Source organism: Neorhizobium sp. T7_12, from assembly GCF_002968535.1.
Lineage (GTDB): Bacteria > Pseudomonadota > Alphaproteobacteria > Rhizobiales > Rhizobiaceae > Neorhizobium > Neorhizobium tomejilense.
Genome location: NZ_PVBK01000029.1, coordinates 1 through 52,653, shown reverse-complemented (window position 1 = coordinate 52,653; position 52,653 = coordinate 1). Strand labels below are relative to the sequence as shown.

45 protein-coding genes, 1 tRNA gene and 2 pseudogenes are annotated in these 52,653 nt (G+C 62.8%); 25 read left to right on the top strand and 23 right to left on the bottom strand.

Going from position 1 to position 52,653, the window contains the following annotated elements; all coding sequences use genetic code 11:
• The first annotated feature begins 321 nt into the window (after positions 1-321).
• Complete coding sequence (locus C5J26_RS30845) at positions 322-1,044, top strand: hypothetical protein (RefSeq protein ID WP_105405234.1); 723 nt, start codon at positions 322-324, stop codon at positions 1,042-1,044.
• Positions 1,045-1,259: 215 nt separating this feature from the next.
• On the opposite strand, the gene C5J26_RS30840 is transcribed toward C5J26_RS30845, so the two are convergent.
• Positions 1,260-2,138 carry a LysR family transcriptional regulator gene (locus tag C5J26_RS30840; RefSeq protein ID WP_105405233.1) on the bottom strand — a complete coding sequence of 293 codons (879 nt, stop codon included), beginning with the start codon at positions 2,136-2,138 and terminating at the stop codon, positions 1,260-1,262.
• 152 nt (positions 2,139-2,290) lie between these two features.
• On the opposite strand from C5J26_RS30840, the gene C5J26_RS30835 reads away from it, so the two are divergent.
• Entirely contained in the window at positions 2,291-2,944 is a 654-nt protein-coding gene (locus C5J26_RS30835; RefSeq protein WP_105405232.1) for a hydrolase, read from the top strand.
• Between the two features lie 169 nt (positions 2,945-3,113).
• Here C5J26_RS30835 and C5J26_RS30830 read toward each other — a convergent pair whose 3' ends face one another.
• Both C5J26_RS30830 and C5J26_RS30825 read right to left on the bottom strand, forming a co-directional pair.
• Positions 3,114-3,929: a methyltransferase domain-containing protein gene (locus C5J26_RS30830; protein WP_206051238.1), complete on the bottom strand. Its 816-nt coding sequence runs from the start codon at positions 3,927-3,929 to the stop codon at positions 3,114-3,116.
• Between the two features lie 204 nt (positions 3,930-4,133).
• On the bottom strand, positions 4,134-5,027 hold the full coding sequence (locus C5J26_RS30825; RefSeq protein ID WP_105405241.1) for a LysR family transcriptional regulator: 894 nt from the start codon (positions 5,025-5,027) through the stop codon (positions 4,134-4,136).
• A 130-nt stretch (positions 5,028-5,157) separates the two neighbouring features.
• Here C5J26_RS30825 and C5J26_RS33760 point away from each other — a divergent pair, with 130 nt between their 5' ends.
• Together C5J26_RS33760 and C5J26_RS30815 are read left to right on the top strand one after the other, a co-directional pair.
• The gene (locus C5J26_RS33760; RefSeq protein ID WP_105405231.1) at positions 5,158-5,409 is read left to right on the top strand and encodes a DUF1127 domain-containing protein; all 252 of its coding nucleotides are present in this window, start codon (positions 5,158-5,160) and stop codon (positions 5,407-5,409) included.
• A gap of 96 nt (positions 5,410-5,505) precedes the next feature.
• On the top strand, positions 5,506-6,933 hold the full coding sequence (locus C5J26_RS30815) for an FAD-binding protein (protein WP_105405230.1): 1,428 nt from the start codon (positions 5,506-5,508) through the stop codon (positions 6,931-6,933).
• Positions 6,934-7,006: 73 nt separating this feature from the next.
• Here the strand turns inward: C5J26_RS30815 and C5J26_RS30810 are convergent.
• A tRNA-Leu gene (locus C5J26_RS30810) sits at positions 7,007-7,091 on the bottom strand.
• A gap of 229 nt (positions 7,092-7,320) precedes the next feature.
• Between C5J26_RS30810 and C5J26_RS30805 the strand changes: the two genes are divergently transcribed.
• Positions 7,321-8,955, top strand: coding sequence for an AMP-binding protein (locus tag C5J26_RS30805; protein WP_105405229.1), 1,635 nt, complete (start codon positions 7,321-7,323; stop codon positions 8,953-8,955).
• 3 nt (positions 8,956-8,958) lie between these two features.
• Here C5J26_RS30805 and C5J26_RS30800 read toward each other — a convergent pair whose 3' ends face one another.
• The 4 genes from C5J26_RS30800 to C5J26_RS30785 all read right to left on the bottom strand — a co-directional run bounded on the left by C5J26_RS30800 (position 8,959) and on the right by C5J26_RS30785 (position 13,486).
• Positions 8,959-10,197, bottom strand: coding sequence for a GNAT family N-acetyltransferase (locus C5J26_RS30800; protein WP_245437591.1), 1,239 nt, complete (start codon positions 10,195-10,197; stop codon positions 8,959-8,961).
• Between the two features lie 53 nt (positions 10,198-10,250).
• Positions 10,251-11,672, bottom strand: a complete 1,422-nt coding sequence (locus tag C5J26_RS30795; protein WP_305778806.1) for a lipopolysaccharide biosynthesis protein — start codon at positions 11,670-11,672, stop codon at positions 10,251-10,253.
• A gap of 102 nt (positions 11,673-11,774) precedes the next feature.
• On the bottom strand, positions 11,775-13,235 hold the full coding sequence (locus tag C5J26_RS30790; protein ID WP_105405226.1) for an MFS transporter: 1,461 nt from the start codon (positions 13,233-13,235) through the stop codon (positions 11,775-11,777).
• Positions 13,232-13,486 (bottom strand): DUF2798 domain-containing protein, encoded by a 255-nt coding sequence (locus C5J26_RS30785; RefSeq protein ID WP_105405225.1) that lies wholly within the window; start codon positions 13,484-13,486, stop codon positions 13,232-13,234. Before C5J26_RS30785 ends, C5J26_RS30790 begins: the two co-directional genes overlap by 4 nt.
• A gap of 129 nt (positions 13,487-13,615) precedes the next feature.
• Here C5J26_RS30785 and C5J26_RS30780 point away from each other — a divergent pair, with 129 nt between their 5' ends.
• Positions 13,616-14,521 carry a LysR family transcriptional regulator gene (locus C5J26_RS30780; protein ID WP_105405224.1) on the top strand — a complete coding sequence of 302 codons (906 nt, stop codon included), beginning with the start codon at positions 13,616-13,618 and terminating at the stop codon, positions 14,519-14,521.
• Positions 14,522-14,597: 76 nt separating this feature from the next.
• On the opposite strand, the gene secA is transcribed toward C5J26_RS30780, so the two are convergent.
• Positions 14,598-17,309 carry a preprotein translocase subunit SecA gene (secA, locus tag C5J26_RS30775; protein ID WP_105405223.1) on the bottom strand — a complete coding sequence of 904 codons (2,712 nt, stop codon included), beginning with the start codon at positions 17,307-17,309 and terminating at the stop codon, positions 14,598-14,600.
• A gap of 254 nt (positions 17,310-17,563) precedes the next feature.
• Here secA and C5J26_RS30770 point away from each other — a divergent pair, with 254 nt between their 5' ends.
• The 6 genes and pseudogenes from C5J26_RS30770 to C5J26_RS30745 all read left to right on the top strand — a co-directional run bounded on the left by C5J26_RS30770 (position 17,564) and on the right by C5J26_RS30745 (position 21,585).
• Complete coding sequence (locus C5J26_RS30770) at positions 17,564-18,436, top strand: peptidylprolyl isomerase (protein WP_046664963.1); 873 nt, start codon at positions 17,564-17,566, stop codon at positions 18,434-18,436.
• Between the two features lie 60 nt (positions 18,437-18,496).
• A complete protein-coding gene (argJ, locus tag C5J26_RS30765; RefSeq protein WP_105405222.1) occupies positions 18,497-19,738 on the top strand; it encodes a bifunctional glutamate N-acetyltransferase/amino-acid acetyltransferase ArgJ in 1,242 nt (413 codons plus the stop codon).
• Positions 19,707-20,527, top strand: a pseudogene (locus C5J26_RS30760) (GNAT family N-acetyltransferase). The gene argJ and the pseudogene C5J26_RS30760 overlap by 32 nt, the downstream one beginning before the upstream one ends.
• Positions 20,524-20,937: an 8-oxo-dGTP diphosphatase MutT gene (mutT, locus tag C5J26_RS30755; RefSeq protein ID WP_105405220.1), complete on the top strand. Its 414-nt coding sequence runs from the start codon at positions 20,524-20,526 to the stop codon at positions 20,935-20,937. The pseudogene C5J26_RS30760 and the gene mutT overlap by 4 nt, the downstream one beginning before the upstream one ends.
• A 107-nt stretch (positions 20,938-21,044) precedes the next feature.
• On the top strand, positions 21,045-21,365 hold the full coding sequence (locus C5J26_RS30750) for a hypothetical protein (protein ID WP_037081748.1): 321 nt from the start codon (positions 21,045-21,047) through the stop codon (positions 21,363-21,365).
• 46 nt (positions 21,366-21,411) lie between these two features.
• On the top strand, positions 21,412-21,585 hold the full coding sequence (locus C5J26_RS30745; RefSeq protein WP_105405240.1) for a Flp family type IVb pilin: 174 nt from the start codon (positions 21,412-21,414) through the stop codon (positions 21,583-21,585).
• 17 nt (positions 21,586-21,602) lie between these two features.
• Here C5J26_RS30745 and C5J26_RS30740 read toward each other — a convergent pair whose 3' ends face one another.
• Positions 21,603-22,478 (bottom strand): class I SAM-dependent methyltransferase, encoded by an 876-nt coding sequence (locus tag C5J26_RS30740; protein WP_105405219.1) that lies wholly within the window; start codon positions 22,476-22,478, stop codon positions 21,603-21,605.
• Between the two features lie 58 nt (positions 22,479-22,536).
• Between C5J26_RS30740 and C5J26_RS30735 the strand changes: the two genes are divergently transcribed.
• The 4 genes from C5J26_RS30735 to C5J26_RS30720 are packed head-to-tail and all read left to right on the top strand — an operon-like array spanning position 22,537 to position 24,921.
• On the top strand, positions 22,537-23,313 hold the full coding sequence (locus C5J26_RS30735) for a ComF family protein (protein WP_105405239.1): 777 nt from the start codon (positions 22,537-22,539) through the stop codon (positions 23,311-23,313).
• Between the two features lie 58 nt (positions 23,314-23,371).
• Complete coding sequence (gene grxC, locus C5J26_RS30730; RefSeq protein WP_105405218.1) at positions 23,372-23,629, top strand: glutaredoxin 3; 258 nt, start codon at positions 23,372-23,374, stop codon at positions 23,627-23,629.
• A 12-nt stretch (positions 23,630-23,641) separates the two neighbouring features.
• The gene (locus C5J26_RS30725; RefSeq protein WP_105405217.1) at positions 23,642-24,496 is read left to right on the top strand and encodes a carbon-nitrogen hydrolase family protein; all 855 of its coding nucleotides are present in this window, start codon (positions 23,642-23,644) and stop codon (positions 24,494-24,496) included.
• Positions 24,493-24,921, top strand: coding sequence for a DUF1178 family protein (locus C5J26_RS30720; protein ID WP_105405216.1), 429 nt, complete (start codon positions 24,493-24,495; stop codon positions 24,919-24,921). Before C5J26_RS30725 ends, C5J26_RS30720 begins: the two co-directional genes overlap by 4 nt.
• Positions 24,922-24,975: 54 nt before the next feature.
• Here C5J26_RS30720 and C5J26_RS30715 read toward each other — a convergent pair whose 3' ends face one another.
• The 3 genes from C5J26_RS30715 to ubiG form a co-directional block, all read right to left on the bottom strand.
• Complete coding sequence (locus tag C5J26_RS30715) at positions 24,976-25,173, bottom strand: type II toxin-antitoxin system RelE/ParE family toxin (protein ID WP_245441338.1); 198 nt, start codon at positions 25,171-25,173, stop codon at positions 24,976-24,978.
• Between the two features lie 110 nt (positions 25,174-25,283).
• The gene (locus tag C5J26_RS30710; protein ID WP_105405215.1) at positions 25,284-25,529 is read right to left on the bottom strand and encodes a hypothetical protein; all 246 of its coding nucleotides are present in this window, start codon (positions 25,527-25,529) and stop codon (positions 25,284-25,286) included.
• A 50-nt stretch (positions 25,530-25,579) separates the two neighbouring features.
• Entirely contained in the window at positions 25,580-26,326 is a 747-nt protein-coding gene (gene ubiG, locus C5J26_RS30705; protein WP_105405238.1) for a bifunctional 2-polyprenyl-6-hydroxyphenol methylase/3-demethylubiquinol 3-O-methyltransferase UbiG, read from the bottom strand.
• A 303-nt stretch (positions 26,327-26,629) separates the two neighbouring features.
• Between ubiG and C5J26_RS30700 the strand changes: the two genes are divergently transcribed.
• Positions 26,630-27,523 (top strand): S9 family peptidase, encoded by an 894-nt coding sequence (locus C5J26_RS30700; protein ID WP_105405237.1) that lies wholly within the window; start codon positions 26,630-26,632, stop codon positions 27,521-27,523.
• Between the two features lie 54 nt (positions 27,524-27,577).
• Here the strand turns inward: C5J26_RS30700 and C5J26_RS30695 are convergent, their stop codons facing one another.
• From C5J26_RS30695 to C5J26_RS30660, 8 genes are all read right to left on the bottom strand, one after another.
• Positions 27,578-27,820, bottom strand: a complete 243-nt coding sequence (locus tag C5J26_RS30695; protein ID WP_245441335.1) for a DUF6719 family protein — start codon at positions 27,818-27,820, stop codon at positions 27,578-27,580.
• 107 nt (positions 27,821-27,927) lie between these two features.
• Complete coding sequence (locus C5J26_RS30690) at positions 27,928-29,010, bottom strand: ABC transporter ATP-binding protein (protein WP_105405214.1); 1,083 nt, start codon at positions 29,008-29,010, stop codon at positions 27,928-27,930.
• Positions 29,011-29,019: 9 nt separating this feature from the next.
• Positions 29,020-30,072, bottom strand: coding sequence for a carbohydrate ABC transporter permease (locus C5J26_RS30685; RefSeq protein ID WP_105405213.1), 1,053 nt, complete (start codon positions 30,070-30,072; stop codon positions 29,020-29,022).
• Positions 30,072-31,088, bottom strand: coding sequence for a carbohydrate ABC transporter permease (locus tag C5J26_RS30680; protein WP_105405212.1), 1,017 nt, complete (start codon positions 31,086-31,088; stop codon positions 30,072-30,074). Before C5J26_RS30680 ends, C5J26_RS30685 begins: the two co-directional genes overlap by 1 nt.
• Positions 31,089-31,283: 195 nt before the next feature.
• Positions 31,284-32,552, bottom strand: coding sequence for an ABC transporter substrate-binding protein (locus C5J26_RS30675; RefSeq protein WP_046665355.1), 1,269 nt, complete (start codon positions 32,550-32,552; stop codon positions 31,284-31,286).
• Between the two features lie 50 nt (positions 32,553-32,602).
• Complete coding sequence (locus tag C5J26_RS30670) at positions 32,603-35,086, bottom strand: hypothetical protein (RefSeq protein WP_105405211.1); 2,484 nt, start codon at positions 35,084-35,086, stop codon at positions 32,603-32,605.
• A gap of 7 nt (positions 35,087-35,093) precedes the next feature.
• Complete coding sequence (gene kduI / locus C5J26_RS30665; protein ID WP_105405210.1) at positions 35,094-35,930, bottom strand: 5-dehydro-4-deoxy-D-glucuronate isomerase; 837 nt, start codon at positions 35,928-35,930, stop codon at positions 35,094-35,096.
• Positions 35,927-37,027 (bottom strand): glycoside hydrolase family 105 protein, encoded by a 1,101-nt coding sequence (locus tag C5J26_RS30660; RefSeq protein WP_105405209.1) that lies wholly within the window; start codon positions 37,025-37,027, stop codon positions 35,927-35,929. Before C5J26_RS30660 ends, kduI begins: the two co-directional genes overlap by 4 nt.
• Positions 37,028-37,172: 145 nt before the next feature.
• On the opposite strand from C5J26_RS30660, the gene C5J26_RS30655 reads away from it, so the two are divergent.
• The 7 genes and pseudogenes from C5J26_RS30655 to C5J26_RS30625 all read left to right on the top strand — a co-directional run bounded on the left by C5J26_RS30655 (position 37,173) and on the right by C5J26_RS30625 (position 46,005).
• The gene (locus C5J26_RS30655; RefSeq protein WP_105405208.1) at positions 37,173-38,222 is read left to right on the top strand and encodes a LacI family DNA-binding transcriptional regulator; all 1,050 of its coding nucleotides are present in this window, start codon (positions 37,173-37,175) and stop codon (positions 38,220-38,222) included.
• A 141-nt stretch (positions 38,223-38,363) separates the two neighbouring features.
• Positions 38,364-38,930 (top strand): annotated as a pseudogene (locus C5J26_RS30650) (SH3 domain-containing protein); the annotation flags it as partial.
• 306 nt (positions 38,931-39,236) lie between these two features.
• A complete protein-coding gene (locus C5J26_RS30645) occupies positions 39,237-40,511 on the top strand; it encodes an aspartate kinase (RefSeq protein ID WP_046605362.1) in 1,275 nt (424 codons plus the stop codon).
• An 80-nt stretch (positions 40,512-40,591) separates the two neighbouring features.
• Positions 40,592-42,859 (top strand): phosphoenolpyruvate--protein phosphotransferase, encoded by a 2,268-nt coding sequence (gene ptsP, locus C5J26_RS30640; RefSeq protein ID WP_105405206.1) that lies wholly within the window; start codon positions 40,592-40,594, stop codon positions 42,857-42,859.
• Between the two features lie 29 nt (positions 42,860-42,888).
• Positions 42,889-43,971 (top strand): peptide chain release factor 1, encoded by a 1,083-nt coding sequence (gene prfA, locus C5J26_RS30635; RefSeq protein WP_105405205.1) that lies wholly within the window; start codon positions 42,889-42,891, stop codon positions 43,969-43,971.
• On the top strand, positions 43,968-44,831 hold the full coding sequence (gene prmC, locus C5J26_RS30630) for a peptide chain release factor N(5)-glutamine methyltransferase (protein WP_105405204.1): 864 nt from the start codon (positions 43,968-43,970) through the stop codon (positions 44,829-44,831). The genes prfA and prmC overlap by 4 nt, the downstream gene beginning before the upstream one ends.
• A gap of 301 nt (positions 44,832-45,132) precedes the next feature.
• A complete protein-coding gene (locus C5J26_RS30625) occupies positions 45,133-46,005 on the top strand; it encodes a DUF4167 domain-containing protein (protein WP_105405203.1) in 873 nt (290 codons plus the stop codon).
• A gap of 83 nt (positions 46,006-46,088) precedes the next feature.
• Here the strand turns inward: C5J26_RS30625 and C5J26_RS30620 are convergent, their stop codons facing one another.
• On the bottom strand, positions 46,089-47,177 hold the full coding sequence (locus tag C5J26_RS30620; RefSeq protein ID WP_245441334.1) for a 3-deoxy-7-phosphoheptulonate synthase: 1,089 nt from the start codon (positions 47,175-47,177) through the stop codon (positions 46,089-46,091).
• A gap of 384 nt (positions 47,178-47,561) precedes the next feature.
• Here C5J26_RS30620 and clpB point away from each other — a divergent pair, with 384 nt between their 5' ends.
• Positions 47,562-50,162: an ATP-dependent chaperone ClpB gene (clpB, locus tag C5J26_RS30615; protein WP_105405202.1), complete on the top strand. Its 2,601-nt coding sequence runs from the start codon at positions 47,562-47,564 to the stop codon at positions 50,160-50,162.
• A gap of 78 nt (positions 50,163-50,240) precedes the next feature.
• On the opposite strand, the gene C5J26_RS30610 is transcribed toward clpB, so the two are convergent.
• Positions 50,241-52,181, bottom strand: coding sequence for a M23 family metallopeptidase (locus tag C5J26_RS30610; protein ID WP_105405201.1), 1,941 nt, complete (start codon positions 52,179-52,181; stop codon positions 50,241-50,243).
• Positions 52,182-52,653: the final 472 nt, after the last annotated feature.

Sequence of the window (52,653 nt, the reverse complement as noted above, 5' to 3'; positions counted from 1 at the left end):
CGCAACGAACTTGAGACGCTCGTCCATACGGTTGCACTCCTGCCAAGGCACCTTCGCTCTCCTCGCAAAGGCAAAAAGTGTAACCATGTCTCCGGTATGAAATGTCACCCTTCTCTCGGGAAGGGCAACCATTCCGGAATAAAGCTGGGCACTGCTGACGGCTCAGGCTTCAGGGTAGTCTCCTCTGTAGGTGCCTCGCCCCTGCCCATTGCGCCGCTTGCGGACGCCTATTGGATGTTGCAAAATCGATCAACTTAAAGATGAGTTGGGTGGGAGTCTGTCTCTGGCAGGTTTCATCGAGTGATTCCAGGAGCAGTAGAGTTGAGCCAGGTAAGTAACCGGTGGGGTATAGAGCTTAACGGTCCGGAAGCGGATCAGAAGGCGTGGCGCGAGCTGCTGAAGCCGCCTTTCGATCCCTTTGTCGAAGAGGTCAAGGGCGAGCGCGGCGACTATCTGGCCCTGCGATCATCAGCCTTCGATGGGATGACGAGTTCGGAAGAGGTCCATCGGGCGGCCAAGCAATTGTTCAGCACCTTGAACGTGGCAATGTCAAAGAACGCGGACACCGATCCCGTCACCAACGGGTCGGTAATCGAGTTTGTCCCGGATGGCCAGCCCCGCAGACATCATTACGTAGAAGCGGAAGGCATCACGATGCGCTTGCGCGTCGGCATTGCCGAGATGACGGTGAGAGATGCGCAGGGCAATGTGATCGAGCCCTCACCTGCGCCATCCAGGACGCAACTGTGGATCCGCGCGGCGGCTTTGGAGCCTGAGATCGGCAGCGCTCTGCGTTACCTGCAGGGCAAGCCCGGCTGGTCCGAACTGTACAAGGCCCATGAGGCCGTTCGAAATATGCCAAACGGCGGCATATCGAAAAACGAGATAGAGCGCTTTACCCGAACAGCAAATGCTGGGGAACGGCATCACCCGAACGACAGGAACAAGCCCCATAAACGTCCGATGGAGTTATGGGAGGCCCGCGCGCTCATAACTCAGTGGGTCTCGGCGGCCATCGACGATATTTTGGCAAAGAACCCTTGATTCTCCTCATGCCCGAAATAACAATACGAATTATTTGGCAATAACAATAACATAGCAGTTCGTGGCTTCATCTCCTCCCGTGCGCCACCGTCTGCCAATGCAGACCTGAATAGATCTGACGTGACGGCTGCGGATCGATCCTCGGTTGCAGCCGCCTCGGCTGTCGTGGGCCCGGCAAGGGCTTCGCGCCGTTCGTGCCTCTTAGCGGTAGAGACCTAAGGGTGCGGAGGCTGATCGAAACACTCGATCAGCATTTCGATGAGGACCCCTACCTTCCTGGCGGGATGCTGCGCTGGTGGGCGGACAACATATATACCTGCCGCAGGGACTGGATGGCGTGTCATAACGGGAACCAGCGCCCCGGAGGCCAGATATTCACCGATCAGGCCATCGGGGAGGTATGCGATCCCCAGCCCTGCCAAGGCGGCGGCGACCAGAGCCGTGCCATTGTCGGCCTTGAAGCGCCCTTGCGGGCGGACCGTGATGGTTTTGTCGCCGTCCATGAGTTGCCAGGCTTCCGTGCCCTGCATGAGGGCCTGATGGGTGAGCAGTTCTCCCGGCGTCTCAGGCGCCCCATGCGCTTTGATATAGTCCGGGCTCGCAACGACCTTCCCATAGATCGGTCCGACGCGTCTGGCGATCAGGTTGGAGTCCTGAAGATAGCCAAGCCGTATCGCACAATCATAACCCTCCGCGATGAGATCGACGACGTGATCGCTGTAGCAGGTGTGGATTTGGAGCTGCGGGTGGCGTCGCGCCATTTCCGCCAGCACGGGAGCGAAGTGCGTGGGGCCGAAAGAAAGCGGCGCGGCAACTCGCAAGCGCCCGCGAAGGTCACCAGCTGGCAGGATGGTCTCCCTCGCCACGTCTATCTCGGCGGAAACCCTGGCTGCGTGGTCCCGGAAGGTTGCGCCTGCCTCTGTCAGAGAAGCCCCGCGTGTGGATCGGGCTAGGAGCTGGACACCAAGCTCCGCCTCGAGCCGCACAAGCCGTCGGCTGACCATCGATTTGGAGACGCCAAGCCGCAGCGCGGCCGAGGTGACGCCTCCCGCATCAGCAACTTCGACGAATGTCCGGAGATCTTCGATATCCACCAGCGTTCCTCATTCTGCGACACAGCTTAGCACAGGCGAGGGCTACCGCATCACAAACTGGAATGACAAGTTTCGTCCCGCGGCAGCGCCTCGGAGGACGCATGTCTTTTGCGCAAACGCGCTTCGATAAACCGCCAACATAGGATGAAACCATGACCTTTCGTAACGGCCTTGACTCACTTCTCCGCCCCGAAGATTCCGTCCTCGTTCTGATCGATCATCAGCCCTATCAGCTGACCAACCTCAATAGCCATGATCCTCAGGCAGTCGTCAACAATGTGACCGCGCTGGCAAAGTTGGCCAAAGCTTTCAATGTTCCGACGATCCTCACCAGCGTGATAGCGGATCGTGGCGGCAGGCTCTTCAAGCAAATCACTGACGTCTTCCCGGGGCAGGAAGTGATCGATCGGACCTGGGTGAATACCTGGGAGGACAAGAAGGTGGTGGACCTGGTCAAGGCGACCGGCCGCAAGCAATTGATCATCGCAGGTCTGTGGACCGAAGTTTGCGTAGCGATGCCTGCAATTCAGGCAGCCGGCGAAGGCTGGGACGTGACCGTCATTACCGACGCATCGGGCGGAAGTTCAACCGAGTCTCACCAGGTCGCCATCCAGCGGATGATCGCGGCCGGCGTTAACATGATGACCTGGATGGCTCTTGCCGGCGAATGGCAGCGGGACTGGGCGCGCACCGAGCACGTCGAAGAGCTGACCGAAGTGCTCATCTCGCACATGAGCGGCAGCGGCATCGCGTATCTGTGGGAGCAGCAGCTTCTCAACACGCCCGTGCCGCGCACCGCTGGGTGATCCGGGCGGGGGTGACGAAGGTCTTGAGCGATCCAGCGCCAACAGGCTGGCTGCTTACAGACTTGCGTCACCCCCAACACGCCGGCCGTCTGTGCCTGAACGCAGGGCGGCCGGCGCGATCAACGGCCACTTCCCTGCCACCCAGTGACTGGGGCCGGCTTGGCCTGCTCTATAGCGGCTTACGGCCGGTCGTTTCGTAGAACAGATGCGAGGTCACGAGCCTGCCCGGATCGGCGAGATCATGCTGCAATTCCGCGATCAGGTCGTTCAATTCATTCCCGTCGGCAAACGTCTCATGGGCGAGCTCGCCGCGGCAACTGGTTACGAAATCCAGCAGGATGGTGCGTCTCGGATGTCCCGGCGGATAGACGTTCACAATCGGCTTCACGTCGATCTCGGCCAGCCCGGCATCGCGCAGCAGGCGGTGGGTCTTTCGGCCGATGAACAGATCGACGCCGTGCGCTTCGGCATAGGCGGTATAAATTTCCAGCAAGCGGTCCCATGCCCGCGACGGGGGATCGCAGAGAAGCGCACCGAGGTCCGCCTCGTAGCTCGCAACGGTGCCGCCCGGCCGCACCAATGCAGCCATTTCCGCGACGATGCGCTCCGGCTCCGGCACATTCACGAGGACGAGCCGGGCGGTGACGAGGTCGAAGGCGTCAGGAGGAAGGCCGCTTGCTTTTGCGTCGGCCTCGACGATCTCGACATTGGCGAGCTGTTCCGCTGCGATGAACCGGCGCGCGGCCTCCACAAACGCCGCGTTCCTTTCAACGCCGACGACCCGTCCGTCGGTGCCGACCCGCGCCGCGAGGAGGCCCAGAAGCCCACGTGGGCCGCAGCCGAGATCGACCACGCGCGCGCCACCGGTGATGTTCAGGCGATCGAGAAAGCGCTCCGCCTCCGGCTTGAGCAGATCGGTTTGCTCCAGGAGCCGGCGGCTCTCGGCTTCGCCTTGCCCAAGCAGGTAGAAATCTCGTTTCAGCATTTCCTCTGTCCTTCCGCTGAGATGGCCCTGGCAGCATCGATCAGCGTGCGGCGCGTTACAATCGGCCTCGATGGCGATTTACTCTTCCGAAATGCGAGAGAATGCGAGTGAACCGGGAGGCGGCCTCAAGGCCGTCCCCGGCCTGCATGAGGGGCAGTGGGCCGGAGTGATCTCTCCCCTCAGGCCATGACTATAACCGTTCGACTATAACCGCTCGCGCTTCAGCCGGGCCGCCAGCTCGTCGACGAACAGGCGCGTCTTGGCGAGCGGTATCTTGCCGGACGGCCAGACTGCGTAAATTGGAATCTTGCTGTCCTCGAACTCTTCGAGAACCACCTCCACGGCGCCCTCATCAACGAGACTGCGGATCTGCCATAACGGCGTGAGCCCGATGCCGAGCCCACTTGCCACCGCGGCATGCGTTGCTGCCGCGCTGTCGCTGCCGAAGCGTCCATGCACACGCACGGCCTTGCGCCGCCCGCCGATCCGGAATGTCCACGTCTCGCTCGATCCTTCGGCATGGCGCAGGACGCATTGATGTTGCGTCAGATCGTCGGGATGTTCGGGGCGGCCATACTTGGCAAAGTAATCAGGCGATCCGAAGACCACCGCGCGAAGGTCGCCGAGCCGCCGCGCCTTGAGGCTGGAGTCGGCCATATCCCTGATCCGCACCGCCAGGTCGAGACCCTCTTCCAGTAGATCGACCATCCGGTCGGAGACCTTGAGCTGGATCTCAATGCCGGGATAATGCTGCATGAAGGCGGTGATTGCAGGGACCACATAGGCCGGTGCGAAGAGCACCGGGGCCGCTATCCTGAGCAGGCCGGTCGGCTCGCTGCGCGCATCGGCAGCCTCCAGCCTGGCATCGTGGATTTCCGCCAACGCCGGTTTGACACGATCGTAGAAAGCCCGTCCGGCTTCCGTCAGATATGAGCGGCGGGTGGTGCGCCGCACCAGTTCGACGCCGACGCTCTGCTCCAGTGCCGCAAGCGAGCGGTTGATAGACTGCAACGACCGGCGCAGATGACGCGCCGCCGCTGTCTGGCTGCCTTTCTCGCCGATGGCCAGGAAGGCCTCGAGGTCATCCAGTCGCTCCATATCCATTCTCTCGTTTTGCGGAAAAGTATATCGCGGCGGCCGCCAATTGTCGCGTCGCGGACCACCCTCCATCTACGAGTGACGTGCCGGCCCTCTGCCGATTTCGTCAGATAAAGACGGAGACTTCACGATGAGCAAAGCATTCGAAGCGCCGCGAATTCTTCATGCCAGCGACCGAACTGGCGGTTTCCCAAGAGCACTGTTGTGCTGGTGGGATCGGTTCTGCGCCGAGCGCCGAATTCGTGCCCGCGTCAGGAAACTGGGAGCTCTTGACGACCATATACTGCGCGATATCGGCCTGAGCCGCAGCTACGTCGAGCATGTGGCCCGGCACGGACCCGAAACAGGCCGCAGCGGAAACGGGAAAGGCAGCGACTTGTGAACCGGCCGGACGCCGGAGTTCGGACCCTCATGGGGAGTTCCAGCACGCGCCGGTCGTCAATTGTCGTACCGGCATTCCCTCTTACGGAGGCATCTTATGACCCTCAACAGACGTAGACTACTCGGCGGCGGCCTCACCTGTGCCGCAGCGTTTGCGACGGACGCGACGAAGGCAGCAGGCGCTGTCGAACGCCCCGCGCTTCCTGCCGCCGATACATTTAACTGCTGCGCCGAGGTGGTCGGTGAAGCGTCGGAAGATTTCGGGCATATCATCCACCGTCGGCCTCGCTCCGTGTTCAGGCCGTCCTCCGCGGCCGAAGTCGGGACGGCGATCCGATGGGCCGGCGACAGGGGGCTGAAGGTCGCAGCCCGCGGGCAGGGTCACTCGACCTATGGCCGCTCCATGGCGGATGGCGGCGTGGTCATCGACATGCGCGGGATAAACACCGTCCGTCGTGTCGACGCCGATCGTATTGTCGTCGGCGCCGGAGCGACGTGGCGCGAGGTGCTCATCGCCGCCTTGACGAGCGGGCTCACCCCGCCGGTCCTCACGAATTACCTGGAGCTATCGGTAGGCGGCACGCTCGCCGTTGGCGGTATCGGCGGGTCGACGTCCCGCCACGGCATGCAGACGGACAACGTTCTCGAGATGGATGTCGTGACGGGGGCAGGGCGGGAACTCACCTGTTCGCCGGACCTCAACCCCGATCTCTTCGATGCCGTCCGGGGTGGCCTCGGTCAGTGCGCCGTCATCACGCGGGCGACGCTTCGCCTGGTCCGGGCGCCCGAGCGGGTGCGCCGGTTCCAGTTATTCTATCCCGATTTCAAATCGCTGGCCGCGGACCAGCGCCTCGTGCTGGAGGACGGACGTTTCGACCAGTTGCAGGGTGCCGTCCTTCCCGATGGTACGGGCGGCTGGCGTTACCAACTCGACGGTGCCGTCTATTACGACAGCGACGCGGCACCGGACCCAAATGTGCTCGCCGGTTTGTCGGACCAGCGTGGCGCCGCGGTGATCTCGGACCTCACGTATCTCGACGACGCCGTCGCCTTTGCCAAGCTGGAGACCCTACTGCGGTCGAATGGCCAATGGTCCAATCCTCACCCGTGGTGGCTCACCTTCCTGCGCGGTTCCAACGCCGAGCGTCTTGCCGCCGGAATACTGCAGGACCTGACCAACGAGGACGTCGGGCCCTTCGGGCGCATCACCTATTACCCACTCCTGACAGGCGCCCTGCGGACCCCCTCAGTCCGGATGCCGGACGAGGATGTCGCCTTTCCCTTCAATATCATTCGTTTTCCACCCTCGAACAATATGGCCAAGATCGATGCCATGGTTGCAAGGAACCGCGCGCTCTACGAGAGCGTCCGCAGCGAAGGCGGAGTTCTGTATCCGGTCAGCGCTTTCCCGATGACGAGCGGCGATTGGCAGGATCACTTCGGGCCGGCCTGGCCGCGCCTGCGCCAAGCCAAGGAGCGTTATGACCCTCGTCATACACTGACACCTGGCTATCAAGTCTTTTGATTGTCGACCCTTCACCACGGGATCATTGGGCAACTGGTTCCGGAAGCATCGCACCAAAGATCGGAAGGTGATGTGGTGCCCCGTGCCGGAATCGAACCAGCACTCCTTTCGGAACCTGATTTTGAGTCAGGCGCGTCTACCAATTCCGCCAACGGGGCACTCGGGTAGCGGTATGCGCTCTATCACGGGGCCGCACCGGCATGCAAGGATGAAGTGAGGTTGCAGTCCCGCATGCTTGACGCCCAAGAGATTGTCCCGGATCAAGGCTGCCGGATGTGGTTTTTTCCCTTTCCTCCACGGCTTCGCATGTCAGGTCCCTCCCGTGTCCCCCTTGTATTTTAAGCATGCCGGATGTTAGCTGGTGCAGCAAAAATAGAAGCGCTGCCCATGAAACTGCCTGCTGCCAAGTCCTATGAAGACCTTTTTCGCGATTTCGCCTGGGAAATCCCGCAGCGATTCAACATGGGGGAGGCGGTCACCGATGCTTGGGCGGAAAAATTTCCGGATCGCATCAGTCTCCAGCATTTCAGCCCGGACGGCGCTCATCCGGCGCTGACCTATGGTGAGCTGTCCGGGCGGTCCGCCTCGCTTGCGAACGCCTTTGTCGCGCTGGGTCTGAAGCCCGGCGACCGCGTCGCACTTCTTCTGCCGCAGAGTTTCGAAACGGTGATCGCGCATGTGGCGATCTACAAGATGGGCGGCATTGCCCTGCCGCTGGCGCTTCTGTTCGGTGCCGAGGCGCTCGAATACCGGCTGAAGGCATCGGGTGCGACGGCGATCGTCACCAATCCCTTCGGTCTGTCGCGGCTGGCGGATCTGCGTGAAAAGCTGCCGGAGTTGCGGCATGTCATCGTCACCGGCGAGGCGCCCGCCGACGAGGGCCTTCTGGGGCTCGATGCGCTGATTGCCGCCCATCCGCCCGTGTTCGAGGTCGTCGATAGCGGTCCGGACGATCCGGCGCTGATGATCTTCACCTCCGGCACGACCGGCCCGCCGAAGGCGGCGCTGCACGGTCATCGGGTGCTGGCCGGCCATATTCCCGGTTTCCAGCTGGCGCATGAATTCGCGCCGCAGCAAGGGGACCGGATCTGGACGCCTTCGGACTGGGCCTGGGCCGGCGGTCTGCTCAATGTGTTGATGCCGGCGCTGATGCTCGGCATTCCCGTCGTCTCATCGCCCGCCCAGAAATTCGATGCCGACATGGCCTTCCGTATCATCAGCGAAATGGATGTGCGCAACGCCTTCATCCCGCCGACGGCGCTGCGGCTCCTGAAATCCGTCGAAAAGCCGCTTGAAAAATACGATCTCAAGCTGCGGACCATCGCGTCGGCCGGCGAGGCGCTGGGCCGCGAAACCTATGACTGGGCGAAGGCGGCGCTGGGGCTGACGGTCAACGAATTCTACGGCCAGACCGAATGCAATTTCGTGCTGTCCTCGGCCGCCAATCTCGGCGTGTCGCGCGGCGGAGCGATCGGGCGGGCGGTGCCGGGCCATCATGTGGCGGTGGTCGACGGCAGGGGCATCGAGCTGCCGGCCGGCAAGATGGGGCAGATTGCCATTCGTCGTCCGGATCCGGTGATGTTCCTCGGCTACTGGAACGACGAGGCGGCGACGGAGGCGAAGTTCGTCGGCGACTGGCTGATCACCGGCGATCTCGGACGAAAGGACCGCGACGGTTATGTGGAATTCATCGGGCGGGACGACGACGTCATCACCTCGTCCGGTTACCGCATCGGGCCAAGCGAGATCGAGGACTGCCTGACCGGCCATCCGGCGGTGCGGCTGGCAGCCGTGGTCGGCAAGCCGGACCCGATCCGTACCGAGATCGTCAAGGCTTATATCGCGCTCGCGCCCGGCTATCGTCCGAGCGACGAACTGGCTCTGGAGATCCGCGACTGGGTGAAGACGCGGCTCTCGATGCACGAATATCCCCGCGAGGTCGCCTTCGTCGACGATATTCCGCTGACGACCAGCGGCAAGGTGATCCGCCGGCTGCTGCGGGACAAGGCGGCCGCCGAGTGATCGTCAAGGCGTAACTACCCCGGAACGGCCGGCAAGCGACATGATCTTTTCCCGCAGCATGCGGGCCATGTTGCGGGTGTTGCGGTAGAGGTGAAGCTGGGCTGCCACCTGGCGCACGTCGCGGTCGCCGTTCTGCCTCAGGCCGATCACCAGCGTCCCCATCTCCTCGCGTTCTTCCCAGAAACGGCTCATGATCGGGTGATCGGGAATCGCGCAACTGTCGGTGCGCATGATATTGGCGTCTTCGAGATGCCACTCGGTCAGTTTCACCATCAGCAGCTTGCCGGGCGAGAACCGGGAAAAACCCTCGTCGTAGGCGGTCTTCCAAGTGTAGGCCTCGCCGGCCATGATGAAGACGATGAGCGAAGCGATCGCCCGGCCGTCGAAATCGATGGTATGGATGCGGACCGCGTCGACTTCCGCCAGGTTGGTAATCGCCTCGCGGGCGAAGGCGGCGCGGTAACGGTCGTTGATCAGGGCCGAGCGTTTGCGGCCCTTCCAGCCCTTGGCTTCGAGCGCCAGGAATTCCTCCATCCGCAACCGGATCTCTTCCGGCTGGCGGGCAACCGAATAGCTGAGCGAGCCCTTGTTGCCGAGATTGCGCCACAGGCGGCGCATTTCGCGGTAGTGGTGCGACGAGATCGAGTGTTTCAGATAGGTTTCGCCGTCGAGCAGGCTTTCCAGCATCGGCCGCTGTTGGGGATCGGTGACGGTCACCGGCAGGTTGCGGCCGATCGCGACCGCCTTGGCGAGCTGTGCGAACGGACCGGCGAGCCTGACGTCCGGCATGACCAGCACGGAGGGCAGGCGGGCTTCGCGCATGCTCAGCGCCTCGAAAAGATTGTCGATCGTCTCGGCACTGTCTTCCGCATCGACGAGCGGCGTGCCGATCGGCCCGAAGGGATTGGCCCATGCACGTATGATCGAGGCGCCGACCGAAAAACCCGGCTTCTCGACCGTGAACGGCATCAGCAGCCGCATACGACTGCGCGTGCCGGTCTCGTCGCGGATCAGCGCCAGGCGGACCTGCTTGTCCTCGACCCGCGGCATGGCGGGGGCGAGCAGCCGGGCCGAAAAGAAGATGTTCGGCTCGAGCGCACGGTTGGAGAGGAATTCGAGTTCTTCCTGCAGGTCGTAACCGAAGGCGGCGGGATATAGGCAGAGTTCGCGGCCGGGCCGGCCGACCTGGAGATGCGTGTCGGCATCCGGCCGCTCGGCGCGGAGCGCCTGGACCATGCTCATCCGGCCGCCGCCATTGCCCTCGAATTCGCTGCTGAACGGAGGTTGCGCCATGGTCAGGAAGCCTTTGAAGGAGCAGAGGGCGTCGGATCGGCAAAGGCGAAGAGCACGATGCCGAGCGTGCGGCGGACTGCGATATGCAGCAGGATAGCCTCGATCATCATCGCCGCCGCCGTCGCCATCGCGGCCCCGGTCAGGCCGAAGCGGGGGATCAGCGCGATGTTGAGAGCGATGCTCGCCAGCAGCGTCACGGCGTAAAGCAGGACGCAGAGCTTCTGGCGACCGGCCATGCTGAGCAGCACCTCTCCGGGGCCGACCATGGATTTGGCGAGGATGCCGCAGAACAGGATCGCCATCAGCCAGTAGCCGGCCGTGAACGCACTGCCGAACAGCGACAGGAGCAGTTCGCCGGCTGCCAGCGCCATGAGTCCGACGGCAAGCGACGGCCAAAAACTCCAGCGCGCGGTCTGTCCGGCAAAGGAGGCCAGCGCCGTCATGTCGTTCTCCGCCATGATGGCGGAGAAGCGGGGTCCGGCGGCTGCCTTGATCGAGAAGTAGACGAACTGCACCAGCACGATCGTCTTTGCAGCAGCGTAGTAGATGCCAACCTGGTCCGGCGGCAGGTAGAGGCCGACGACGACGACGTCCGCATTGGTCAGCAGGAAGCCGATGCCGTCGACGAGGAAGAGCGGCAGGGAATAACGGAACCAGGCGCCGATCTCGAACTGCATCGGGCCAGGGCCGTAAAGCCGGCGCAGGCGCAGCGTCAGGCGCAGCAACTGCAGGAGCGTCGTGACATAGGTCGCGGCAAGGGCCGCCTGCATGGCGGTAACGGCCGTGTGGGCAGCGCCGAACCAGAGTGCACCCAGCATGAACACGAGGATCAGGGTTGGGCGGATCAGGTAGGTGGGCGAGAGCGCCGTCACCGTCCAGCCGTTCGAACGCGCGGTGCCGTCGAGCACGTCACCGAGCGCGATCATCGGTATGGTGAAGAAGGCCAGCGACACCGGCACGAGGTAATAGGCCTCGACCGTGTGGCCGTAGACATGCAGGAACAGGAAGCCGAGGCCGGCCACCGCACTTGCCGAGATCAGCGCCACCAGGCGGACGGCAAGATTGAGCCCGCGCACGGTCGCCACTTCTTCGCGCGCCTTGTGCTGGTGCAGGAAGCGGATGACGGACGTGTGGAAGCCGAGGCAGGAGAGATTGCCGGCGAGCACGACCAGAACCCAGACGAATGCGAAGATGCCGTATTCGAACTCGCCCATCAGGCGGGCGAGCACGATCTGCGACACGAAGGCGATGGCCGCGCTTGCAACCCGGATCACGAAGGCGGTCAGCGCGCGACGCTGGGCGCGGGCTGTCTCGTCGTCGTCGGTAAGGATGGATTCGAGCTTGCGGGTCAGCGGTGCCAGCCGGGTCCTAAGACCAGGCGGAAGCAATCTTTCCGCTGTTTCGATAACCGCCATGATGGGCACGCAATACTCGTAACGACGACGGGAACAATGGGCAAAAGTGTTGCCACAGCAGGGTTAAGAAAGGGTTCGCCCAGCCGTCGATGGCTTCACGAACTGCGAACTTCAAGGCTCCCTGGAAGAACGGGTCAAAAGGTTGCGGACGGCCGGAACAGCCTGGTGAATGGCGGCAATGGCGAGTGCGACGGCAATCATCCCCACGGCAATCGCGAAGGTGAACGACATCCCGGCGGCCACGGCTTGCGGAGGTGCCGTCGCGACATCGCCCGTTCCCGAGGCCATTGCGAACACCGCGCCCATCAGCGAGGCGCCGGTGATGAGGCCGAGATTGCGCGACAGATTGAGCAGGCCTGAAACGACGCCGCGCTGCTGCGCGCTGACGTCCACCATGACCGCGGTGTTGTTGGCTGCCTGGAACAGTTGATAGCCGGGCGTCAGCATCGCGATGGCAGCGACGTAGCCGCCAATGCCGAACGTTCCTGGAAGTAGAGTGAGCCCAAGCGAGCCGGCCACCATTCCGACGAGACCGATGACGACCGCCGTCCCCGCGCCCAGGCGGTCGACGAGCCGGCCGGCCGGTACGCCGCTGAATGTGGAAACAATCGGGCCGATCGACATGACGAGCCCGACGAAAGCTGCGTCGAGACCGAGCGAACGCGAAAGATAGAACGGCCCGACCACCAGCGTCGACATCATCACCGCCGAAACAAGCGCGCTGGTTATCAATCCCGTGCTCAAGGCTGGATTGCGCAACATCGATAGTCGGATCAGGGGCGACGCCGCTTTCGCTTCGACGAGAACAAACAGGCCGGCTCCGACGGCAGCCAACAGCAGCAGAGCGGCGTTGACCGGACCAAGGCTGCCGCGGCCGATCGTCATGGCGAGTGCATAGGCTGCAAGCACCAGGGCAAGTAGCAGCGTGCCCCAGACGTCGAAGCCGGGTCTTTGGTCCGGTCTTTCGCGACGAGGATCGGCGGGCAGGTAGCGAAAGGCAAGAAGGAGCGCCAGCAGCCCCAGCGGCACGTTGATCAGGAAGATCGCCCGCCAGCCGGCGCAGGCGATCAGAAGGCCGCCCAGGGAAGGGCCGAGTGCGGTGCCGATGGCCGACATGGTTCCGAGCAATCCCATGGCCGCGCCGGTGCGTGTCTTTGGAAATATGTCAGCGACAAAAGCCATGGTGAGCGCCATCATGGCGGCGGCTCCGAGACCTTGCGCGGCTCTTGCGGCAATCAGGATACCCAGCGTCGGAGCAATCCCGCAGGCGATCGAGGCTACCGTGAAAAGGGCAATCCCGGCGAGCAGGAGCCGCCGGCGTCCCGCAATGTCGCCAAGCCGCCCGACACTGACGATCAGTGTCGTGATTGCGAGAAGATAGGCAAGGACCACCCATTGGACCTGCTGGAAGGAGGCGTCGAACGCCTGCGCCAATGTCGGCAGGCCGACATTGGCGACGCTGGTGCCGAGCGAAGAGAGCAACATCGAGAGCGAAAGACCGGCGAGCGCCCCACGGAGGGTACTCGCCCGTTCTGCCGGTTGCAGAACCGGATCGTGGGCGGCAGAGGTCATCGTTTTTCACCCCCCGCCGGTTTCGTGGTCGGCTTCGCGAGGTTGCTGACGATCCGGCGCGCCAGCGGTGCGACAACCAGCACGACCGGAAAGGCGATGATCCAGGAGGGGAGCCATGCTCCCATCCAGATCCCGAAGAAGCCGTCGATCGGCCCCGCGCTGCGGAGCGTGGAAACGCCGGAGATAAGCAGGGACATCAGGCAGGAAAGAACAAGGCCGAAAATGGCGGGTATCAGTCGAACGGGTATCATAAGGGAACCTCCAGAAACTATTGTCCAAGGGCTATCTCAAGGGCACGCATGGCGGAAGGCGCATGATTTGCATCAATTCAATGCATCTGACGCCATGTCATATTGAAGCGCCTGTGTTATGCTGCGCGCATGTCCAGACCCGATCTCAACCTGCTTTTCACCCTCGACGTTCTTCTGGCCGAAGGCAGCGTGGCGCGAGCGGCCAAACGGTTGCGGCTCAGCCAGTCGGCCATGAGCCGGGCCTTGGCGCGATTGCGCGAGACGACGGGCGATCCGTTGCTGGTGAGGGCCGGCCGCGGGCTCGTGCCAACGCCACGGGCGATCGAACTGCGCGAACGGGTCGGCGGCCTCGTGCAGGATGCGGAGGCGGTCTTGCGGCCGGTCGAGATGCTCGATCTCGGTAAGCTGGTCCGGACATTCACGCTACGCACCAGCGAGGGCTTCGTCGAGAATTTCGGGCCTGGCCTCATCGCTCGTGTCAGCGCTCAGGCGCCCGGCGTGCGGCTGCGGTTCATCCGCAAGCCGGACAAGGAGAGCACCTCGCTTCGTGACGGAAGCGTCGATCTGGAAACCGGGGTCGTCGGCGCGACGATCGGTCCGGAAGTGCGGGCCCAGGCACTGTTCCGGGACCGTTTCATCGGCGTCGTGCGCACCGGGCACCCGCTGGCCGAGGGCGAGATATCGGCTCGGCGATACGCGGCGGGCGATCATATCCTGGTTTCGCGACGGGGGCTTGAAAAGGGGGCGATCGACGAGGCTCTGGCGGCGTCGGGGCTGGAACGGCGGATCATGACGATCGTCGACGGTTTCGCGACGGCGCTAGCTCTCGCCAGGTCTTCGGATCTGATCGCCAGCATTCCGGAGCGGCACAGCGGCAACCTGCGCGCCGGGATGTTCAGTTTCGCCCTGCCGGTTCCGGTGCCTGAGATTACCGTGTCATTGCTCTGGCATCCGCGGCTGGATGCCGATCCGGCTCACCGGTGGCTGCGGACATGTGTTCGGGAAATCTGCGCCGGGTCTCCAGCCGACGCCTGATGCAGTCCTTCCGGAAGGCGGAAACGAAAACGCCGCCCAGGGGCGGCGTTCGCATCATCATGTTTTCGCGGAAGCCTCAGGCCTGCTCGAAGGCGCCGTGGCAATGCTTGTATTTCTTGCCGGACCCGCAGGGGCAGGCCTCGTTGCGGCCGATCTTGCCCCAGGTGGAGGGATCTTCCGGCCGGCGGTCTTCCGGCGCGGCGATGAAGTTCTCGCTGTCGAAGCCGTTGACCTGGTTGAGACCGGTCGTCGGATCGACATGCTGTTCGTCGTAGACGGTCGGCGGCTGCGGCGGCTCGGGGTTCTGCACCAGCTCGACGCGCATCAGCTGGGCGGTGACCGCCTCGCGCAGGTTGGCGAGCAGGGCCTGGAACAGCTCGAAGGCTTCCGCCTTGTACTCCTGCAGCGGATCGCGCTGGGCGTAACCGCGGAAGCCGATGACCGAGCGCAGGTGGTCGAGATTGACGATATGCTCGCGCCACAGGTGGTCGAGCGTCTGGAGCAGCACGGAGCGCTCCACATAGGTCATGATATCGGCGCCGAAGCGCTCCTTGCGATCGGCCGCGGCCTTGTCGGCAGCCTCGGTGATGCGTTCGCGGATATCGGTCTCGCCGATGCCTTCTTCCTTGACCCAATCCTCGATCGGCAGGTCGAGGTTGAGCATCCGGTCGACGTCTTCGCGAAGGCCGGCGGCATTCCATTGTTCGGCATAGGCGCGTTCGGGAATGTGCTTGGCGACGAGAACTTCGATCACCTCGTTGCGCATGTCCTCGACGGTCTCGGATACGTCTTCCGAGTCCATCATCTCGATGCGCTGCTCGAAGATCACCTTGCGCTGGTCGTTGGTGACGTCGTCATATTTCAGAAGGTTCTTACGGATATCGAAGTTGCGGGCTTCGACCTTCTTCTGGGCGCGTTCGAGCGCCTTGTTGATCCACGGATGGACGATCGCTTCGCCTTCCTTGAGGCCGAGCTTCTGCAGCATGCTGTCCATGCGGTCGGAGCCGAAGATGCGCATCAGGTCGTCCTGGAGCGACAGGTAGAACTTCGAGCGGCCGGGGTCGCCCTGACGGCCGGAGCGGCCGCGCAGCTGGTTGTCGATGCGGCGGCTTTCGTGGCGCTCGGTGGCGATGACGTAGAGGCCGCCGGCGGCAAGCGCCTTTTCCTTGAGCTGCTTCACTTCCTCGCGGCTTGCCGCTTCCAGCGCATCGCGCTCCGGACCCGGCTCCATGCCTTCGAGCTCGCGTTCGAGGCGCATGTCGATATTGCCGCCGAGCTGGATGTCGGTACCGCGGCCGGCCATGTTGGTGGCGATCGTCACCGCGCCCGGCACACCGGCCTGCGAGACGATATAGGCTTCCTGCTCGTGGTAACGGGCGTTCAGGACCTGGAAATTGTTGAAGCCTGACTGGCGCAGCATTGTCGCCAGCAGTTCCGACTTCTCGATCGACGTGGTGCCGACCAGGACCGGCTGGCCGCGTTCATGGGCTTGTTTGATCTCTTCGATGATCGCCTTGAACTTTTCGTCGAAGGTCCGGTAGACCTCGTCGTCCTCGTCGATACGCTGGATCGGCAGGTTGGTCGGCACTTCGATCACTTCGAGCTTGTAGATGTTACCGAACTCTTCCGCTTCGGTCTGGGCCGTACCGGTCATCCCGGCAAGCTTTCCGTACATGCGGAAATAGTTCTGGAAGGTGATCGAGGAGAGCGTCTGGTTCTCCGGCTGGATCGTCACCTTTTCCTTGGCTTCGAGCGCCTGGTGCTGGCCTTCCGAATAACGGCGGCCGGGCATCATGCGGCCGGTGAATTCGTCGATGATGACGATCTCGTCGTTGCGGACGATATAGTCCTTGTCGCGGGTGAAGAGCTTATGGGCCTTCAGCGCGTTGTTGATATGGTGGACGATCGCCACGTTCTCGACGTCGTAGAGGGATTCGCCCTTCAGCAGGCCGGCCTGGCGCAGCAGGTTCTCGAGCTTTTCGGTGCCGACCTCGGAGAAGTTTGCAGAGCGCTGCTTCTCGTCGATCTCGTAGTCTTCCGGCGTCAGGACCGGGATGAAGGCGTCGATCGTGTTGTAGAGTTCCGAACGGTCGTCGAGCGGGCCGGAAATGATCAGCGGCGTGCGCGCCTCGTCGACCAGGATCGAGTCCACTTCGTCGACGATCGCGTAATTGTGGCCGCGCTGGACCATCTGGCTGCGCTCGTACTTCATGTTATCGCGCAGATAATCGAAGCCGAGCTCGTTGTTGGTGGCGTAGGTAATGTCGCACGCATAATTGGCGCGGCGCTCTTCGTCGCTGAGGCCATGAACGATGACGCCGGTCGTCAGGCCCAGGAAGCCGTAGAGCTTGCCCATCGTGTGGGCGTCGCGCTGGGCCAGGTAGTCGTTGACGGTGACTACATGCACACCCTTGCCGGCGAGGGCGTTCAGGTAGACCGCCAGCGTCGCCACCAGCGTTTTACCTTCGCCGGTCTTCATCTCGGCGATCGCGCCATCGTGAAGGATCATGCCGCCGGTCAGCTGTACGTCGAACGGGCGCATGCCGAGTACGCGGCGGGAAGCCTCGCGCACGACCGCAAAGGCCGGGATCAGGAGGTCGTCGAGCGTCTTGCCCTCGGCGAGCAGTTTCCTGAACTCCACCGTCTGGGCTGCAAGCTGTTCGTCGGAGAGAGCCTTGGTCTTCTCCTCGATTGCATTGATGGCGTCGACAGTCGGCTGGTAGCCGCGCACGCGGCGATCGTTTGCCGAACCGAACAATTTGCGGGCGATGCCGCCAAGGCTGACCATACGAATGGTCCTTTCTGAAATCTGTCCCATGGGGGCGCGGGACCGGTCGAACCATCGGTTTCTGATGCCGATAAAATGACCCGCCACGCCCGGAAACTCTGCTGGACGCCAAGTTGCGTGACAGATAAGAGGGGGGTCGAATGATGTCAACGGTGGCGGCCGATACAGAATGGCCACAATCCGGTGTTTGTGAAGGTTTTCTGGCCGGAATCAGACGTTCTGAAACCGGTATCCTTATCGAAAGGTCTTTATCGATGTTGCGCCACAAATTTCTCATGACGGCCGCGCTGGCCGCCGCGATCCTCTGCCAGGCTCCCGCCTTTGCGGCGGAGGATGCCGTCGTTGCCAAGGTTGGCGACCTGGAAATTCACCAGTCGGAACTGGATATTGCGGTTCAGAACCTCGACCCGCAGCTCGCCCAGCTTCCGGACGAACAGAAGAAGGTCGCAGCCCTTTCCGGCGCCATCGACGTCAAGCTGCTCGCCAAGGGTGCTCTGGCCGAAGGCATCAAGGATACGCCGGACTTCAAGAAGCGGATGGACTATATCGCCGACCGCGAGCTGCATAACGCCTACTTCCGCAAGCATGTGATCGACGCCACGACCCCGGCAGAGATCAAGGCCCGTTACGACAAGGAAATCGCCTCCCTGCCGAAGCAGGAAGAGGTGCATGCCCGCCATATCCTGGTGAAGACCGAGGACGAGGCCAAGGCAATCATCGCCGATCTCGACAAGGGCAAGGATTTCGCCGCGATCGCCAAGGAAAAGTCCCAGGATTCCAACAAGGATGAAGGCGGCGACCTTGGCTGGTTCGGCCGCGGCCGCATGGTCCCGGAATTCGAAGAAGTCGCTTTCACGCTGAAGAAGGGCGAATATAGCAAGACGCCGGTCAAGTCGCAGTTCGGCTATCACGTCATCAAGCTGGAAGACACGCGCGATGCTCCGGCGCCGGCTTTCGACCAGGTCGAGGATCAGGTCAAGCAGCTGGTGATGCGCGACAAGTACGTCGCTCTCATCACCAAGGCCAAGAGCGAACAGAAGATCGACATCAAGGATGCGGCCCTCAAGAAGGGCTATGAAGACGTCAGCAAGATGCAGGACGCGGGCGACGCGCCGGTCCAGCAGTAATTCTCGACAACGGGCCCGGATTTTCCGGGCCCTCTCCATATTTGAGCCAGGTAATTTCCGATGTCCGATTCCGTTTCGCCGCTCGCTCCGAAATCCTATCCCGACATGCCGGCAATCCGCGGCGTGCGCATGGCGACAGCCGCCGCCGGGATCAAGTACAAGAACCGCACCGACGTGCTGCTGATGGTGTTCGACGAGCCGGCGACCGTCGCCGGCGTCTTCACTCGCTCCAAGTGCCCTTCGGCGCCGGTCGATTTCTGCCGTGCCAATCTGCCGCACGGGGTGGCGCGCGCCGTGGTCGTCAATTCTGGCAATGCCAACGCCTTTACCGGCATCAGGGGCAAGGCTGCGACTGAACTCACCGCCAAATCGGCCTCCGAGGCTGTCGGCTGCGGTGAGAACGAGATCTATCTGGCTTCGACCGGCGTCATCGGCGAGCCGCTCGACGCGACGAAATTCGCAGGCGTGCTCGGCGACATGAACAGCGGCGCGACCGGCGGCTTCTGGCTCGAAGCTGCCAAGGCGATCATGACCACCGATACCTATCCGAAGGTCGCGACCCGCACGGCCGAGATCGGCGGCGTCACGGTGACGATCAACGGCATCTCCAAGGGCGCCGGCATGATCGCGCCCGACATGGCGACCATGCTGTCCTTCGTGGCGACCGATGCCGACATCGCGTCGCCGGCGCTGCAGAACCTGCTTTCCGCCGGCGTCGGTCCGACCTTCAATTCGGTCACCGTCGACAGCGACACCTCGACCTCCGATACGCTGATGCTGTTTGCAACCGGCGCTGCCGCCGACGATGGGCAGGCCCGCGTCGAGACCGCTGACGACCCGCGCCTCACGAGCTTCCGCGCCGCGCTCAACGATCTCCTGAAGGATCTGGCCCTGCAGGTCGTGCGCGACGGCGAAGGTGCGCGCAAGATGGTCGAGATCACCGTCACTGGCGCCGAAAGCGATGCAGCGGCAAAGACGATCGCGCTGTCGATCGCCAATTCGCCGCTGGTCAAGACCGCGATCGCCGGTGAAGACGCCAATTGGGGCCGCATCGTCATGGCCGTCGGCAAGTCCGGCGAAATGGCCGACCGCGACCGGCTGGCGATCTGGTTCGGCGACGTGCGCGTCGCCGTCGACGGCGAGCGAGATCCGGCCTATTCCGAAGCCGCGACCACCGCCGTCATGAAGGAACAGGACATTCCGGTGAAGGTCGATATCGGTCTCGGCAGCGGCCGAGCGACCGTCTGGACCTGCGACCTCACCAAGGAATATGTTGCCATCAACGGCGACTACCGGAGCTGACAGGAATTGAACGAAGCATCATCTCCTCAGAACGATCTGCCATTGGTCAGGCGGCTCGAAGCCGTGGGCTTTCGAGCCTGGCCGGCGGCGTCCGTCGTTTATGACGGAAGCTGGCAGGTTCGGCTGACCGGCGGCCATCCTTCAAAGCGCCTGAACTGCATCGTGCCGCTCGACCCGTCCGATCACCGCGACATGGCGATGCGGCTCGAGAAGGCTCGCAAGCGGTTCGAAAATTACGGCCGTGAGTTGGTCGTCCGGGAGACGCCGCTCGCCCCTCCTAGGCTGATCGACCATCTCGATGCCGCCGGCTGGCGGGTGTTCGAGACCGTCGACGTGCTGACTGTCAACCTCACCGAACTGGAACTGCCGGACACGCTCGATCACCTGCCGAGCCACGATATCGGCCGGTTCTGCGACGCGAGCCTGGCGATCGATAACGAAGATCCGGCGCTGAAGCCGGCGCTTGCCGAGATCCTGAGTTCGATCAAGCCGACCTCCGGCTTCTTCATCAAGGAGAATCCGCAGGAAGGAGCCGCGGCCGTGGCGCTCTGCGTCCAGGACAACGATCTTGCCGGCATCATCTCCTTTGCCGTGGCCCAGGCGCATCGGCGCGAGGGTCTCGGCACCGAAATCCTGTCTTCGGCGCTACGCTGGGCTCGTATCAGCGGTGCGCGTTCGGCCTGGCTGCAGGTCGTCTCGACCAACGAACCGGCGATGGCGCTCTATCGGAGGTTCGGCTTCCGCAAGGCCTACGAATACCGTTACTGGCGGCAGGAAAGCCAGGCATGAGCGACGCCCCCCGCAAGATACTGCTCGTCGCCGCCTGCGCGCTGATCGATACCGACGGCCGCATCCTTCTGGCGCAGCGTCCCGAAGGCAAGTCGCTGGCCGGCCTCTGGGAGTTTCCCGGCGGCAAGGTAGAGCTCGGTGAGACGCCCGAGGAGACGCTGGTGCGCGAGCTCGAGGAAGAACTCGGCATCAAGACCAGGATTCCCTGCCTGGCGCCGCTCACCTTCGCCAGCCACACCTACGAGACCTTCCACCTCCTGATGCCGCTCTATATCTGCCGTCGCTTCGAAGGCATTCCGACGGGAAGGGAAGGGCAGGCCATCAAATGGGTGCGGCCGAACGCACTCAGGGATTACCCGATGCCGCCGGCCGACGAGCCGCTGATCCCGATCCTGCAGGATCTGCTCTAATCGATAAAATTAGAGCCGCCGAATTCATACGGCGTTAAGGGATCGTTTAGCCGATTGTGGCACCTTCAAGGCTTATCCGGTAACGCGTTGATGAGGCTTTAGAAGGCATGGACGAGGAATTCTGGAAAACTGTGCGGGTCCGTCAGCGGGCGACGCATGGCTCCGGCAAAACCGGCGCGCTCAATATCGCTCTTCTGTTCGGGACGGCCGCGATCGCTCTTTCACTGATCGTGACGCCGATGCTCGCTGGCCGCAATGATGAGCGCCGACTGGCGCATGTCCAGGAGGATTTCGACCTGATCAGCACGGGCTCCATCAAGCCCGGCGAAAAGGGCGCAAGACATTATACGATCCGGCGCAGCGTGCTGCAGGAAACGCCGGGCTCGGTCTGCATCGTGCAGGGCTATGGCGTCGGCAGCGACTGCTGACACCAGGGGCTTTTTTGGCCCGCTGATGTTGATTGAAGGATATTCCATGCGCCTTTTCAGGTTTCTTCTGAAGAACAATAGCGGCGCAACGGCCGTGGAATACGGCCTCATTATCGGGATCATCTCGCTGTCGATGATCGCCGGGTTCACCACCTTTACCGACGCATTGACGAATACGTTCAAAACCATCTCTAACAGCGTTGACGACCCTGTTCCCTGAATTTGGGTCGGGGCCGTTCAGCGCGGGCTGCGACTGTTGAGAGCCTCGGCCAACCGCATCTTGGCCGAACCCGGCTTCAGCGGCTTCTGCTGGCTTTCGTGCGGGGCCCAGCCGGATGCGTAGATGATCGAAAATGTCGCGCGGATGCGGCCGTCCGGATCGGAATAACGTTCCGCATAAAGCTCTGCAGCCCTTACGAAGAAACGCCTTGTGACCGGCACGCGACTGCGGCCCGCGAGGGGGTTGGTCATGCCCATGGCGCGTAGATCGCGCATCAGCGGGAAAAGCGAGTCGTAGCGCACCGTGTAGGTCTCGGCATCGACGACCGGCAGCGAGAAACCGGCCCGCTGCAGCAGGGCGCCGACATCGCGCACATCGGCAAACGGGATGACGCGGGGGCTCGCGCCGCCGGTCAGTTCTGCCTCGGCGGAGAGAAGGACGTCGCGCATTTCCTGCAGCGTGCCGGAGCCGGGAATCGCTGCTAGAAAAAGCCCGTCCGGCTTCAACGCCCGGCGGATACGGATCAGCGTGCCGGGCATGTCGTTGACCAGGTGCAGCGAGAGCGGCGACAGGATCAGATTGACGGATTCGGGTTCCAGTGGGACGTCTTCCAATGGAGCCGTGGCGAACGCGTCTCCGGGCCTTGCGAAAGCGGCATCGGTCTCGATACGGCTCACGGTGCCGATCTTGCCGGTGGCCAGCGCCTCGCGAGCGGCGATGCCGGTTCCGCCATGAAGTTCGACCGCGGTCTCGAATTGCCGTTCGACGACCGCCAGCCGGTCTGCAAGCTCGCGGCCGGCAATGTCCAGAAGGAAGGCGGCATTGCTGTCCTTGGCGGTTATCGCGCGTCTGCGCCGTGCACCTATCAGCTGTTCGTCGAAAAGAATTTCCATGGCCGTCCACTCGTATTCTGCCGTCGCAAAGGCGCGCTCCGTCCGCTATTGTCAAGTCATGTCCGCCGAGCCCAACGTCAATGCCCTGCGACTTTTAACATCGTTTGCCGTGGGGTGGACGAGATGGGTAGGCGACCTCGTCTATCCTCCGACCTGTCCCGGCTGCGGTGTGCGAACGGGCGCGCATCAGGGCTTCTGCCCCACCTGCTGGCGGGAAATCCGGTTCATCGAGCGGCCCTATTGCGAGACGCTCGGCCTGCCGTTCTCCTACGATCCGGGGCCTGGCATTCTGTCGGCGCAGGCGATTGCCGAACCGCCCGTCTTCGACCGCCTGCGTTCGGCGGCAATCTTCGAGGGCGCGGCCCGCGACCTCGTCCATTCGCTGAAATATCGCGACCGCACCGATCTCGCGGGTATGATGGCCGGGTGGATGCTGCGTGCCTCCGATGGTTACGTCGCAAACTGCGACGGCATCCTGCCGGTGCCGCTGCATCGCTCGCGTTTCGCCTCGCGGAAATTCAATCAGGCGGCGGAGCTTGCCCGGCATCTATCGCGAAAATCCGGCCAGCCGTTCCTGCCGTCCACACTCATCCGCGTCAAACGCACGAACCGGCAGGTGGGGCTTTCGGCGCGGGCCCGCGAGGACAACGTGCGGGCGGCTTTCGCGATCGCACCAGGCCATGAGGACCGCGTCTTCGGCAAGCGGCTGGTGCTGGTCGACGACGTCTATACGACCGGTGCGACGGTTTCATCCGCCACGCGCGCATTGAGACGAGCCGGCGCCGCCGAGGTCACGGTTTTGACCTTTGCAATGGCTGTTACCGGGCCTATATGACAGAAGAAGACACTATTGCGCGCGGCCCATTCCCGCCTGGCCGCGCCCGGAGACGATCATGGCAGAGGTCACTATCTATACCCGCGAATATTGCGGTTACTGCGCACGCGCCAAGGCATTGCTGGAGACGAAAGGCGTTTCCTACACCGAGCATGACGCCACTTATTCGCAGGAATTGCGCCAGGAGATGATCGGCAAGGCGAGCGGTCGCTCGACCTTCCCGCAGATCTTCATCGACGGCACGCATGTTGGCGGTTGCGACGATCTGCACGCACTCGACCGGGCCGGCAGGCTGGACCCGATGCTGGCGAACTGAGAGGTATCCTCCATGGCTTTCAAGGCTGCCGCCATCCAGATGTGCTCCGGCGTCGATCCGGAAAAGAACGCTGCCGACATGGCGCGGCTGGTCCGCGAGGCTGCGGCGCATGGGGCGGTTTATATCCAGACCCCGGAGATGACCGGCTTCCTGCAGCGGGACCGCAAGGCTATGCGCGCCGTGCTGCGCGACGAGGCGGGCGACATCATCGTTTCGACCGCCCGCAGCCTTGCGAGCGAACTCGGCATCCATCTACATATCGGCTCGACGGCGATCGCCGTCGACGGCGGCAAGATTGCCAATCGCGCCTTCCTGTTTGCGCCCAGCGGCCGGCAGATCTGCACCTATGACAAGATCCATATGTTCGATGTCGATCTGGACAATGGCGAGAGCTGGCGCGAAAGCTCCGCTTACGAGCCCGGCAGCGAAGCGCGGGTTGCCGACCTGCCGTTCGGCAAGCTCGGTTTTGCAATCTGCTACGATGTCCGTTTCCCGCAGCTTTTCCGCACCGAAGCCTTGGCCGGCGCCGAAATCCTGACCGTGCCGGCCGCCTTCACCCGCCAGACCGGCGAGGCCCATTGGGAAATCCTGCTGCGTGCCCGTGCGATCGAGAACGGTGCCTTCGTGATCGCCGCCGCTCAAGGTGGCGTGCATGAAGACGGCCGCGAGACATTTGGCCATTCGATGATCGTCGATCCCTGGGGCAGGATGCTGGCATCCGCCGGCGGCACCGGCGAAGGCATCGTGCTCGCCGAGATCGATATTGCCGCCGTTGCTGCGGCCCGGGGAAAGATCCCGAACCTCAAGAACGCCCGCGAGTTCTCGCTCGATGCGGTTACGGACGCGGCGGGAGAGGTGGCCGCTTGATCAAGTATTCCCTCTCCTGCGAGAACGCCCACACGTTCGAAGGCTGGTTTTCGGAAGGCGCCGATTTCGACCGGCAGGTGGCGAGCGGGTTCCTCACCTGTCCGGTCTGCAATTCCGCTTCCATTTCCAAGACGCTGATGGCGCCCTCAGTTTCGACCGCCCGAAAGAAGGAAGAGAAGCAGGCGATGGTGATGGACCTCGCCCGCCAGGAGGCTATCGCCAAGCTCAAGGAAGCCGTGGCGGCGATCAAGGCCAATGCCGAGGACGTCGGCGAAAAATTTCCCGAGGAAGCCCGCAAGATCCACTACGGCGAGGCGGATGCCCGCGGCATCATCGGCCAGGCGAGCCTCGGCGAGGTGCGCGAGCTACTCGACGAGGGCATCGAAATCGCGCCGTTGCCGATCATTCCCGAAGACGCGAACTGAACGAGCGGCTGGCGATCGGGGAGAGACCAGCGTGCGTGGCGGGGTTGGGGATGGCTACTCTTTCGGAAAGAGGACGCTCTCGTAGTCCTGGGCGCCGTGGAAGATATGGAGGATCTCAACCGTCGCGCCGCCGATCCTGTACAGGATCACATAGTTGCCGTAGGGGCGTCGCCTGATCCCGCTTTCCGGATAGTCTGATAAAGCGGCAAAAGCGCCCGGTGAATTTCCGAGCTGGCGGCAGGCTTCCCTAATTCCAGTGCGAATGAGATCGCCCGCGGAGGATTATCTTTCCTGATAAATTTTGTGATTGAGGAAATGTCCGAAAGCGCTTCGTCCGTGATGACGACTTTCACGGGCTTTCCCTACTTTTCGAGGTCGCTCAAGATGCGATCGAAGGCCTCTTCGAGTGGGGTGACGCGACCCGCATCGGCGTCGGCTATCGCCCGATCAAGAGACTCATGTAGCTTCTGTCTTTGGAGGTCGCGGAGATAGCGATCACGGAGCGCGTCCTCGATATATCGATCGCGTGACTTAGTTTCACCTCGTTCGATAGCATCTTGGATGTGGCTATCCAGGACTGCGTCAAGCTTTACTGTTACTTGCGGCATATGCAGCTCCTTCTACTCCGACATGGTACCACAGGCGCCACGAATTTCCATCACGCCGGCCGCTTGGCCAGCATCATGTAGTTGACGTCCATGTCCGGCGACAGGTTCCAGCGGTCCTGCAGCGGATTGAAGAAGACGCCGGTGCGATGGATGATTTCCATGCCGGCTGAGGAGATCGGTCTTTCGAGCTCTTCCGGGCGGACCAGCTTTTCGTATTGATGGGTGCCGCGGGGCAGCCAGCGCAGGATGTTTTCAGCGGCGAAGATCGCCAGCGCTCCGGCCTTGAAGGTGCGGTTGATGGTGGCGACGAACATCAGGCCGCCGGGGCGGACCATGTTGGCGCAGGTCGTCATGAAGAAATTGACGTCCGCGACGTGCTCGACCACCTCCATGTTTAGCACGACGTCGAACGTCTCGCCGGCTTCGGCGAGCTGCTCGGCGGTGACGGCTCGATAGTCGACAGACGTCCCGGTCTCGGCGGCATGGGTGGAGGCGATGCCGATGTTCCTTTCGGACGGGTCGGCGCCGACGACGGTCGCGCCCATGCGGGCGATCGGCTCGGAGAGCAGGCCGCCGCCGCAGCCGATATCGAGGATGCGCAGGCCGGAAAGCGGCAGATGGCTCTTCGGGTCGCGGCCGAAATTTTCACAGATGCGGTCGCGGAGATAGGCGAGCCGCACGGGGTTGAACTTGTGGAGCGGCTTGAACTTGCCAGTCGGGTCCCACCACTCCGCGGCCATTGCGGAAAACCGGTCGACTTCGCTCTGGTCGATCGTGCTGCGGGCGGCTTCGGTCATGGTCGTCATCCCTTCGTTTCAGCGTTTGAAGTCGGATGATAGGGCGCGGAAGTCAAGAGTTCTGCGATGGTCAGCGTCTTTTTGACACCGTCCACTGAGGATCGCTAACGCAGTCGGCGTCCGGGCGCTGTTCCATCCTCTGCCTCGATAGCCGGAGGATGGGGCCGAAATTTTCGTAGTGGCGGACCCGCCGGGCCTGATGCGGCGACGGGCGATTTCGTCTATGTCTTTGAAAATCTGGCAGGCACAGATGGCGGTCATCCTCTCTGGAGGGGAGGGATGGCGCACCGGGAGGAGGGCAAGATGGCGATCACGGTTGAGCGATTGAAGGAGCTGCTTGCCTTCGAGGAGGTCTCCATGACGCTGGCGGACAGTTCCGCGGAGATCCACGACGGCTATATTGTCGAAAGGTTGCGTTTTCGGCTCGAGGATGGCGCGGAGGTTCGGGGTTTCCTCACCCGGCCGAGCGAAGGTTTCCTCACCCGCGGCCCGGCGATCGTCTATGCGCATGCGCATGGCGCCCGCTGGGATATCGGCGCATCCGAACTGATCGACGGCCGGCCGGCTCTGCTCGATGCCCCCGGGCCGGTTCTGGCGCGCGAAGGATATGTGGCGCTTTGCATCGACATGCCGACGTTTGGCGAGCGGGCCGGGGTGACGGAGGATGCGGCGACCAAGGCGGCGCTCTGGCACGGCAAAACGCTGTTCGGGCAGATGCTTTCCGAACAGGCGGCGGCGCTGACCTGGCTCGCCGGCCGGCCGGAAGTCGATCCGCAAAGGATCGGCGTTACGGGCCTGTCGATGGGGGCGACGCTTGCCTATTTCCTGGCGGCGATTGATCCGAGGGTGAAGGCGAACGCGCACCTATGCTGCTACGCGGATTTCGCGACGCTGGTCGAAATCGGCGCCCATGATCTGCACGGGCATTACCTGACCGTGCCGGGGCTGCTCAGGGAAACCTCGATCGGCGAAATTGCCGGGCTGGTGGCACCGCGGCCGCAGCTGATCTGCGTCGGCTGGGACGATCCGCTGACGCCGCCTGACGCGGTGGAGCGCGCCTTTGCCGAGACGGAAGCCGCCTATCTGAGGGCGGAAGCGCTCGGTGCGCTGGTGTTCCTGCCGGAGGCAGAGGTCGGGCATCGCGAGACACAAGCGATGCGGAGGGCGGTTCTGGCCTTTTTCAAAGGGTATCTCTGACGGCATCAGGCGAGCATCTTTCAGATGACGCGGATACTCGCCTGGGGCCTACGCCTACCGCGTGCCGTTCAGATGTACGCATCTCTTGGAAATCTGCTCCTTGCGCTGCGCCTTGGTATAACGAGCGATCATGCCTGCCGGGCAGCTCTTGTCGTCGAACAAGACGGCCTCGCCGGCCGCCATCGATGCGGGTGTCGGTTTGGCCTTGACCATCCTGGTCTGGGCGTTGGCCGGTGATAGCGTGGCCGGTCCGGCAAAGACCATGGCCAGCAATAGAATCAGAAAAGCGCGCAACATCGAAACCCCTCCTCCCGCTATGGTTGGTGAGGGATTGTAGCGCCCGTGCGACCGACCGGCCATTCCACCGTCCGGTGTAGCTCGACCCGAAGGAATGAGGGGGAGGACTAGCTCCCCTTCACCCTCAATCCGTTCCGGTCGAACAGGTGCAGCGGCGCACCGGCGACGGAGAGGTAGGTTTCGTCGCCCGGCGAAATCAGCTTCTGGCCGGGAACGACAGCGAGGAGTTTTTCGCCGTTCAGATCGGCGTGGATGACCGTTTCGGAGCCGAGTGCTTCGACGAGGCGCACCTTGACCTTGAGGCTTCCCGGATCATTGGCGAGCGTGATGTGCTGCGGGCGGATGCCGATCGTCAGCTTTTCGCCGACGGACAGGGAATGGCCCGAGAACGGCACGAGCAGGCGGTGGCCGCCCGCGGTCGCAAGCGTCGCCGTGCCGGTCTCCAGCTCGGCGACTTCGCCGGCCAGGAAGTTCATGTGAGGTGCGCCGATGAAGCCGGCGACGAAGCGGTTGGCGGGCGTGTTGTAGAGGTCGAGCGGGGTGCCGACCTGTTCGATCTTGCCGGCGCGCATGACCACGATGCGGTGGGCCAATGTCATCGCCTCCACCTGGTCGTGGGTGACGTAGATCATCGTCGAGCCGAGGCGTGCGTGGAGGGCTGCGAGCTCGGCGCGGGTCGAGACGCGCAGTTCGGCGTCGAGGTTCGACAGCGGCTCGTCGAGCAGGAAGGCGGTCGGGCGGCGCACGATGGCGCGGCCGATCGCGACGCGCTGGCGCTGGCCGCCGGAAAGCTGGCCGGGCCGGCGTTCCAGGTAGGCTTCTATCTCCAGCATGCGGGCGGCTTCGGTAATGCGCTCGGCCACTTCGGCCTTGGGCATATTGGAATTTTCAAGGCCAAAGGCGAGGTTCTGGCGCACGCTCATGTGGGGATAGAGCGCATAGGACTGGAAGACCATGGCAAGGCCGCGGTCGGCAGCGGACACTTCGTTGACGCGCTTGCCGTCGATCTCGATCTCACCGCCGGTGACCTTTTCAAGGCCGGCGATGGTGCGCAGCAAGGTCGATTTTCCGCAGCCGGACGGGCCGACGAAAACGATGAACTCGCCGTCCTTGATATCGAGGTCGATGTCCTTCAGGACGTCAACCGCGCCGAAGGACTTCTTGATTTTGGTGAGTGTGATCTCGCCCATCGGGGATCCTTACTTCAGGCCGGTGCCGGCAATGCCGGTGGTGATGAAACGCTGCAGGAAGATGAAGACCAGCACGACGGGGATCATTGTCACGACCGTCATTGCCAGGATGAAGTGCCACTGGACGTTCAATTCGCCGGAATAGATGCTCAGGCCCACTTGCAGGGTGTAGAGTTCGCGCCGCGACAATACGATCAACGGCCACAGGAAGTCGTTCCAGCGCCAGACGACCGAAAAGATCGCCAGAACCGCGAGCGCCGGTGCCGTCAGCGGCAGGACGATGCGCCAGTAGATCTGCCATTCGGACGCCTTGTCCATGCGCGCGGCGTCGATCAGCTCGTCCGGGATGGTCAGCATGTACTGGCGCAGGATGAAGACGCCGGTCGGTGTCGCGACCGTTGGCAGGATGACGCCCCAGAGATTGTTGAACAGGCCGAGCGACGAGATGATCGAATAGAGCGGCACCATGATCACCGAAAGCGGCACCATCAGCGTCGCGAGAATGATCAGCATCGCCAGGCTGCGGCCCTTGAACTCGTATTTCGACAGCGCGAAGGCGGCCATGGAATTGACGATCAGGGTGATCAGCGTCGCCGTCACCGTCACGAAGACCGAGTTCCACAGGTAGCGCAGGAAATCGAACTGGGTGAAGGGCGTCGTGTAGTTTTCCGTGGCGAACGAGACCGAGCGGACCGGCGTGCGGTCGCCGATGTTGACGCGGACGATTTCTCCGGGCGTCGTCGGATCGACCATCTGGGCGACGAGACCGATGCGGCGCACCTCGGCCAGCACCTTGGTCGAACCGTCCGGCATCTTGGCGTCGAAGAGCTGCAATGGCTTGTCGTAACCCTGGACCGTCGCCTGGCTGGTGACATAGGGCAGGATGGACGGCGGGAATTCGGCAAGGGCTGCCGGCGTCTTGAAGGACGAAAAGGCGAGCCAGACGGCCGGACCGAACATGATGATCAGGCCGCCGACGAGCCAGACCCAGGTGACGATATCCGTCCAGTGCCAGCTTTTGCCGCCGCGGCGGCGCAGAATGAAGCGAGAGGCGACACCCATCAGCGTTTCCCCTTCTTTTCGCCACGCTGGCCTATGCCGAGCTGGATCAGTGTCAAGACGACGAGCACGAGGCCCATCAGGATCGAGGCGGCGGCGGCGAGGCCCGGATTGCGGAGCGTCGAGGCAAAGCCGGTCTCGTAGATGTACTGGGTCAGATAGAGCGTGCTGGTGCCCGGACCGCCGCCGGTCAACACGTAGACCTCGTCGAAGATCTGAACGGCCTTGATCAGGGCGAGGACAACGACGACCAGAAGGTTCGGCGCGAGAAGCGGCAGCGTGATGCGCCGGAAGACACGCGCGGGCTTGGTGCCGTCCATTTCGGCAGCTTCATAGAGATCCTTCGGGATCGCCTGCAGGCCGGCGAGCAGGATCAGCGTGTAGAGGCCCATATGCGCCCAGATCGAGACGCCGATCGTGGCGATGAAGGTCCAGTTGCGGTCGGTAAGCCAGGTATAGGGCTCGATGCCGAACTGGTAGAGGCCGAAATTCAGGAGGCCCTGGCGCTGCAGGATCCACTTCCAGATCAGGCCGACGACGACGGGCGACAGGAGGACCGGGAAAAAGAACACGGCGCGCCAGAAGGAGCGGGCGGCGAGATCGCGGTTGAGGATCAATGCCGTAATCAGCGACAGGCCGATCATCAGCGCCACCTGCAGGATCACGAACCAGAAGGTGTTGCCGACGGCGGTCCAGAAGGCATCCTCCTGGCAGGACATCGGGTCGAGGTAGTTCGTGCAGGTGAAGAGGCGCTGATATTGCTCGGCGCCGATGAAATTGCGCTCGGAAAGGAAGAAGGCCGTGCCGCCGGTCATCGAATAGACGAAGTTGATGACGAGGGGCAGGAGCACGAAAATGCCGAAGATCAGCATGTTCGGGGCAAGGAATACGGCCGCCATGCCGCCGATACCGGCCGCTTTCTGAACGGCGCGGAGCGGTATGTCGATGATGCGCATCAGGAGATGCACGGGCGCCATGAGAAGGCTGCCGAGACGGTCGGTGAGAGACGTCGTGCTCATGTTCGTATTCCATCCCTCCTTGTCTTCTTGTCCGAATGACGAGGCTCGCCCCTCATCCGGCCTGCCGGCACCTTCTCCCCGCAGGCGGGGAGAAGGGATTTGCCGCGCCGTCGCCGGTCACCCTCGCCCGCCTGCGGGGAGAGGGTGCGCCGAGCGGAGCGGAGGCGGGGTGAGAGGCTCACCCCAATGCTGTCATCAAAGGCCGCTGTCCTTGACCTTCTGGGCGATGTCGGCGTCGATGCGCGTGAAAGCGTCATCGAGTTTCAGTTCGCCGGCCAGCGTCTGACCGACGCGGGTGACGACCGCGGCATAGACCGTGTCGGACCAGCGCCAGCCGGGCAGCTTCAGGGCGGTGTCGGCCGTGGTCTTGGATGCCTCGACATATTTGGTCAGGGCAGCCTTGGCGAAGGCGTTGTCGGTCTTGAAGTCGAGGCCGCCCTTGTCGACGACGCCCTTGTGGCCGGGCAGGAAGAGGGTGCGCTCGGAGAATTCCTTGACGATCTTCTCCTGGGCGAACCAGTCCATGACGGCCGCGACGTCCTTCGGGTTCTTGGTGTATTTCACGGCGACGAGCGCCGCGCCGCCGGGCATGCCGGTGCAGGCTGCCGGGCCGCAGGGGCTGCCGGTCGCCACCCAGTCAAAGCTGTTGCCGATCTTGGTGGTGAGGTTCGCCACCTGCCAGGAACCGGAATAGTAGAAGGCGAGCTGGCCGTTGATGAAGTCTTCGGCCGCGGCGCGGTAGGTCGAGCCGGCTGCGGAGACCCAGACGTCCTTGGCGAAGGAGCCTTCACCGACCCAACCGACGAACTTGGTCAGGAAGTCCTTGGCGCCCTTGTCGAGCGGTGCCGGCTTGCCGTCCTTGCCGACATAGTTGGCGCCGTAGGACAGGAGCGGAGCGGTCAGGCGGTGACCGGAGCGGTCGATCGCCATGGCGAAGGGAAGCTTCTGGCTATCCTTGACCTTCTTGGAAGCAGCCGCCCATTCTTCCCAGGTGGCCTTCGGGCCCGGAAGCGGAACGCCGGCCTGGTCGAACAGGGTCTTGTTGGCATAACCGCCGGTCAGGGTGATCTGCGTCATGAAGCCAGAGATCTGCTTGGAGCCGTCCGGACGCATCCAGTCGGCCTGGGCGCCGAAATTATCGTCCCAGTACTTGGCGTCCTTGACCAGCGGGCGCAGGTCGAGCCAGTGCCTGGAGAGGTCCTTGATCGCCGTGACGCGGGCGATGTCCGGGCCGTTGCCGGCTTCGAGCTGCACGGGCAGCTGATCCTTGATGACGCTGTAGGCAACGTTGTCGAGGATGACGTTGATGCCCGGGTTTTCCTTCATGAAACGGCCGACGAGGTCCTTCATGACGTCGCCTTCGACGCCGTCAGAATACCACATGATCCGCACGTCGCCGGCATGTGCTGCCGTCGACATGAGAAGGGCGAGCGCAGCGCCCGCCAGAAGCGATTTGGTTTTCATGCTCATTTCCTCCTCTTAATGGATGGGCCTCCACCCGTCCGGTTTTTAGATCACGAAGCGCTCAGCATCGTCGCTTCGCCTTTTACTGTGTAATCCGCCCGCGCGATCACGCGGCCTTCGGCTTCCACGGAGCCGTCTTTCCTGAAGCGGACGGTACCATATTCCGGGTCCTCGACAACGACGGTGCCGTCGGCTTCCTGTCTCGGGGCGAGCCCGCTGAAGCGGTACTCGACGGCAGTGAGATTGTCCGCTTCGCAGACGCGGACGATCCAGCGTGTCTTCTGGCCGTATTGGCGTAGTTCAGCCCCTGCCGACGGACCGTCGGTGACGGCCTCCAGCTTCGAGGCGGTGCGCAGCATGACGGCGCCCTTGCCGGAGCGGGCAAGCGCCACGCCGCCGGAAACGAGTGTTTCGTCGAACTCGGCCTTGGGAAACCAGGCATGGGTGAAATCCGGCTGTTCCTCATAGGTAGTGAATTCGAGGACGGCGAGGCCGCGATACTGCTGGGCACGCGGGATGGTGCCGCAGCCGCCCCAGTAGGACGGGCGGCCATAGCCGAACTGGATGGTCTCGCCCGGATGGTTGATCCAGATCGCAGCTTCCGGCTTGTCGCCGAGGCGCAGGTGCAGGATGGTCTCCTGGTAACCCCATTCGTCCCAGCGGTAATGAACCGTCGAACCCATGGCGAAGTGCTCGCCCTTGTAGTGATAGAGCGCCGCAAACGCGTTTTCGCCCTGGGCGAAACGCCATTCCTGGTGCTGGCTGCCGCGGTGATCGGCAATCGCCGCGAATTCTGCCGGGATTTCGAGGCCATGGTCGCGCAGGCAGACGGCCATCTGCGGCAGGCAGTGGACGCGGCGGCCGTACCAGCCCTTGCCCCAGAGCAGGCGGGCAACGCCGGACAGTTCCAGCGAGCGGCCGGCGCAGAGCGTGTGCTCGTAGGAGCGGCCTTGCGCTGCCGTCACCATGCCGTGATGGGCGGAGCGGGCGATGATTTCGCAGAGGCGGACGATGCCGGCCTTGGCGCGGTCGGCGATATCCTTGTCAGGCGAAAGGGCGGCAAGCGCCGTCAGGCCCTTGAGGTCGATCGGGAAATAGGGGGCCGAGTTGAACTCGGCCATTTCCCAATGTTCGAAATGGTCGAGCCAGGCGCGGACGCGGGCGGCACCGACCTTTGCCTGCTCCGCACCCTTGCGGCCGGAGCGGACGAAGGTGGCGTCGGGCAAGAGACTGCCGCCGAGATAGGCCGAGGTGTGGAACAGCAGCGCATGGTTTTCGGAGAAATACCATTGCACGTCGTTACCCGGCTCATCCATCCAGTAACGGTAATTGAGGATGGCACCGTCGATGCGGGCACGGGTCTTCTCGTTGATGTCCTTGCCCCAGACGGTGCGCGACCAGATGAGCGGCACCAGCGAGAAGTCGGCGCAGTCGTGGCAGTCCTCGATCGAGGGCAGGATTTCCTCGATCATCGCATCCGTATCGGGGCCGGAACGGCCGCTTGCCAGACGGGCGAAGGCGCGGACCGTATCGCGTTCGGAATTTTCCGAGATTTGCGCCAAGGTCTCGGTGATGCGATCGCTCAGCGATGCAGGAGCCTGCCCCTGGCTTTCGGCGTGACAGATCTCGACGCCGAGCGAACGGGACACCACGAAGCCGCCGGCATTGAGGGTAATGCGGAAGTGGCGGAAGTCGGCGGGCGCCTTTTCCGACGGGCCGATATTGAGGCTTGTGGCGCCGGCGGCCAGGGTGAAGTCGAAATCGAAGCGCTCGCGCGACATGAAATCGCCTTCGACCGCGACATTGACCTTAACCTCGACCGGCAGGGGCGCGGAGAGAAGCAGGGTGATATCGCCGCCGAAATAATGCTGGCGGTCGAAATACATGGTGTCGAGCGCTTTTTCCAGGCTTGCGGCGACGGGGCTCGTGACCGGAACCGGCATGGCGACACTGGCAGCCGGGCCGGAGAGATAGTCGAACTGATAGAAATAGCGGGCGTCACGCTCGGCGAGGTCGTCGAAGAACAGCGTGATCTCGTTGAGGCCGGCGACCAGCGGCAGTTCGAATTCCTGCTTGGCTTCGAGATTGCGGCTGTAGGGCGCCATCCAGCCGGCTTCCGTGCCGTTGACCCAGATGACGGCGCCGCCGCAGGTGCCGAGGCGGATCTTTGCCGTGCCGGCAGTTTCCGCCTCTATATAAGTGCGGGTCCAGGTGGCGAGCCGGGTCGGGCGGAACCAGAAGCCGGAGAGATCGAGCCGCGGCGAACCGAAAGGCAGCCACCAGCGGGTGGCATCGAAGGAGCCGCGGACATCCGGGCGCTTGCCGCGATAGGTGTCTGCAAAGATGGTGCGGCACGGATATTCGTGCGGAATGAAGTTCTTGACCTTGGTCAGGAAGAAGAACGGGTCCATCTCGCCCTTCATCGGGGCATCGGGCACGTCGAAACGCTCTTCGGCGATGCGGCCGAGCTGCCAGTACCGGACGGCTTCGCCCGGCCTCAACGTCTTTCGCATCCAGTTTGCTTCGGGATTCATGGCAGTCTTATCTCAGCTCGCTCAGGGCCACGGGGGCCACGTCGTTATATTCCTGGTTCTCGCCGGTCATGCCCCAGACGAAGGCGTATTGCGCGGTGCCGGCACCCATATGGATCGACCAGGCGGGCGAGAGAACCGCGTCGAGGTTCTTGACCACGAGATGGCGCGTCTCTTCCGGGCGGCCCATCAGGTGGATGACCCGTTCCTCTTCGGGCAGGTCGAAATAACAATAGGCTTCCATGCGGCGCTCATGCAGATGCGGCGGCATGGTGTTCCAGATGCTGCCGTCGGCAAGGTCGGTGATGCCGAGCAGAAGCAGGCAGGACGGCGTGACTTCCGGGTGGATGTACATGCGCAGGTTCCGCAGATTGGCGCGCTTGGGATCGCCGAATGTCAGCATCTTCGATTCCGACCGCTTGATGAGGCGGTGCGGAATGTCGGCGCCTGCAGGAACGGAGTTCATGTAGAACCGGGCCGGCTTGTCGGCCGAGGCGCTGGCGACAGAAATCTGCTCTGCGCCGCGGCCGACATAGAGCACGTCGCGGTTTTCCAGGGTGAAACTCTTGCCGTCGACCGAGACGACGCCGGTGCCGCCGAGATTGGCGATGCCCATTTCACGGGCCGACAGCAGGAAAGGCGTGCCGATCTCTTCGCCCGAACCGAAGCTCAGCGTCGACGATACCGGAACAGCGCCTCCGACGATCAAGCGGTCGACATGGGTGTAGGTGAAGCTCACCCTGTCGGCCTGGAACAGGTCTTCCATCAGGAATTCGGCCCGCAGGCGGGCGGTGTCATAGGTCTTGATGTTGTTGGGGCCAGCCCCGTAGAGAACCTTCATCGTCATGCTGTCTCGCCTCCCGGTTCCACATGCCGGATGGCTTCGGAGAGGCACAGGATCGAAAGCGCCTGTCCGTAGCCGGTCGGCTGGATGGGAATATCCCGATAGAATTGCAGATCATGGCCCATGCGCGTTCCATAGGAAACGTTGAGCACGGTGCCGGTTTCGTCGATATTGGCAAGCACCGCTTCAACGGCCTTGAGGCCGGCGGCGCGCCATTCAGGGGTGCCGAGACCGAGGCGGTAACCCTTGAGCAGGCCGTAACCAAAACCCGCCGTCGCCGAGATCTCCTCGTAGGAGGACGGGTCGTCGAGCAGAGTGCGCCAGGCGCCGGAAGCGGCCTGCAGCGGCAGCAATGCGTTGACCTGCGCCGTCAGCACGCCGAGCAGGAAATCTTTTACCGGTTTCGAAACCTCGGCGAGGTCGAAAAGGTCGAGCATGCCGGCGGTGATCCAGGCATTGCCGCGCGCCCAGCGAGCTTCCGCGAAATTATGGCGGCCCTGGAACGTCCAGCCATGGAACCAGAGGCCGGTCTTCGTGTCGGCGAGGTAACGGGAATGGACGAGGAACTGTTTTGATGCCTCATCGACCAGTTCGCGGCGACCGCTCGCCTCGCCGTAGGAGGCGAGGAAGAGGGCGACCATATAAAGCGTATCGTCCCAGAGCTCGTCGTTGTTGACCTTGTCAGAGACGTGGTGCTCGAAGGCGCCTTCCTCGGTGCGGCCCATCTCGCTCACGACGCGGTCTGCCCAGGCGTCGAGAACCGGCTTCCAGCGCGGGTCGCGGGTTTCGCGCCAGAGGACGGAAAGGCCGAGCATCGGCGCCGTGGTGTTGACGTTGAGCGTCGGGAGCCCGGCTTCGATGCGGGCCGAATACCAATTCTCGATCAGCGCCTTCAGGTCGTCGCGGCCGGTGAACAGCCAGAGACGGATCAGGCCGTAGAGGCCCACGCCCTGAGGCCATTCCCAGCTTTCGAAAGAGATATAGTCGCCGGCGGTCCCGTCGAGATTGGGTTCGTGGAAACGGCCATCGTCGCGAAGCCCGGTCATGCCGGTCACGAGGCGGTCAAGCTTTTCACGGATGTCCCGGGCTGAAAGGCCCATGTCTCAATTCCTCCCTGTGCTGCAGCATTTGCTGCGCAGCATTGCGATCCGCTTCTCCCAAGCGTGCCTTCATGAAAACATCTGAAAATTGATTGCGCAATCTGAAAATTTTTTGCAGTGTGCGCATCGATGATGGGAGGATGTCATGGCGGCGACGATCGTGCCGGGCAAGCGCGGCAAGAAAAGCCGGCGGGTGCGGCTGGAGGATATTGCGGGAAAGGTGGGCGTGTCGCTCTCCACCGTGTCGCGGGCGCTGGCCGGCGAGAAGGGCGTGCGCGCGGACATCCGCCAGCGGATCATGGAGGCGGCGAAAGACGCCAATTACGCAATGCCGACTCCGGTCGCCGGCAAGAAGGTGATCCTGGCAGCTTCGAGCGCGGCGATGATCGACTACGTGCGCAACCAGTTCACGCTCTATGTGCTGGAGGGCTTACGGGATCGGGCGCAGGCGCTCGGGCTCGACATCGTCACCCGCGCGGTCGCTGATCAGTCGGAGGAAAAGGTGGTGCTGGAAGAGGCACTGGTCGATCCGGACGTCGCGGGACTGCTGTTTCTGACCGTTGACGACGAAGGAATGCTCGAGGCCACCCGCGGCTTCGGCAAGCCGGTCGTGCTGATCAACGGTGACGATCCGATGATGCGGCTGTCGAGCGTGACCCCCTGCAATCGATCGGCGGCGCATCTGGCCACCGACTATCTCATCCGGCTGGGGCACAAACGCATCCTCTTCCTGATGCGTCCGGGCCGGCGGACGATCGACCGACGCCGCGAAGGTTGGCAGGATGCGTTCCAACATCACGGCTTGCCTTGTCCGCCGGATCTCGTCGTGCCGGTCGAGGACTGGCTGCCGGAGCTTGCCGCCCAGGCGGTGAGCGAGCGGTTACGCAGGAACGGGCTCGATTTCACGGCCGTGCTGACGGCGGGCGACAGTCTCGCGGTCGGCGCGATGATGGGGGTTCAGCAGATGGGTTATACCGTGCCGGGCGACGTTTCGGTGATGGGCATGGACGACCTGCCGCAGGCCGCCTTCCTCAATCCGCCGCTGACCACAGTGCATGTACCGATGCGCGAGCTCGGCGCCGTGGCGCTCGATCTTTTACGGGACGGGATGACCGGATTTGCAAACCCGGCACGGCGGGTGGAGCTTGCTTGTCACATTGCCGAGCGGCAATCGACCGGACCCGCCAAAGGCTAACCCCGGCCAAAACGCTTATTCATGCGCCGTTCAGAGCCGTGCTGGAACAATGGGAATGTCTCGAACATTGATATCCGGCGAAATCCGTTCGGCAGATTGTCAGTCCGGTTCGCGCGTTATTGGTTTCTCAGGAGGAAGCCCGTGAAGAAAATTCTGATGTCCGTTGCGGCACTTTGCGCCCTGTTCGCGGCGCCGTCGATTGCGGATGCGGCCGTGCGCGGGGTTGCGACAGCCAATGTCAACATGCGGTCCGGGCCAAGCACCGGCTATCCGGCCGTCGACGTCATTCCGGTCGGTGCGGCGGTAACGATCTACGGCTGCATGAGCAGCGTCAACTGGTGCGACGTCGCCTTCGTCGGCGGACGCGGCTGGGTGTCGGGCAACTACGTACAGGCGACCTATCGTTCCAACCGCGTCTATGTCGCCCCCGACTATTACGAGGGCCTCGGCATTCCGATGGTCACGTTCGACGTCGGCAACTATTGGGGCCGCTACTATCGCAACCGCGACTTCTACCGCGATCGTGATCGTTGGGATCGCTACGACTGGAGACGCGAATCGCGCCTTCCCCCGCCTCCACCCCCGCCTCCGCGCTGGGATCGTGACGGAACTCCACGCTGGGACCGGGATCGCAGCTGGAGGCCGGGCGACCGGCAGCCGCCGCTTCCGCCAGTCTGGCAGGGAGATCGCGACCGTTTCTACAGGGATCGGGGTTGACTGCAGCCGGCCCCTCCGCGGTTCGGCCGTGAGGATGACCCGCAACCCGAACCGCTGATCCCGCCTAAAAATTCAAGGAGGCCGCCTGCGGGTGGCCTTTTTTGCGCCCGGCATTAAGTAAAGCTCACACCGAAGCGTACCGTTCGGCTATGTTCTGACCATTGCGCCTTTTCAGCCTTTTCGATAAGAGACGCCGCAACTCGATGATCCTGTCACAAACGACGGGATGTCGGAACGGTTTGAAAGCAGGCGCCCAAGGCTCCCGAGCCTCTTGGCGAAACAGTGGTTTTTGTCGGTATGGCTCGCATCGTCATGAAGTTCGGCGGCACTTCGGTCGCCAATCTCGAACGCATTCACAATGTCGCGCGCCATGTGAAACGTGAGGTTGAGGCCGGGCACGAGGTCGCGGTCGTCGTCTCCGCCATGTCCGGCAAGACCAACGAGCTCGTCGGCTGGGTTCAGGACATGCCGAAGGTCTCCGGCGCCAACTCGCCTTTTTACGACGCACGCGAATATGACGCCGTCGTCGCATCCGGCGAGCAGGTGACGTCCGGCATTCTCGCCATCGCCCTGCAGTCGATGGGCATCAACGCCCGGTCCTGGCAGGGCTGGCAGATCCCGATCCGCACCGACAGCGCCCATGGGGCAGCGCGGATCATGGAGATCGACGGTTCCGAGATCGTCAAGCGGATGGGCGAGGGCCAGGTGGCCGTCGTCGCCGGCTTCCAGGGGCTCGGCCCGGACAATCGGATCGCGACGCTCGGCCGCGGCGGTTCCGACACGTCGGCGGTGGCGATCGCGGCCGCGGTCAAGGCCGACCGCTGCGACATCTATACAGACGTCGACGGCGTCTATACGACCGACCCGCGTATCGTGCCCCAGGCACGGCGCATGAAGAAGGTTTCCTTCGAGGAAATGCTCGAAATGGCGTCGCTCGGCTCGAAGGTTCTGCAGGTGCGCTCGGTCGAGCTCGCCATGGTCCACAAGGTCCGCACTTTCGTGCGTTCCAGTTTCGAGGATCCCGATGCGCCGGGCATGGGTGACCTTTTGAACCCGCCCGGTACTTTGATTTGCGACGAGGAAGAAATCGTGGAACAGGAAGTCGTCACCGGCATCGCCTATGCCAAGGATGAAGCGCAGATTTCGCTCCGGCGCCTTGCCGACCGGCCGGGCGTGTCGGCTGCGATTTTCGGCCCGCTCGCCGAAGCGCATATCAATGTCGACATGATCGTGCAGAACACGTCGGAAGACGGTTCGCGCACCGACATGACCTTCACCGTACCTTCGGGCGACGTGCAGAAGGCCATGAAGGTGCTCGACGACAACAAGGAAAAGATCGGCTTCGACGTCGTCCAGACCGAATCAGGTCTGGCGAAAGTCTCGGTCATCGGCATCGGCATGCGCAGCCATGCCGGCGTTGCCGCGCACGCTTTCAAGGCACTTGCCGAAAAATCCATCAACATCAAGGCGATCACCACCTCGGAAATCAAGATTTCGATCCTGATCGACGGTGCCTATTCCGAACTCGCCGTTCGGACTTTGCATTCCGCGTACGGTCTCGATAAGAGTTGAGAATGAACCGTTTGGACGCGCCTGCAGTTGTGGGCGCCGTCTTGCGGCTGGGGTGACCTCGTTTCGGGAGAGCATAGGCGATGAGAGACCTGTCGGCAGGTCCGCGCGTTCTGTTGAAGCGGCTGCGCGAGTTGATGGCGGAGCCGCTCGAGCCACAGGAGCGCCTTGACCGGATCGTCCGCCAGATCGCCAGCAACATGGTGGCCGAGGTTTGCTCGGTCTATGTGCTCCGCTCCGACGGCGTTCTCGAACTCTACGCGACCGAAGGCCTCAAAAAGGAAGCCGTCCACACTTCGCAGCTGAAGATGGGCCAGGGCCTCGTCGGCACGATCGCGGCCTCCGCGCAACCACTCAACCTTTCCGATGCGCAGGCGCATCCGGCCTTCCGCTATCTCCCCGAAACGGGTGAGGAAATCTACCATTCCTTCCTCGGCGTACCGATCCTGCGGGCCGGCCGCACGCTTGGCGTTCTCGTCGTCCAGAACAAGGCGAGCCGCAACTATCGCGAGGACGAGGTCGAGGCGCTCGAAACCACGGCGATGGTGATCGCCGAGATGATTGCCACCGGCGAGCTCAAGAAGATCACCCGGCCGGGCCTCGAGCTGGACCTGACGCGTGCCATCACCATCGATGCCGACGCCTATAACGAAGGCATCGGCCTTGGCCATGTGGTGCTGCACGAGCCGCGCATCGTCGTCACCAATCTCCTCAACGAAGATGCGGAGAAGGAAGTGACCCGGCTGGCGGAATCGCTCGGGTCCCTGCGCATCTCGATCGACGACATGCTGTCGCGCCGCGAAGTATCCCAGGAAGGCGAGCATCGCGAGGTGCTCGAAACCTACCGGATGTTCGCCCACGACCAGGGCTGGGTCCGCCGCATGGAAGAGGCGATCCACAACGGCCTGACGGCGGAAGCCGCGGTCGAGAAGGTCCAGAGCGATACCAAGGCGCGGATGATGCGCCTGACCGATCCCTATCTGCGCGAGCGGATGCATGATTTCGACGACCTGGCCAACCGGCTTCTGCGCCAGCTGACGGGCTTTTCCGGCCGCGCCTTCGACGAAGGTTTCCCGACGGACGCGATCATTCTCGCCCGCGCCATGGGGGCGGCCGAACTGCTCGACTATCCGCGCGCCAGCCTGCGCGGCTTGGTGCTCGAAGACGGAGCGGTGACGAGCCACGTGGTGATCGTCGCACGCGCCATGGGCATTCCGGTCGTCGGCCAGGCGGCGGGTGTCGTGGCACTTGCCGAAAACGGCGATCCGATCATCATCGACGGCGACGACGGCCAGATTCATCTGCGGCCGGTTCTCGACCTGCAGAAGGCCTACGAGGAAAAGGTACGCCTGCGGGCCCGCCGGCAGGAGCAGTTCAAGGCGCTGCGGGACGTCGAGCCGGTCACCAGGGACGGCAAGCGTATCAGCCTGCAGATGAATGCCGGGTTGCTGGTGGATCTGCCGCAGCTTGCCGAGTCCGGCGCCGACGGCATCGGTCTCTTCCGCACCGAACTGCAGTTCATGATCGCCTCGACCATGCCGAAGCTCGAGGAGCAGGAGAGCTTCTACCGCAACGTCATCAAGCAGGCGGCCGGCCGCCCGGTGACGTTCCGCACCCTCGATATCGGCGGCGACAAGGTTGTCTCCTATTTCCGGGCCCAGGAAGAGGAAAATCCGGCGCTCGGCTGGCGGGCGATCCGCCTGTCGCTCGATCGTCCAGGCCTGCTGCGCACCCAGCTTCGGGCGCTGCTCCGGGCCTCTGCCGGCGCCGAGCTCAAGATGATGCTGCCGATGGTGACCGAGGTTTCGGAAATCCACGCGGTGCGCGAGCTGATGCAGAAGGAAGTGCAGCACCTTTCGAAATTCGGCCACAGCCTGCCGCGCAAGCTGCAGTTCGGGGCGATGCTCGAAGTGCCGGCGCTGATGTGGCAGCTCGACGAACTGATGGCGGAAGTGGATTTCGTCTCGGTCGGCTCCAACGACCTGTTCCAGTTCACCATGGCGGCGGACCGCGGCAATGCCCGGGTTTCCGATCGTTTCGACAATCTCGGCAAGCCGTTCCTGCGCATTCTGCGCGACATCGCGCGGGCCGGCGAACGCAACAAGACGGTGGTGACGCTGTGCGGCGAGATGGCGGGCAAGCCGCTCTCCGCCATGGCGCTTCTGGGGGTCGGTTTCCGCTCGGTTTCGATGTCCCCGACTTCGATCGGACCGGTCAAGGCGATGCTGCTCGGGCTTGACATCGACAAGCTGTCCGCCGAATTGAACGTGGCGCTCGACGATATAAGGTCGACGGAGCCGATCCGCGCGCTGCTTGTGCGGTTCGCCGAGGCCAACAATATTCCCGTCTAGCGGATAAAAAGAATAAACGGAGTTAGTGGGTGGCGAAGCTTCCTATCGAAAAGATGCGCGAGCTGGAACGCCGGTTCGGCGAGATCGAGGCGCGCATGTCGGAAGGCCCGGCTGCCGACGTCTATGTGAAGCTGGCGTCCGAATATTCCGAACTGCAGCCGGTGGTGCGCAAGATCCGCGAATACGAGAAGTCGATCGCCGAAGTGGCCGATCTCAGGGCGATGCTGACCGACAAGGGCACCGACCGCGAGATGCACGAACTCGCCGAAATGGAGCTACCGGACGCCGAGGAACGGCTCGAGGCGCTGGAAAAGGACATGCAGGTCCTGCTTCTGCCGAAGGATGCGGCCGACGAGAGGAGCGCGATCCTCGAAATCCGCGCCGGAACGGGCGGCAACGAGGCGGCTCTTTTTGCCGGCGACCTGTTCCGCATGTACGAGCGTTATGCCGCCACCAAGGGCTGGAAGGTCGAGGTGTTGTCGGCAAGCGAAGGCGAGGCGGGCGGCTACAAGGAAATCATCGCGACCGTGACCGGCCGCGGCGTCTTTTCCAAGCTGAAGTTCGAATCCGGCGTGCACCGGGTGCAGCGTGTGCCCGATACGGAAGCGAGCGGCCGCATCCACACCTCGGCCGCGACCGTGGCGGTGATGCCGGAAGCCGAAGAGATCGATATCGAAATCCGGCCGGAAGACATCCGCATCGATACGATGCGTTCGTCGGGCGCCGGCGGCCAGCACGTCAACACCACGGACTCCGCGGTCCGCATCACCCACATGCCGAGCGGCATCGTGGTGACCAGTTCGGAAAAGTCTCAGCACCAGAACCGCGCCAAGGCGATGCAGGTGCTGCGCACCCGCCTCTACGACATGGAGCGCCAGAAGGCGGACAGCGAACGTTCCGCCGACCGCAGGAGCCAGGTCGGCTCCGGCGATCGGTCCGAGCGCATCCGCACCTATAATTTTCCGCAGGGGCGGGTGACCGACCACCGCATCAACCTGACGCTCTACAAGCTCGACCGGATGATGGAAGGTGATATCGACGAAGTGGTCGATGCGCTGATTTCTGACTACCAGGCCGGCCAGCTGGCGCAGCTCGGCGAGCAACACGGATGACGACGCTCGGAGCAGCCGTCACGGATGCCAGATCGCGGTTCTCGGCGGCGGGCCTGCCGGATGCGGCGATCGAGGCGCGGCTGCTTATTGGCGGGTTGCTCGGGCTTTCGTCGACGGAAGTTTTTACCGGCGGCGAGCGGCTGCTGACGGAGGAGGAAATCTCCCGGATCTCGAAAGCGGTCGAGCGCCGCTTGAAACGGGAGCCCGTGCACCGCATATTAGGATTACGTGAATTCCACGGCATGGAGCTCCTGATTTCGAAGGAAACGCTGGAGCCACGCCCGGACACCGAAATCCTGGTGGATTCGATGCTTGCCTATGTGAGGCAGATTGTCGCAGACAAGGGTTCGGCACGTATTCTCGATCTTGGTACCGGAACCGGAGCGGTCGTTTTGGCACTGCTGAAGGAAAGCCCAAAGGCCCAGGGGATCGGCAGCGATATTTCGCAGGATGCCCTGCAGACGGCGGCGCGGAACGCGGCGCGGCTGGGAATGGCCGAGAGATTTCGGGCGGTCCGCAGCCATTGGTTCGACGCAATTTCCGGCCGGTTCGACATAATCGTGTCAAATCCGCCCTATATACGAAGCGATGTTATCCCCGCATTGGACCCGGAAGTCCGGGATTTCGATCCGCTGGCAGCGCTAGATGGAGGTCCGGATGGGCTCGAAGCCTATCGCGCGATTGCAGCGAGTGCAGGAGATTTCCTCGAAAAGGACGGCGTTATCGGCGTCGAGATCGGGTTCGATCAGAAGGAAACCGTGACCGCGATTTTCCGCGTCGCCGGCTTTACGCTGGTGGAGGCGGTCCGCGATTATGGCGACAACGATCGGGTTCTCGTATTTACCGTGAATCATCCTTGATTTTGCAGGCAAAAGAAAAGGCTTGGATTTCCGGAGGAAGCGGGATAGCTTGCAAATACGCACTGGGACGGCTGGGAATGAACAGCGATTCGTTCGGGTTACAGGGCAACCCTTTGATCCTTCTCTTTTCGAAGAGTTGCGAAGGTTGAACAATTCCCGGTGCGTGAATCAGTTAATTTGACTTTCACAAGCGGCAGGACGCTTTGATCGGCCTGTGCGCGGCACGCGAAGTCTTGTTCGGCTCTGTCCGGCAGACCGCGTGGCCCCTTATCAGCGAAGACAGAGAATTGGTGAACGATAGATGAGGCCAGGACAGCAGAACAAACGCGGTCGAGGTCGCGGCAGTAACAATAATAACAATAGCGGCGGCGGCGGCGGAAATAACAACTTCAACCGTAAGGGCGGCAATCCTCTCAGCCGCACCTACGATAGCTCCGGCCCGGACGTGAAGATCCGCGGGACCGCCCAGCATATCGCCGAAAAATATAGCCAACTCGGCCGTGATGCCCAAAGCTCCGGCGACCGCGTGATGGCGGAGAACTATCTCCAGCACGCCGAACACTATAACCGCATCATTGCCGCCGCACAGGCGCAGATGCAGGATCGGTTCCAGCACGACAATCGTGGCGACTACCAGGACCGGGACGGCAACGTTCAGGATCAGGACGACATGGACAATAGCGATGGCGAGGACAACGGTTACTCGCAGCAGCCGTCCATGGACGAGGCGCCGCAGCCGCAGGTCCAGCAACAGCAGCCGCGCCGGGAGCAGCGTGAACAGCGCGAGCCCCGTGAACAACGCGAACCTCGCGACCAACAGCGCGACCAGCGGGAACCGCGCGAACAGCGTGACCAGCAGCGCGAACGGCCCCGCCGCGAAAACCGTCAGGAACAGCCGGCAGTGGCAGCGGTTCCGACCCAGGTCGCAGCACCTCAGCCAGTCGCTCCGGTCATGGATGGTTCCGGCCCGCAGCCGGTGATCGAAGGTACGCCTGCCGAAGTGGCGGTCGAGGAAGAGGCACAGGCAGAAGCCACGCCGCGCCGTCGTCGCGCCGCCGGCAGCCGCCCGCGTCGTCCGCGTCGTGGCGAAGGCGCCGGTGAAGAGGGTGGTTCCGAAGGCGAAGCCTCGGGCGACGGCTCGCAGCCGGCCCTGGCGGATGCAGCTTCTGAATAAGCCATCCTTCAAATAACGAAATCAAGAAGGCCGCTCGGGAAACCGGGCGGCCTTTTTCTTAGAGCAGGGATTGCCCTTCTGCTTCAGGCCCGAGACTGGCGCCGATCGCGGACGGAGCGGGCAAGCTCTTCGAGCACCAGGACCGATGTCTCCCAATCTATGCAGCCGTCGGTGATGCTCTGGCCGTAGACGAGAGGCTTGCCGGGCACCAGGTCCTGGCGTCCGCCGACGATATTGCTCTCGATCATCATGCCCTTGATGGCCATGTTGCCGGCAGCAATCTGCGTCCCGACGTTTTTGACGACCAGCGGCTGGTTCATCGGATCCTTGCCGCTGTTGGCATGGCTGGCATCGATGAGGATGCGCGGCTCCAAACCACGTTTTGCCGCGTCCCTTGAAACCGCCTCGACATCCGCCGCGTCGTAGTTCGGCTGCTTGCCGCCGCGAAGGATGACGTGGCAATCCTCGTTGCCGGTCGTGGTGGCGATTGCGGCCCGGCCGTCCTTGGTCACCGCCGGAAAATGGTGCGTCTGCGAGGCGGCCAGTATGGCATCGAGCGCAACTGCGACACCGCCATCGGTGCCGTTCTTGAAGCCGATCGGGCAGGAGAGGCCGGATGCCAGCTGGCGATGTACCTGGCTTTCGGTCGTCCGCGCGCCGATCGCGCCCCAGCTGACGAGGTCGGCGATATATTGCGGGGTGATCGTATCGAGGAATTCGCAGCCGGCCGGAAGGCCCGTGGCATTGATGTCCAGAAGAAGCTGCCGGGCGATCCTCAAGCCCTCTTCGATGCGGTAGCTGCCGTCCAGATGCGGGTCGTTCATCAGGCCCTTCCAGCCGACCGTGGTGCGCGGCTTTTCGAAATAGACGCGCATGATGATTTCGAGATCGCCGCTGAAACGTCGTCGCTGTTCTTCGAGCCGCGCCGCATAGTCCCGTGCGGCAACGGGATCATGGATCGAGCAGGGACCGATGACGACGATCAGCCGGTCGTCCTCGCCATGCAGGATGCGGTGGACGGTGTCGCGCGTCCAGGTCACGGTCTCGGTAACCGCCTCGTTGCGCGGGATTTCGGCGATGATGTCGGCGGGTATGGTTAGCGGTGTGATCTCGACGATGCGCCGATCGTCGATCGTATCTATCGAGGCATTGGCGGGTTTGGCATTCGGCACGGGTATGGCTCCTGTTTGGTGCTACCGTGCGGAATTGAAAAAGCCGCCAGGTAGACTAGCGGCTTGAGGGAATGTCGTTGCGTCGAAATCAGCTACGCACGGGCCCGCATCCGCTGGGGAAAGCGGTAGCTATAAAATCGCGAGGCGTAGGCGGACGTGAAGGACATGGGGTTTCTGTATTCGCTCGATTGTGGATTGTCACGCGGAAAATTTCTGAGGTTTCCGCTCGCGGATTTTGAGCTTCTGAACACTTTAAACACGAGAATCCGCTTACCATATTTCCAGCAACGCCGAGACTTCGGCAGGGCTCGCCTTTGAGGGAGCTCAATCTCAATCATCGGTCCGTGCCTTATAATGGGCGGGTCGATCACTGGAGGTACCAGAATGAATATCGAAAAATACTCCGAGCGCGTCCGCGGGTTCCTGCAGTCGGCTCAGACGCAGGCTTTGGCTTCGGGTCACCAGCAGTTTACGCCCGAACATGTGCTGAAGGTGCTGCTTGACGACGACCAGGGCATGGCGTCCTCGCTGATCGACCGCGCGGGCGGCAGCGCCAAGGAAGCGCGCATCGCCAACGACGCCGCGCTCGCGAAACTCCCCAAGGTTTCCGGCGGCAATGGCGAGATTTATCTCTCCCAGCCGCTCGCGAAGGTTTTCTCGACCGCGGAAGAGGCAGCCAAGAAGGCCGGCGACAGTTTCGTCACCGTCGAGCGCCTGCTTCTGGCGCTTGTCATCGAGACGTCCGCTTCGACCTCCGCGACCTTGAAAAAGGCCGGCGTGACCGCGCAGGGGCTGAACCAAGTTATCAATGACATCCGCAAGGGCCGCACGGCCGACGGCGCCAATGCCGAGGCCGGTTTCGAGGCCCTGAAGAAATATGCCCGAGACTTGACGGCGGAAGCCCGCGACGGCAGGCTCGATCCGGTAATCGGCCGCGACGACGAAATCCGCCGCACGATCCAGGTTCTCTCCCGCCGCACCAAGAACAATCCGGTGCTGATCGGCGAGCCCGGCGTCGGCAAGACGGCGATCGCCGAAGGCCTGGCGCTGCGCATCATCAATGGCGACGTGCCGGAAAGCCTGAAAGACAAGAAGCTGATGGCGCTCGACATGGGCGCCCTGATCGCTGGCGCCAAATATCGCGGCGAGTTCGAGGAGCGCCTGAAGAGCGTCCTGAACGAAGTGCAGTCGGAAAACGGCGAGATCATCCTGTTCATCGACGAGATGCACACGCTGGTGGGTGCCGGCAAGTCCGACGGCGCGATGGATGCGTCTAATCTCCTGAAGCCCGCGCTTGCCCGTGGTGAACTGCATTGCGTCGGCGCCACCACGCTCGACGAATACCGCAAGCATGTGGAAAAGGACCCGGCGCTTGCCCGCCGTTTCCAGCCGGTCATGGTCGAGGAGCCGACGGTCGAGGATACGATCTCGATTCTGCGCGGGCTCAAGGAAAAATACGAGCAGCACCACAAGGTCCGCATCTCGGATTCGGCCCTGGTTGCGGCTGCTACGCTTTCCAACCGCTACATCACCGATCGGTTCCTGCCCGACAAGGCGATCGACCTGATGGACGAAGCCGCTTCGCGGCTGCGCATGCAGGTGGATTCCAAGCCCGAGGAACTCGACGAGCTCGACCGCCGCATCATGCAGCTGAAGATCGAGCGCGAAGCCCTGAAGAAGGAAACCGATAGCGCCTCGGCCGACCGGCTGCAGCGTCTCGAAGGCGAAGTGACCTCGCTCGAAGAACAGGCGGATGCGCTGACGGCCCGCTGGCAGGCGGAAAAGCAGAAACTCGGCCTTGCCGCCGATTTGAAGCGGCAGCTCGACGAAGCCCGCAACGAACTGGCGATCGCCCAACGCAAGGGCGAGTTCCAGCGCGCCGGCGAACTTACCTATGGCGTGATCCCCGAACTGGAAAAGCGCCTCGTGGAAGCGGAAGCCCAGGACAGCTCGACCAATGCCATGGTGCAGGAAGTCGTAAACCCGGATGCGATCGCCCATGTGGTGTCGCGCTGGACCGGCATTCCGGTCGACAAGATGCTGGAAGGCGAGCGCGACAAGCTGCTGCGCATGGAAGATGAACTGGCGAAATCCGTCATCGGCCAGGGCGACGCGGTCCAGGCTGTCTCGCGTGCGGTTCGCCGTTCGCGCGCAGGGCTGCAGGATCCGAACCGGCCGATCGGCTCGTTCATCTTCCTTGGCCCGACCGGTGTCGGTAAGACGGAGCTGACGAAGTCGCTGGCCCGCTTCCTGTTCGACGACGAGTCCGCGATGGTTCGCCTCGACATGTCGGAATACATGGAGAAGCATTCGGTCGCGCGGCTGATCGGTGCGCCTCCGGGTTATGTCGGTTACGAGGAAGGCGGCGCGCTGACCGAGGCGGTGCGGCGCAAGCCCTACCAGATCGTGCTGTTCGACGAGATCGAGAAGGCGCATCCGGACGTGTTCAACGTTCTTCTGCAGGTGCTCGACGACGGGCGCCTGACGGACGGGCAAGGCCGCACGGTCGACTTCAAGAACACGATGATCATCATGACCTCCAATCTCGGAGCGGAATACCTGACCGCTCTTCGCGAGGGTGAGGATTCCGAAAGCGTGCGCGAACAGGTGATGGACGTCGTGAAAGCCTCGTTCCGGCCTGAATTTTTGAACCGCGTCGACGAGATCATCCTGTTCCATCGCCTGAAGCGCAACGAGATGGGGGCGATCGTCGATATCCAGATGAGGCGGCTGCTGTCGCTCCTGGCGGAACGGAAGATCGCCATCGATCTCGGTCCGGATGCCCGCGAATGGTTGGCCGACAAGGGTTACGATCCGGTCTACGGCGCGCGTCCGCTGAAGCGGGTGATCCAGAAGTTCATGCAGGATCCGCTCGCCGAGCAGATTCTCGGCGGCCAGATCCCGGACGGCTCGGCCGTTGCGGTCAGCGCCGGTTCCGACCGGCTGCTCTTCCGGGTCAAACGGGTGGTGAGCGAGGCTGCGTAAGCCGAACCGAACGTTAAAAAGCAGAATGGCGGCTTCGGCCGCCATTTTTGTTCGTGCCCAGCTGATCCGGTAAAGGCCTCAGCGGCTGGCGACCTCGTCGGCCGACTGGGTGTTGAGGATCGTATCGATCCGCTTGCGTTCCTCTTCGAACCGGGCGAGCGCCTTGCCGTTCAGCGAATTGCCGCCCGGCAGGCGGATCTTCATTGCATCGACCTTGGTGCCGTTGACGATCAGCTCGTAATGAAGGTGGGCGCCGGTCGATTGGCCGGTGGAGCCGACGTAACCGATTACCTGGCCCTGGGTGATCTTGGCGCCTTCGCGAACACCTGGCGCGATGGCGCTCTGGTGATTGTAGGATGAGACGTAGCCATTGGCATGACGGATGAGCGTCTGGTTGCCATAGCCGCCGGAATCCCAGCCGGCCTTTTCGACGATGCCGTTGCCCGTGGCGATGATCGGCGTGCCGCGCGGGGCGGCCCAGTCGGTGCCGGTATGCATGCGGGAATAACCGAGCAGCGGGTGGCCGCGCATGCCGAAGCCGGAGGTCATGCGGCCGTTCGGAAGCGGGTTACGCAGCAGGAATTGCCGGATGCTCTTGCCGTCCTCGTCGAAATAATCGACCGCGTTGTCGTCGGGGTTCTGAAAGCGGTAGAAGCGGCTCGTCGTGTCGCCAAACCGGGCGTTCACGTAAAGCAGCTGGGAATCCTTGTTCGCCTGGCCCTTTTCGTCGGCGACCGAGAAGAAAGCCTCGATCTTGTCCGTCGGCTTCAACTGGGCCTGCAGATCGACATTGCTGGCAAGCAGTTTTACCAGCGTGCCGGTCATCTCCTTGCTCATGCCGTAGGAGAGGGCTGCCCGATAGATGCCGTCATAGACGCGCGGCAGTTCCCGGCCGGCAACGATCTGTGGTGATTGTTCGCTGAAGGCCGAGGCGACCGCATCCAGCATCGGCGGCTCCTGGCCATCCACAAAGCGGCCGTGATCGTCGAGAGCGACGGTTACCCGGTGGTCGCCTCGCCGATAGAGGCTGGCGCGGACGACGAGGACCATATCACCTTCCTGGATGACGCCGATGCGCAGCACGTCGCCGATGGAAAGGTCGGCCTCGCCGAGGCGGGACTGCAGGTAGCCGGAAATCTCGCGCGCCTTGCCTTCCGGATAACCGACCTCGGTCATCGCCTGGCTGACCGTCTCGGCCTTGCGGACCGGAATGATGTCGTCGGCATATTCGCGGGTGCGGGCGTTGATCGCCTCAGGCACAGAAACCGAGATGTTTTCCTCGACGACACGGGCCGACAGGCCGGCGGTGATGTCAAGGCCGCCGCCGTCCTCCTTCGACGAGAAGCGTTGCGGGTCGACATAATAGAGTGCCGAAAGCTGGCCGCTGCCGTCGGTGAGCACGGAACCGTTGGAGCGGACGTTCTCCTCGACCTCTTCCAGCGTCATCGCCTGCGCGAAGGCATACATGCTGCCCTTGATGGGGAAGGCCACAGTCTGGAGACTGACCTCGGACTCGACGTTCGAGCCGTAGATGACGCCGGCACGCGCGGCAGGCGGCGGCGGGGTCTCGCTCGACGAGAAGATCGTCATCGGATCGAAGTTCGGGTAATCTTCCTGCGCCACATGGTTTGCGGCAAGATTCATCTTCACATGCGCGAAAGGCTTGCGGCGGACGACTTCCTTATTGCCCTCGCGCACGACCGTCGAGACTTCCATCACCTTCCGGTCGGTCGGCATGGCGACGATATTGCTGCCGAGCAGCCTTTTGCCGCGCGAGGCGGCATCTGCATCGTTGGTCGGGATGGAGGCGGAGGCTTCGGCGGGGATGGCAAGCTGTTGCCGGCCGTCGAGGGCGGCAAACAAAGCAACGCCCATCAGGATCGAAGAGGTAATGCCGGTCAGGAAGGTGCCGGACAGCCAACGCAACGAAATCTCACGTCGATCCGGAGCGCGACGGCCGTCGGCGAGGATCGGCGGTTCGTTGCCGAGCGAGCGGATCATGCTGCGGGCCGTCATCATGCCAATTTAAGCCAGTCCCTGATACTCGTTATTGCCGTAGGCAGCTTCTATACTGCCTGCGGGACCTTGGGCCAAACATGTGCCCCTTTCAGTCTAGAGAGTCAAATCGCCACGGTGCAAACGCGTACACTTCACCGAGGCGTTGTTCCGATTCCCTGCTGGGATCGTGGTAACCATGAGATTGTGAATTTGTCGGGGCGGTTTTGGGGCAGGAGCCAAAAGGGCCTTGTTTATGTACGTCTCAAGGGCTCGAAAGTCGGGAGAAAACGGCTTTCAGGGAGTTTTCCCGGAAATTCACCTTTAAAATCAGTGAGATGACGTTTTTCTCAAGATTTCTGAATCAATGCTGTTGACTTCAAACTGGGGTCGGCTCTATAACCCGCTCACTGAACGAGGGCGGCGGCGCTGCTGGCGACGACGACTTTCGTTCTTCAGAAATCACTGATTGATTGGCGCATGCTGGTTGGGACCG

Excerpts from the sequence above, each read along its gene's own strand:
- C5J26_RS30830 (WP_206051238.1), bottom strand. The coding sequence starts at position 3,929 with ATGCTGAAACGAGATTTCTACCTGCTTGGGCAAGGCGAAGCCGAGAGC.
- C5J26_RS30800 (WP_245437591.1), bottom strand. The coding sequence starts at position 10,197 with ATGAGCATGGTCCAGGCGCTCCGCGCCGAGCGGCCGGATGCCGACACG.
- C5J26_RS30670 (WP_105405211.1), bottom strand. The coding sequence starts at position 35,086 with ATGAATCCCGAAGCAAACTGGATGCGAAAGACGTTGAGGCCGGGCGAA.
- C5J26_RS30815 (WP_105405230.1), top strand. The coding sequence starts at position 5,506 with ATGACCCTCAACAGACGTAGACTACTCGGCGGCGGCCTCACCTGTGCC.
- C5J26_RS30610 (WP_105405201.1), bottom strand. The coding sequence starts at position 52,181 with ATGATGACGGCCCGCAGCATGATCCGCTCGCTCGGCAACGAACCGCCG.
- C5J26_RS30745 (WP_105405240.1), top strand. The coding sequence starts at position 21,412 with ATGCGCCTTTTCAGGTTTCTTCTGAAGAACAATAGCGGCGCAACGGCC.
- ubiG (WP_105405238.1), bottom strand. The coding sequence starts at position 26,326 with ATGACCGAAGCCGCCCGCAGCACGATCGACCAGAGCGAAGTCGACCGG.
- C5J26_RS30725 (WP_105405217.1), top strand. The coding sequence starts at position 23,642 with ATGGCTTTCAAGGCTGCCGCCATCCAGATGTGCTCCGGCGTCGATCCG.
- C5J26_RS30785 (WP_105405225.1), bottom strand. The coding sequence starts at position 13,486 with ATGATACCCGTTCGACTGATACCCGCCATTTTCGGCCTTGTTCTTTCC.
- C5J26_RS30710 (WP_105405215.1), bottom strand. The coding sequence starts at position 25,529 with ATGCCGCAAGTAACAGTAAAGCTTGACGCAGTCCTGGATAGCCACATC.
- C5J26_RS30685 (WP_105405213.1), bottom strand. The coding sequence starts at position 30,072 with ATGGGTGTCGCCTCTCGCTTCATTCTGCGCCGCCGCGGCGGCAAAAGC.
- C5J26_RS30750 (WP_037081748.1), top strand. The coding sequence starts at position 21,045 with ATGGACGAGGAATTCTGGAAAACTGTGCGGGTCCGTCAGCGGGCGACG.
- mutT (WP_105405220.1), top strand. The coding sequence starts at position 20,524 with ATGAGCGACGCCCCCCGCAAGATACTGCTCGTCGCCGCCTGCGCGCTG.
- C5J26_RS30655 (WP_105405208.1), top strand. The coding sequence starts at position 37,173 with ATGGCGGCGACGATCGTGCCGGGCAAGCGCGGCAAGAAAAGCCGGCGG.
- ptsP (WP_105405206.1), top strand. The coding sequence starts at position 40,592 with ATGAGAGACCTGTCGGCAGGTCCGCGCGTTCTGTTGAAGCGGCTGCGC.
- C5J26_RS30645 (WP_046605362.1), top strand. The coding sequence starts at position 39,237 with ATGGCTCGCATCGTCATGAAGTTCGGCGGCACTTCGGTCGCCAATCTC.
- C5J26_RS30825 (WP_105405241.1), bottom strand. The coding sequence starts at position 5,027 with ATGGAGCGACTGGATGACCTCGAGGCCTTCCTGGCCATCGGCGAGAAA.
- C5J26_RS30780 (WP_105405224.1), top strand. The coding sequence starts at position 13,616 with ATGTCCAGACCCGATCTCAACCTGCTTTTCACCCTCGACGTTCTTCTG.
- argJ (WP_105405222.1), top strand. The coding sequence starts at position 18,497 with ATGTCCGATTCCGTTTCGCCGCTCGCTCCGAAATCCTATCCCGACATG.
- C5J26_RS30740 (WP_105405219.1), bottom strand. The coding sequence starts at position 22,478 with ATGGAAATTCTTTTCGACGAACAGCTGATAGGTGCACGGCGCAGACGC.
- C5J26_RS30835 (WP_105405232.1), top strand. The coding sequence starts at position 2,291 with ATGACCTTTCGTAACGGCCTTGACTCACTTCTCCGCCCCGAAGATTCC.
- C5J26_RS30770 (WP_046664963.1), top strand. The coding sequence starts at position 17,564 with ATGTTGCGCCACAAATTTCTCATGACGGCCGCGCTGGCCGCCGCGATC.
- C5J26_RS30805 (WP_105405229.1), top strand. The coding sequence starts at position 7,321 with ATGAAACTGCCTGCTGCCAAGTCCTATGAAGACCTTTTTCGCGATTTC.
- C5J26_RS30680 (WP_105405212.1), bottom strand. The coding sequence starts at position 31,088 with ATGAGCACGACGTCTCTCACCGACCGTCTCGGCAGCCTTCTCATGGCG.
- kduI (WP_105405210.1), bottom strand. The coding sequence starts at position 35,930 with ATGACGATGAAGGTTCTCTACGGGGCTGGCCCCAACAACATCAAGACC.
- C5J26_RS30660 (WP_105405209.1), bottom strand. The coding sequence starts at position 37,027 with ATGGGCCTTTCAGCCCGGGACATCCGTGAAAAGCTTGACCGCCTCGTG.
- C5J26_RS30675 (WP_046665355.1), bottom strand. The coding sequence starts at position 32,552 with ATGAAAACCAAATCGCTTCTGGCGGGCGCTGCGCTCGCCCTTCTCATG.
- C5J26_RS30700 (WP_105405237.1), top strand. The coding sequence starts at position 26,630 with ATGGCGATCACGGTTGAGCGATTGAAGGAGCTGCTTGCCTTCGAGGAG.
- C5J26_RS30695 (WP_245441335.1), bottom strand. The coding sequence starts at position 27,820 with ATGTTGCGCGCTTTTCTGATTCTATTGCTGGCCATGGTCTTTGCCGGA.
- prmC (WP_105405204.1), top strand. The coding sequence starts at position 43,968 with ATGACGACGCTCGGAGCAGCCGTCACGGATGCCAGATCGCGGTTCTCG.
- C5J26_RS30625 (WP_105405203.1), top strand. The coding sequence starts at position 45,133 with ATGAGGCCAGGACAGCAGAACAAACGCGGTCGAGGTCGCGGCAGTAAC.
- clpB (WP_105405202.1), top strand. The coding sequence starts at position 47,562 with ATGAATATCGAAAAATACTCCGAGCGCGTCCGCGGGTTCCTGCAGTCG.
- C5J26_RS33760 (WP_105405231.1), top strand. The coding sequence starts at position 5,158 with ATGAGCAAAGCATTCGAAGCGCCGCGAATTCTTCATGCCAGCGACCGA.
- C5J26_RS30790 (WP_105405226.1), bottom strand. The coding sequence starts at position 13,235 with ATGACCTCTGCCGCCCACGATCCGGTTCTGCAACCGGCAGAACGGGCG.
- C5J26_RS30690 (WP_105405214.1), bottom strand. The coding sequence starts at position 29,010 with ATGGGCGAGATCACACTCACCAAAATCAAGAAGTCCTTCGGCGCGGTT.
- C5J26_RS30735 (WP_105405239.1), top strand. The coding sequence starts at position 22,537 with ATGTCCGCCGAGCCCAACGTCAATGCCCTGCGACTTTTAACATCGTTT.
- grxC (WP_105405218.1), top strand. The coding sequence starts at position 23,372 with ATGGCAGAGGTCACTATCTATACCCGCGAATATTGCGGTTACTGCGCA.
- secA (WP_105405223.1), bottom strand. The coding sequence starts at position 17,309 with ATGGTCAGCCTTGGCGGCATCGCCCGCAAATTGTTCGGTTCGGCAAAC.